This window comes from Pseudomonas sp. EA_65y_Pfl2_P78, assembly GCF_963970495.1.
GTDB lineage: Bacteria > Pseudomonadota > Gammaproteobacteria > Pseudomonadales > Pseudomonadaceae > Aquipseudomonas > Aquipseudomonas baetica_A.
In genome coordinates, this window is the sequence record NZ_CAXAON010000004.1 from 1 (window position 1) to 56,565 (window position 56,565).

At 59.3% G+C, this 56,565-nt stretch carries 54 protein-coding genes and 1 pseudogene (1 of these 55 only partly in view); 31 read left to right on the forward strand and 24 right to left on the reverse strand.

Annotated elements, in window-relative coordinates; all coding sequences use genetic code 11:
* The 3 genes from AACY02_RS05080 to AACY02_RS05090 form a co-directional block, all read right to left on the reverse strand.
* Positions 1-199, reverse strand: a 199-nt coding sequence (locus AACY02_RS05080; RefSeq protein ID WP_339431018.1) for a helix-turn-helix domain-containing protein, incomplete at its 3' end; no start/stop codon positions are given.
* Positions 200-335: 136 nt separating this feature from the next.
* On the reverse strand, positions 336-542 hold the full coding sequence (locus AACY02_RS05085) for a hypothetical protein (RefSeq protein ID WP_339431019.1): 207 nt from the start codon (positions 540-542) through the stop codon (positions 336-338).
* Positions 543-693: 151 nt separating this feature from the next.
* Positions 694-885 carry a YegP family protein gene (locus tag AACY02_RS05090; RefSeq protein ID WP_221729401.1) on the reverse strand — a complete coding sequence of 64 codons (192 nt, stop codon included), beginning with the start codon at positions 883-885 and terminating at the stop codon, positions 694-696.
* A gap of 341 nt (positions 886-1,226) precedes the next feature.
* On the opposite strand from AACY02_RS05090, the gene AACY02_RS05095 reads away from it, so the two are divergent.
* The 3 genes from AACY02_RS05095 (at position 1,227) to AACY02_RS05105 (ending at position 3,870) form a co-directional block, all read left to right on the forward strand.
* Positions 1,227-2,147: a LysR family transcriptional regulator gene (locus AACY02_RS05095; protein ID WP_339431020.1), complete on the forward strand. Its 921-nt coding sequence runs from the start codon at positions 1,227-1,229 to the stop codon at positions 2,145-2,147.
* 95 nt (positions 2,148-2,242) lie between these two features.
* On the forward strand, positions 2,243-3,451 hold the full coding sequence (locus AACY02_RS05100) for a low temperature requirement protein A (protein ID WP_339431021.1): 1,209 nt from the start codon (positions 2,243-2,245) through the stop codon (positions 3,449-3,451).
* Between the two features lie 53 nt (positions 3,452-3,504).
* Positions 3,505-3,870 (forward strand): 5-carboxymethyl-2-hydroxymuconate Delta-isomerase, encoded by a 366-nt coding sequence (locus tag AACY02_RS05105; protein WP_339431022.1) that lies wholly within the window; start codon positions 3,505-3,507, stop codon positions 3,868-3,870.
* Positions 3,871-3,873: 3 nt separating this feature from the next.
* Here the strand turns inward: AACY02_RS05105 and AACY02_RS05110 are convergent, their stop codons facing one another.
* Positions 3,874-4,809 carry a LysR family transcriptional regulator gene (locus AACY02_RS05110; protein WP_339431023.1) on the reverse strand — a complete coding sequence of 312 codons (936 nt, stop codon included), beginning with the start codon at positions 4,807-4,809 and terminating at the stop codon, positions 3,874-3,876.
* Positions 4,810-5,006: 197 nt separating this feature from the next.
* The gene (locus AACY02_RS05115; protein WP_339431266.1) at positions 5,007-6,191 is read right to left on the reverse strand and encodes a cyanate transporter; all 1,185 of its coding nucleotides are present in this window, start codon (positions 6,189-6,191) and stop codon (positions 5,007-5,009) included.
* Between the two features lie 343 nt (positions 6,192-6,534).
* Between AACY02_RS05115 and AACY02_RS05120 the strand changes: the two genes are divergently transcribed.
* The 4 genes from AACY02_RS05120 (at position 6,535) to AACY02_RS05135 (ending at position 10,809) form a co-directional block, all read left to right on the forward strand.
* Positions 6,535-8,184 carry a phosphoethanolamine transferase gene (locus AACY02_RS05120; protein WP_339431024.1) on the forward strand — a complete coding sequence of 550 codons (1,650 nt, stop codon included), beginning with the start codon at positions 6,535-6,537 and terminating at the stop codon, positions 8,182-8,184.
* Positions 8,185-8,347: 163 nt separating this feature from the next.
* On the forward strand, positions 8,348-9,481 hold the full coding sequence (gene rnd / locus AACY02_RS05125) for a ribonuclease D (RefSeq protein WP_221729391.1): 1,134 nt from the start codon (positions 8,348-8,350) through the stop codon (positions 9,479-9,481).
* Positions 9,478-9,771: a YcgL domain-containing protein gene (locus AACY02_RS05130; protein WP_339431025.1), complete on the forward strand. Its 294-nt coding sequence runs from the start codon at positions 9,478-9,480 to the stop codon at positions 9,769-9,771. The genes rnd and AACY02_RS05130 overlap by 4 nt, the downstream gene beginning before the upstream one ends.
* A 105-nt stretch (positions 9,772-9,876) precedes the next feature.
* Positions 9,877-10,809 carry a D-2-hydroxyacid dehydrogenase gene (locus tag AACY02_RS05135; protein ID WP_339431026.1) on the forward strand — a complete coding sequence of 311 codons (933 nt, stop codon included), beginning with the start codon at positions 9,877-9,879 and terminating at the stop codon, positions 10,807-10,809.
* Positions 10,810-10,933: 124 nt separating this feature from the next.
* On the opposite strand, the gene AACY02_RS05140 is transcribed toward AACY02_RS05135, so the two are convergent.
* Positions 10,934-11,527, reverse strand: a complete 594-nt coding sequence (locus AACY02_RS05140) for a nitroreductase family protein (RefSeq protein WP_339431027.1) — start codon at positions 11,525-11,527, stop codon at positions 10,934-10,936.
* Between the two features lie 163 nt (positions 11,528-11,690).
* Here AACY02_RS05140 and AACY02_RS05145 point away from each other — a divergent pair, with 163 nt between their 5' ends.
* Both AACY02_RS05145 and AACY02_RS05150 read left to right on the forward strand, forming a co-directional pair.
* Complete coding sequence (locus AACY02_RS05145) at positions 11,691-12,140, forward strand: YcgN family cysteine cluster protein (protein ID WP_339431028.1); 450 nt, start codon at positions 11,691-11,693, stop codon at positions 12,138-12,140.
* Positions 12,141-12,175: 35 nt separating this feature from the next.
* Positions 12,176-13,405, forward strand: a complete 1,230-nt coding sequence (locus tag AACY02_RS05150; protein ID WP_339431029.1) for a hypothetical protein — start codon at positions 12,176-12,178, stop codon at positions 13,403-13,405.
* 113 nt (positions 13,406-13,518) lie between these two features.
* Here the strand turns inward: AACY02_RS05150 and AACY02_RS05155 are convergent, their stop codons facing one another.
* From AACY02_RS05155 to AACY02_RS05170, 4 genes are all read right to left on the reverse strand, one after another.
* Positions 13,519-13,896, reverse strand: coding sequence for a YgaP family membrane protein (locus AACY02_RS05155; protein ID WP_339431030.1), 378 nt, complete (start codon positions 13,894-13,896; stop codon positions 13,519-13,521).
* A gap of 81 nt (positions 13,897-13,977) precedes the next feature.
* Complete coding sequence (locus tag AACY02_RS05160) at positions 13,978-14,448, reverse strand: RNA methyltransferase (RefSeq protein WP_339431031.1); 471 nt, start codon at positions 14,446-14,448, stop codon at positions 13,978-13,980.
* Positions 14,449-14,640: 192 nt separating this feature from the next.
* A complete protein-coding gene (locus AACY02_RS05165) occupies positions 14,641-15,012 on the reverse strand; it encodes a YajD family HNH nuclease (RefSeq protein WP_007911336.1) in 372 nt (123 codons plus the stop codon).
* A gap of 49 nt (positions 15,013-15,061) precedes the next feature.
* Positions 15,062-15,748, reverse strand: coding sequence for a spermidine synthase (locus AACY02_RS05170; protein ID WP_339431032.1), 687 nt, complete (start codon positions 15,746-15,748; stop codon positions 15,062-15,064).
* A 78-nt stretch (positions 15,749-15,826) separates the two neighbouring features.
* On the opposite strand from AACY02_RS05170, the gene AACY02_RS05175 reads away from it, so the two are divergent.
* Positions 15,827-16,111 carry a hypothetical protein gene (locus AACY02_RS05175; RefSeq protein ID WP_339431033.1) on the forward strand — a complete coding sequence of 95 codons (285 nt, stop codon included), beginning with the start codon at positions 15,827-15,829 and terminating at the stop codon, positions 16,109-16,111.
* Here AACY02_RS05175 and AACY02_RS05180 read toward each other — a convergent pair.
* Entirely contained in the window at positions 16,108-16,581 is a 474-nt protein-coding gene (locus AACY02_RS05180; RefSeq protein ID WP_339431034.1) for a cyclic nucleotide-binding domain-containing protein, read from the reverse strand. The two genes, AACY02_RS05175 and AACY02_RS05180, sit on opposite strands and share 4 nt — an antisense overlap.
* Positions 16,582-16,717: 136 nt before the next feature.
* Entirely contained in the window at positions 16,718-18,772 is a 2,055-nt protein-coding gene (locus AACY02_RS05185; RefSeq protein ID WP_339431035.1) for a S9 family peptidase, read from the reverse strand.
* A gap of 236 nt (positions 18,773-19,008) precedes the next feature.
* On the opposite strand from AACY02_RS05185, the gene AACY02_RS05190 reads away from it, so the two are divergent.
* The 3 genes from AACY02_RS05190 to AACY02_RS05200 are packed head-to-tail and all read left to right on the forward strand — an operon-like array spanning position 19,009 to position 20,862.
* Complete coding sequence (locus AACY02_RS05190; protein WP_339431036.1) at positions 19,009-19,515, forward strand: MFS transporter; 507 nt, start codon at positions 19,009-19,011, stop codon at positions 19,513-19,515.
* A 15-nt stretch (positions 19,516-19,530) separates the two neighbouring features.
* Positions 19,531-20,307: a class II glutamine amidotransferase gene (locus AACY02_RS05195; RefSeq protein WP_339431037.1), complete on the forward strand. Its 777-nt coding sequence runs from the start codon at positions 19,531-19,533 to the stop codon at positions 20,305-20,307.
* A 12-nt stretch (positions 20,308-20,319) separates the two neighbouring features.
* Entirely contained in the window at positions 20,320-20,862 is a 543-nt protein-coding gene (locus AACY02_RS05200) for a DUF2937 family protein (RefSeq protein ID WP_339431038.1), read from the forward strand.
* A gap of 41 nt (positions 20,863-20,903) precedes the next feature.
* Here AACY02_RS05200 and AACY02_RS05205 read toward each other — a convergent pair whose 3' ends face one another.
* Entirely contained in the window at positions 20,904-21,818 is a 915-nt protein-coding gene (locus tag AACY02_RS05205) for a LysR family transcriptional regulator (protein ID WP_339431039.1), read from the reverse strand.
* A gap of 159 nt (positions 21,819-21,977) precedes the next feature.
* Here AACY02_RS05205 and AACY02_RS05210 point away from each other — a divergent pair, with 159 nt between their 5' ends.
* The 5 genes from AACY02_RS05210 (at position 21,978) to AACY02_RS05230 (ending at position 26,388) form a co-directional block, all read left to right on the forward strand.
* A complete protein-coding gene (locus AACY02_RS05210; protein ID WP_339431040.1) occupies positions 21,978-23,276 on the forward strand; it encodes an MFS transporter in 1,299 nt (432 codons plus the stop codon).
* Positions 23,277-23,352: 76 nt separating this feature from the next.
* On the forward strand, positions 23,353-24,105 hold the full coding sequence (locus tag AACY02_RS05215) for a 5-oxoprolinase subunit PxpA (RefSeq protein WP_339431041.1): 753 nt from the start codon (positions 23,353-23,355) through the stop codon (positions 24,103-24,105).
* Positions 24,102-24,806: a 5-oxoprolinase subunit PxpB gene (pxpB, locus tag AACY02_RS05220; protein ID WP_339431042.1), complete on the forward strand. Its 705-nt coding sequence runs from the start codon at positions 24,102-24,104 to the stop codon at positions 24,804-24,806. The genes AACY02_RS05215 and pxpB overlap by 4 nt, the downstream gene beginning before the upstream one ends.
* Complete coding sequence (locus tag AACY02_RS05225; protein WP_339431043.1) at positions 24,803-25,720, forward strand: 5-oxoprolinase subunit C family protein; 918 nt, start codon at positions 24,803-24,805, stop codon at positions 25,718-25,720. The genes pxpB and AACY02_RS05225 overlap by 4 nt, the downstream gene beginning before the upstream one ends.
* 119 nt (positions 25,721-25,839) lie before the next feature.
* On the forward strand, positions 25,840-26,388 hold the full coding sequence (locus tag AACY02_RS05230; RefSeq protein WP_339431044.1) for a hypothetical protein: 549 nt from the start codon (positions 25,840-25,842) through the stop codon (positions 26,386-26,388).
* A gap of 69 nt (positions 26,389-26,457) precedes the next feature.
* Here AACY02_RS05230 and AACY02_RS05235 read toward each other — a convergent pair whose 3' ends face one another.
* The 3 genes from AACY02_RS05235 to AACY02_RS05245 form a co-directional block, all read right to left on the reverse strand.
* Positions 26,458-27,636, reverse strand: a complete 1,179-nt coding sequence (locus tag AACY02_RS05235; RefSeq protein ID WP_339431045.1) for a vWA domain-containing protein — start codon at positions 27,634-27,636, stop codon at positions 26,458-26,460.
* Between the two features lie 12 nt (positions 27,637-27,648).
* Complete coding sequence (locus tag AACY02_RS05240) at positions 27,649-28,494, reverse strand: AAA family ATPase (protein ID WP_007911294.1); 846 nt, start codon at positions 28,492-28,494, stop codon at positions 27,649-27,651.
* A gap of 223 nt (positions 28,495-28,717) precedes the next feature.
* Complete coding sequence (locus AACY02_RS05245; RefSeq protein WP_339431046.1) at positions 28,718-29,791, reverse strand: DUF748 domain-containing protein; 1,074 nt, start codon at positions 29,789-29,791, stop codon at positions 28,718-28,720.
* A gap of 128 nt (positions 29,792-29,919) precedes the next feature.
* Between AACY02_RS05245 and cysK the strand changes: the two genes are divergently transcribed.
* From cysK to AACY02_RS05265, 4 genes are all read left to right on the forward strand, one after another.
* Entirely contained in the window at positions 29,920-30,894 is a 975-nt protein-coding gene (gene cysK, locus AACY02_RS05250) for a cysteine synthase A (protein WP_339431047.1), read from the forward strand.
* A gap of 184 nt (positions 30,895-31,078) precedes the next feature.
* Positions 31,079-32,017, forward strand: a complete 939-nt coding sequence (locus AACY02_RS05255) for an aspartyl/asparaginyl beta-hydroxylase domain-containing protein (RefSeq protein WP_339431048.1) — start codon at positions 31,079-31,081, stop codon at positions 32,015-32,017.
* Positions 32,018-32,286: 269 nt separating this feature from the next.
* On the forward strand, positions 32,287-32,451 hold the full coding sequence (locus AACY02_RS05260) for a hypothetical protein (protein WP_339431049.1): 165 nt from the start codon (positions 32,287-32,289) through the stop codon (positions 32,449-32,451).
* A 93-nt stretch (positions 32,452-32,544) separates the two neighbouring features.
* Complete coding sequence (locus tag AACY02_RS05265; RefSeq protein ID WP_339431050.1) at positions 32,545-33,408, forward strand: DMT family transporter; 864 nt, start codon at positions 32,545-32,547, stop codon at positions 33,406-33,408.
* 58 nt (positions 33,409-33,466) lie between these two features.
* Here the strand turns inward: AACY02_RS05265 and AACY02_RS05270 are convergent, their stop codons facing one another.
* Complete coding sequence (locus AACY02_RS05270; protein WP_339431051.1) at positions 33,467-34,375, reverse strand: DMT family transporter; 909 nt, start codon at positions 34,373-34,375, stop codon at positions 33,467-33,469.
* A 227-nt stretch (positions 34,376-34,602) separates the two neighbouring features.
* Between AACY02_RS05270 and aceK the strand changes: the two genes are divergently transcribed.
* From aceK to AACY02_RS05295, 5 genes are all read left to right on the forward strand, one after another.
* Positions 34,603-36,324, forward strand: coding sequence for a bifunctional isocitrate dehydrogenase kinase/phosphatase (gene aceK / locus AACY02_RS05275; protein WP_339431267.1), 1,722 nt, complete (start codon positions 34,603-34,605; stop codon positions 36,322-36,324).
* A gap of 135 nt (positions 36,325-36,459) precedes the next feature.
* Entirely contained in the window at positions 36,460-40,371 is a 3,912-nt protein-coding gene (gene hrpA / locus AACY02_RS05280) for an ATP-dependent RNA helicase HrpA (protein WP_339431052.1), read from the forward strand.
* 328 nt (positions 40,372-40,699) lie between these two features.
* The gene (locus AACY02_RS05285; RefSeq protein ID WP_339431053.1) at positions 40,700-41,821 is read left to right on the forward strand and encodes a beta-ketoacyl-ACP synthase III; all 1,122 of its coding nucleotides are present in this window, start codon (positions 40,700-40,702) and stop codon (positions 41,819-41,821) included.
* 146 nt (positions 41,822-41,967) lie between these two features.
* The gene (locus AACY02_RS05290) at positions 41,968-42,579 is read left to right on the forward strand and encodes an RNA polymerase sigma factor (protein ID WP_339431054.1); all 612 of its coding nucleotides are present in this window, start codon (positions 41,968-41,970) and stop codon (positions 42,577-42,579) included.
* The gene (locus AACY02_RS05295; protein WP_339431055.1) at positions 42,573-42,809 is read left to right on the forward strand and encodes an anti-sigma factor family protein; all 237 of its coding nucleotides are present in this window, start codon (positions 42,573-42,575) and stop codon (positions 42,807-42,809) included. Before AACY02_RS05290 ends, AACY02_RS05295 begins: the two co-directional genes overlap by 7 nt.
* 132 nt (positions 42,810-42,941) lie before the next feature.
* Here the strand turns inward: AACY02_RS05295 and AACY02_RS05300 are convergent, their stop codons facing one another.
* Entirely contained in the window at positions 42,942-44,264 is a 1,323-nt protein-coding gene (locus AACY02_RS05300) for a putative porin (RefSeq protein ID WP_221729360.1), read from the reverse strand.
* 281 nt (positions 44,265-44,545) lie between these two features.
* Here AACY02_RS05300 and AACY02_RS05305 point away from each other — a divergent pair, with 281 nt between their 5' ends.
* A complete protein-coding gene (locus AACY02_RS05305) occupies positions 44,546-45,670 on the forward strand; it encodes a GNAT family N-acetyltransferase (RefSeq protein WP_339431056.1) in 1,125 nt (374 codons plus the stop codon).
* Between the two features lie 110 nt (positions 45,671-45,780).
* Here the strand turns inward: AACY02_RS05305 and AACY02_RS05310 are convergent.
* The 5 genes and pseudogenes from AACY02_RS05310 to AACY02_RS05330 all read right to left on the reverse strand — a co-directional run.
* Positions 45,781-46,161 (reverse strand): annotated as a pseudogene (locus AACY02_RS05310) (aquaporin); the annotation flags it as partial.
* Positions 46,162-46,187: 26 nt separating this feature from the next.
* A complete protein-coding gene (locus AACY02_RS05315; protein ID WP_339431057.1) occupies positions 46,188-48,020 on the reverse strand; it encodes an ABC transporter ATP-binding protein in 1,833 nt (610 codons plus the stop codon).
* 88 nt (positions 48,021-48,108) lie between these two features.
* Complete coding sequence (locus AACY02_RS05320) at positions 48,109-48,672, reverse strand: peptidylprolyl isomerase (RefSeq protein ID WP_339431058.1); 564 nt, start codon at positions 48,670-48,672, stop codon at positions 48,109-48,111.
* 3 nt (positions 48,673-48,675) lie between these two features.
* Positions 48,676-49,479 carry an alpha/beta fold hydrolase gene (locus tag AACY02_RS05325; RefSeq protein ID WP_339431059.1) on the reverse strand — a complete coding sequence of 268 codons (804 nt, stop codon included), beginning with the start codon at positions 49,477-49,479 and terminating at the stop codon, positions 48,676-48,678.
* A gap of 14 nt (positions 49,480-49,493) precedes the next feature.
* The gene (locus AACY02_RS05330; protein WP_339431060.1) at positions 49,494-50,417 is read right to left on the reverse strand and encodes a LysR family transcriptional regulator; all 924 of its coding nucleotides are present in this window, start codon (positions 50,415-50,417) and stop codon (positions 49,494-49,496) included.
* 49 nt (positions 50,418-50,466) lie between these two features.
* On the opposite strand from AACY02_RS05330, the gene AACY02_RS05335 reads away from it, so the two are divergent.
* Together AACY02_RS05335 and AACY02_RS05340 are read left to right on the forward strand one after the other, a co-directional pair.
* Positions 50,467-50,781, forward strand: coding sequence for a 3-phosphoglycerate kinase (locus tag AACY02_RS05335; protein ID WP_221729354.1), 315 nt, complete (start codon positions 50,467-50,469; stop codon positions 50,779-50,781).
* Positions 50,782-51,011: 230 nt separating this feature from the next.
* On the forward strand, positions 51,012-51,611 hold the full coding sequence (locus AACY02_RS05340; RefSeq protein WP_339431061.1) for an FMN-dependent NADH-azoreductase: 600 nt from the start codon (positions 51,012-51,014) through the stop codon (positions 51,609-51,611).
* Positions 51,612-51,848: 237 nt separating this feature from the next.
* On the opposite strand, the gene rne is transcribed toward AACY02_RS05340, so the two are convergent.
* Positions 51,849-55,079, reverse strand: coding sequence for a ribonuclease E (rne, locus tag AACY02_RS05345; RefSeq protein ID WP_339431062.1), 3,231 nt, complete (start codon positions 55,077-55,079; stop codon positions 51,849-51,851).
* Positions 55,080-55,778: 699 nt separating this feature from the next.
* On the opposite strand from rne, the gene rluC reads away from it, so the two are divergent.
* Positions 55,779-56,565, forward strand: partial view of a 23S rRNA pseudouridine(955/2504/2580) synthase RluC gene (rluC, locus tag AACY02_RS05350; protein ID WP_339431063.1) — the 5' portion only. The gene runs 173 nt beyond the window's last position; only the first 787 of its 960 coding nucleotides appear in the window; its start codon is at positions 55,779-55,781; its stop codon lies off the right edge, out of view.

The following is a 56,565-nucleotide window of genomic DNA, read 5'->3' on the forward strand; positions in this document are numbered from 1 at the left end:
GGGTACGGATGGAGGCGCCTTGGCTCCAATCTTGTCGACCATGCTTGCGTAACCAAACCAACACCGTCGACCGGCCCTGGATCCCGTAGCGCCGTTGAGCCTCTTTATAACTCAACTCGCCTTTTTCTACTTGGTCGACAACTGACAATTTAAAAGTCAGCGTGTAATCGCGCTGACTACGTTTTGCGCCCGTATCCATTGCACCCTCCTGATAAGAAGCCAGAAGGTGTAAACCTTATTCAGGACGAGACACCGAACATGGAAAGGCCTCACAGGATCAAACCTGTGGGGCCTTTTCATTTTTGCAGGAGCTACCGCTCCCCGCACTCAGCCACTCACGACAGCGAGTGCCCTAGCTCCTGTTTGATCAGCTCATAAACTTCCTTGTGCGTTGAGTTATGCAGCGTGTTGTCCTGGCATGCCGAAGCCAGGAAGGTTTTGACTTCTTCTTTGGCGTGCGGGTAGAGGCTGGCGACGTAGTCGGCCTCATGTTCTTGGGTGCAGTTGAAGTACTTGTCGTCTTTCGCTTTGTCTCTAGCCATTGTGCGGCTCCTTTTGGGTTCAAATGATGTGGAGAAACAGGGCCGGATGGCCCCATACGTCACTGAGCGTAGGGACGTAAAGACGGCCCGCCAGTCGTTCGAACAAAAAAGGAAAAGGTTGTAGGACGCAGTCGCTCATTCACTCTCGCGGTTAAATCTCCTTCACCGGCGTCTCCCCTGTTGCTCCTTTGATCAACTCGATTACATGCAAACAATCGGCCTTGTTCACATAAGACTCACCACTGGCGATGGTTTCGTGATTGCCTGCGCGCAGCCTCCAGCGCCATTGCCCTTTGCCGGTGCTCGGGGTGCCTTTGGATTGTCTGTAAATCTCGAAATACATTCAGTTCGCTCCATGCGATTTATTTGTGCGACAGCCTTTTTGACGCATGGTCGCAAGCCTAGCGCAGACGGGTTTTTTGGCTATCGGACATTTGTTTCCAATCGTTCGCGGATGTTTCTGAAGGGGGCATGTTTAGTACGTTGAGAATGGTCGCTTGGCGAAGAGCTGCAATGTGTATTTGAACGACGTTCCCGTCCACGACATACGGGACTGAACGGTGACGCACAGGTCATGGGCTGAGGGTGAAAACACAGAAGGTCCAGTGAGGTCGGCAAAGGTTGATGGACGCCGAGCCCCAGGCCTTTCTACACTGCCCGTATTCCGGGGAGCGGGGGCAGTGAATGAATCGCAATGAACTACGCAAGGCAGACATCAACCTGATGGTGGTCTTCGAAACCTTGATGCTCGAGCGCAACGTGACCCGTGCGGCGGAGAAGCTGTTTCTCGGTCAGCCGACCATCAGTTCGGCGCTCAACCGTTTGCGCACGATGCTCAACGATCCGTTGTTCATTCGTGTCGGGCACCGCATGGAGCCGACGGCCCGTGCTGAAGATATCTTTCGTCACCTCAAACCGGCGCTGGATTCGTTGTCAGTGGCATTGAGCCTGACCCGTGATTTCGATCCTGCGGTCAGTACCATGACGTTCCGCATCGGCCTGTCTGATGACGTCGAGTTCGGCCTGTTGCCGCCGGCGTTGCGTGCTTTGCGTCAGGAAGCACCGAACGTGGTGTTCGTGGTGCAACACGTCGACTATTGGCGAATCCCCGATCTGCTGGCCGCCGGCGATATCACGGTCGGTATCAGTCAGACCCGTGGCCTGCCGGCCAACGCCAAACGCAAACTGCTGCGGCACATTCAACCGAGCATCCTGCGTGCCGACGCCTGCGGTACGCCGCTGACCCTCGATGAATATTGCGCACGTCCCCACGTCCTGGTGTCCCACACCGCCAACGTCAGTGGTTTCGCCGACGAGTGGCTGGCAGAGCTTGGCCGTACCCGTCAGGTGGTGCTGTCGGTGCCGCAATACAGCGCGCTGCCGGCACTGTTGGCCGGCACGGACCTTATTGCCAGCCTGCCGGATTACGCCGCCGCCGCCATGGCCACCTCCGGGTTGCTGTTCAAGGAACCGTTCCCGTTCAAGACGCCGACACTCGACCTGTCGATGGTCTGGCTCAGCCACGTCGACAGCGACCCGGCAGAGCGCTGGTTGCGTTCGCGGCTCGAAGCCTTGATGAGCGAGCGCCCCCCGACACCGCTCTAAAACGCGCGACACGACCCTGACGGGCGTTGTTCAACTTGCCGGGAGGAAGTCTGCCTGCTTTGCTGTGACGTATGAATCCGGCGGAGAACTGTGCCATGAGCATCACCCGTACGTTGCTGCGTGGGCGCGGCAGTCTCGACAGTGGCAAGGTTGGCATGGTCGAGCTGTTTTTCGATCTGGTGTTCGTGTTCGCCGTAACCCAGTTGTCGCATTCCCTGCTCGCCCATTTGTCGATTCTCGGCGCGGTGCAGGTAGCGTTGTTGATGGTCGCGGTGTGGTGGGTGTGGATCTTCACGTCCTGGATCACCAATTGGCTCGACCCGGAAAAACTGCCGATCCGCCTCGGGTTGTTTGGCCTGATGATTGCCGGTTTGTTGCTCTCATCGGCCATTCCCAAGGCATTCACCGAACGCGGTTTGATGTTCGCCGCAGCGTTTGTGTTCATGCAGGTCGGGCGCACGCTGTTTGCCATTTGGGCGGTGCGCGGCGAATCGCTGAGCATGACCCGCAACTTTCAGCGCATCCTCGTCTGGCTGATGCTGTCCGGGGTTTTCTGGATGGCCGGGGCGTTTGTCGAGGCAGAGCAACGCCTGTGGTGCTGGTCGGCGGCTTTGTTGATCGAGCTGATTTCGCCGTCGCTATATTTCTGGGTGCCGGGCCTTGGGCGTTCGTCGCTGAGCGACTGGAACGTCGAAGGCAATCACATGGCCGAGCGCTGTGGCTTGTTTGTGATCATTGCCCTGGGTGAGTCGTTGCTGGTGACCGGTGCGACGTTTGCCGAATTACCGCTGAGTGCGGGCGGATTGCTCGCCTTTCTCGTCTCGGTGCTGGGCAGTATCGCCATGTGGTGGGTGTATTTCGACAGCGGCGCCGAACGCGCGCACCATCGCATCGCTCATTCCACTGATCCTGGGCGCCAGGCGCGGATCGCTTACACCTATCTGCATGTGCTGATCGTTGCCGGGGTGATCGTCAGTGCCGTGGCCGATGAGCTGGTGCTGGTGCACCCGGATCACGCCAGCGACGCCGGTATCCTCGCGATCATTGCCGGACCGTGGTTGTTTCTGCTCGGCAATGCGCTGTTCAAATGGGTCATGGCCGACCGGTTGCTGCCCCCTTTGTCGCATCTGGCCGGGCTGGTTCTGCTGATGCTGTCCTTCCCATTGGCGTTGAATCACTGGTTTTCAGCGTTGCAACTGGGCGCGCTGACCACGACGATCGTGATCGTGGTCGCTGCCTGGGAAACCTTGGCGCTACGTCAGACATCGTCACCCGTGGTGTCAGAAAAAGCCTCAAGGGAGTAGGGCGCAGCTGTGTTATATGTACGGCCTTTCTGCCGCCCGACTGGAGTACCCCGATGCCACACCTGCACATGGAATACACCGCCAACCTGCCGCAACTGAACGCTGACGTCGCTTTGATCCGGCTCAACAACACCTTGGTGGGTTCCGGTCAGTTCGCGGCGGAGTTCGATATCAAGAGCCGTGCGGTGAAAGTGGAAACCTTCAAGGTTGGCACCGCCATGGGCGAGCGTGCTTTCGTGCATGTGAAGCTGGCCCTGCTCAGCGGCCGTTCGCCGGAGATCAAGAAACAGCTTTCGCAAAGCCTGCTGACGGTGTTGCAAGAACTTTGCGAATGGCCTGCCGACATTGAGGTGCAGTTGTGCGTTGAACTGCTCGATATCGACCGTGATTCCTACAGTAAAACCGCTATTGGCATGTAAGCGTCAGGCCGCTTCCAGCTCACTGCACACCTGGATTATCTGCTCGCGGAGCCAGACGTTGGCGCTGTCCTGATCGACGTTCTGGCTCCACTGCATGTCGAGCGTGAACCCCGGCAAGCCGTTGGGCGCCTCGCAGTGGTTAAACACGGCTTCGTTGGTCAGTAAACGCTGAATACGCCGGGGCAGAGTGAGGATGAAGTCGGTGCCGGTGATCAATTTCAACGCAGCACTGTAGCTGTTCGAGCGCGCCACAATCTGGCGTTTCTGTGCCTGTCGCGCGAGCCAGCCGTCGACCATGTTGGTGGTGGAGGTCCAGGGTGTGGGGAACACATGCCGGCGTTCGGTGAAGGCCTGCAAGCTCAGGCGCGGTTCCAGTGGTGTGGCGCGCTTGTCGAAGACGCAGACCAAATCATCTTCCAGCAGCATCCGAGACTTCAGGTCAGCGTGGTTGCGGTGGAAGTTGGGGCCGAAGCTGATCACAAGATCGAGGCTGCCGTCGCGCAGCTCATCCGCTGGCACATCGGTTTCAAACTTGTGCATGTTGACCATCACCGGCAAATCATTGAAGTCGAAGCGTTTCAATAAACGCGGCAGGATCAGTTGTTCGAAGTATTCCGGGGCACAGATGTTGAAGGTGACCGCTTGCTGGGTTGGATCGAACACCGGGGCGCCGGCGTGGCACAGATTGATGCTCTCGAGAATCTTCTGTACATGGCCGTACATGGTGCAGGCCTTGTAGGTCGGACGCATGCCGGTGCGTGTGTTGATGAACAGTTCGTCTTCGAAACTGGTGCGCAGTTTTTTCAGGCAATAACTGACGGTGGACTGGCTGACAAACAGTGTTTCCGATACATCGGTGACGCTGTTCTGCTCATACACGGCGATAAACACCATGAGATCCTGCATGTCGAGCTTTCGAAGCAAGTTACTGTTCAGCATCCGTTCTATCTCGCTGTGCTCCTTGCGCTGAATCCGCGCAAACGTGTGCGAACGATCCTAGCGGAACGATGGTGCCAGGAGAAAGCCCTGTAGGATATTTCACGGACAGTTGTGGGACAGAAAGTTTTAGCAACACGACGTCGCCCGACAAAGCGCTAAAACATGGCCAGAAGCCTTCAGTTACTGCGGGTTTGCGGTCAGCGGACATGTCGTTGGTAATGCCGGGGATCGAAACGCAACACCATCAGCAGCATGACGACCATCATGGCCGTCAGCGTCCCCCAGGCCCATTCGAAGCTGCCCAGTTGATCGCGGACCATCCCGGCCAGTAATGGTGAGAGGCCGGCAATCAGATAACCAATGCCTTGCACGAAGGCGGTGAGGCCGCCGGCGCGCTTCGGGTTGTCGAGGTGGTCGAGGGCGACGATCAGGCTCATCGGAAACAACCCGCCGATGCCCAGGCCCAACAGGCACGGCCACAGCAGGCTGAGGTGTTGCGGGCTGAGGATCAGCCCGCAAAAGCCGGCGATGATCAGGCCGAGCAGTGCCATCAGTACCCCGCGCCGATCACGGCTGCGATTGGCGATAGCCGGGACTATGAGTCCGGAAATGACCTCCATGGCGGTCAGAAAACCTAACAACAGCCCTGCGTTTTGTTCGCTCCAGCCTTTTTCCACGTAGTACGGCGCCAGCCAAGCGAGCACACAGGTGTAGGACGCTGTTCCCAGACCGAAGAAGATTGCGAGTAACCAGGCGCGAGCATTGGAGAAAAACGCTTCTTTCCTCGCCGCCCCCGTCAGGGTGTTTGGCAGTGACCTGCGTTGCGACCACCAGAACACGAACGCCAGCAGCGCCAGCGCCGCCCAAATGGCCAAGCCCAGGCGCCAGCTACCGGTTTGTACCCTCACCAGTGGCGCGAATGAGGCCGCAATCGCCGCGCCGCCCATGATCGAGGTGACATACAAGCCCATGCACAGCGCCACGTTGTCGGCGAAGCGCGATTTGATCAGCGCCGGCATCAACGCCTGAATCAACGCGATGCCGATGCCCGCCAACATGGCGCTGACAATCAGTTCGCCAGCCGAGTCGATAAACAGCCGTGACAGCGTCGCCAGAGCAATGATCAGCAGCGACAACAGCACCGTACGCTGTTCACCCAGGCGCTGACTGATACCGATGCCGAAAAACATCGCCAAGCCCATGGCCGTCACCGGCAACATGGTCAGCAACGATGCAAGGCTGAAACTCAACGGGATGTCGCCGCGAATCGCCGAAAGCAGTGGCCCGACGGCTGCCATCGATGGTCGCAGATTGAGAGCGACCAGAATGATCGCGAGCATTAGCCCGACGGCGGGGCGGGAGGTGGTGCGGATGTGTTCCATCGTCAGGCCTTTGATATCAGGGCTGAGGATTAGGCGCGTGGCCACTCGGTGCGGGCAAACCAGAAAATCCGCTGCTGTATTTAAATATTCGATAACCGCGAATCCCCCTCCGTGGGCGCGGGCATGCTCGCTTGCACAGGGATGGGGGGCAGGCCAAAAACTGGAGCAAGCCTGAAGCACTCTCAAATATTTTTCGGATTTCGACTTATTACCAAGCCCTAACTAATCGTTGGCGACTTTTTCACGAAAAATTGATGGATGCCTGTCTACAGTTTTGCAGGCCTTGGTTAATGAATTTTTCACAACTAACCGGGGCTCTTCTTTTCAGGAATAACCCACCACTATGTTGAAGTTGAATTCCGTGCGCCCGGAGTGGGTGACGTTGATTGCCAGTGCCTTTCTGTTGATCGGTTTCAATTTTGTGCTCTGGCAGCACCTGGTCGAGATCACTGCCGCAGATGGCAACGGCGTTGCCATGCGCGTGGCTTTTGGCGTGATGATCCTTGCCGCGTTCAACATCGTGCTGACCTTTCTCGCCTTTCGTCCGCTGCTCAAGCCGATTCTGACACTGATGTTCTTGATCAGTGCCGGTGTGGCTTATTTCATGAGTCAGTATGGCGTCATGATTGATGCGGGTATGCTTCGTAACTTCGCCGAAACCAATGCCACGGAAGTTCGTGATCTGCTGTCGTTGAAGTTGTTTGCTTACTTGTTGTTTCTTGGTGTGTTGCCTTCCTGGTTGTTGTGGAAAGTGCCGGTCAACTATCGTCGCTGGCATCGCGAGTTGTTCAGCAAAGTTGTTGTCAGTTTCGTATCGGCTGCCGTGATCGGTGGGGTTGCACTGGCCAACTATCAGGGGTTGTCCTCGCTGTTTCGCAATCATCATGAATTGCACTTGATGCTGGTGCCGAGCAACTACATTGGCGCGACGGCCGGTTACCTGCGTGAACAGGTGGCGTCGGCGCATCAGCCGTTCGTCAAGATCGGCGAGGACGCCCAACGTAATCCGGACTTGAAAGTACAGCCACGCAAATCCCTGACCGTGCTGGTCGTGGGGGAAAGTGCCCGGGCGCAGAACTTCGGCATCCTGGGTTATAACCGTGACACCACGCCAAAACTGGACAAGGAAGCGGGGCTGATCGCGTTCACCGACGTACATTCCTGCGGCACTGAAACGGCGGTCTCGGTGCCGTGCATGTTTTCCAACATGGACCGCAAGGATTACGACGCCAGCAAGGCCAAGAACGAAGAGGGCCTGCTCGACGTGCTCAAGCGTGCCGGTATCGATGTGATCTGGCGCGATAACCAGTCTGGCTGCAAAGGCACTTGCGATCGGGTCACGCTGCAGGATGTCAGCAACCTCAAAGACCCGGCGCTGTGCGCCAACAGCGAATGCCGTGATGAAATCCTGCTGCAAGGTCTGCAAGGCTTTATCGACCATCTGGACAAGGACACTGTGCTTGTCTTGCACCAGATGGGCAGTCATGGCCCGGAATACTTCAAGCGCTATCCGAAGGAATACGAACACTTCACACCCGTCTGTGAAAGTAACGCGCTGAACAATTGCAGCCGAGAAAGTATCGTCAATGGTTACGACAACACGCTGGTTTACACCGACCATGTGTTGTCGAGCCTGATCGATGTACTGCGCGCCAATCAGGACAAGGTTGATACCGCCATGTTGTACCTGTCGGATCACGGCGAGTCATTGGGCGAATACAATTTGTTCCTGCACGGTACGCCTTACATGCTGGCGCCGGAGCAACAGAAACATGTGGCGATGCTGGCGTGGTTCTCTGACAGTTATCAGAAGGCTTATTCGGTCGATACTCACTGCCTGCAAATGAACCGAGACAAACCGTTGAGTCAGGACAACCTGTTTCACTCGATGCTCGGCTTGCTTGAAGTACGCAGCAAGGTTTATCAGCCGGGCCTGGACATGTTTGCCGGTTGCCGTGGCGCAGGGATTGATGGCGTGTTGGCCAAGGACTGAGCCGTTTCGGGCCCGTTGTCCTGATACGACGGGCCTGCCTGTTTGCCCTATCAGACTATTCTTGCTGTTTGGCAGGACATTTCGTTACAGCTCTTGTCCTTCGCAGGCGCGTAAATCGCCAGTGGCGATATATACTGCGCGCCATTCTTCAAGGGAGAGCCGTGTGGCCATCGATATTCACTGGATTCGCGACAACGAAAGCCTCGCGCAATTTTGCGCCGAGTGGCAGCAACTGCCTTTCGTGGCCCTCGACACCGAATTCATGCGGGTCGACACCTTCTACCCGATTGCCGGCCTGTTGCAGGTGGGTGACGGCAAGCGCGCCTACCTGATTGACCCGTTGACCATCAACGCCTGGCAACCGCTGGCCGCGTTACTGGAAAATCCGGCGGTACTCAAGGTTCTGCACGCGTGCAGCGAAGACCTCGAAGTCCTGTTGCGCCTGACCGGCAGCATGCCGGCGCCGCTGTTCGATACCCAACTGGCCGCGGCTTACTTGAACCTCGGTTTCTCGATGGGCTACTCGCGGCTCGTGCAGGCCGTGCTCGGCATCGAACTGCCCAAAGGCGAAACCCGCTCCGATTGGTTGCAGCGACCGTTGTCCGAGACACAAATCAGCTATGCCGCCGAAGATGCCGTGCATCTGGCGGAGGTATTCGTACAGCTGCGTCCGAAACTGTCTGACGACAAATTCAACTGGGTTCTGGAGGACGGCGCCGAGCTGGTTGCCAACCTGCGTCGGGAAACCGACCCATACGAGGTGTATCGCGAGGCCAAACTGGCGTGGAAACTGTCCCGCGCACAACTGGCCGTGCTGCGTGAACTGTGTGCCTGGCGCGAGCGCGAAGCCCGCGCCCGAGACCTGCCGCGCAACCGCGTTGTGCGTGAGCATTCGCTGTGGCCGCTGGCCCGTACGCAACCGGACTCTTTGAGTGCGCTGGGCAAGATCGAAGACATGCACCCGCGTACCGTGCGTCAGGACGGCGAATTTCTACTTGATCTGATCAAGCGCTCTGGCAGTGTGGGCCCCGATCAATGGCCGCCTGCGGTGCCGGAACCGTTGCCGATCGAAGCGGCTACGTTGATCAAGCAATTGCGCGCGCTCGGTCAGGCCGAAGCCGAACGGCTGAACATCGCGCCAGAACTGATGCTGCGCAAGAAAACCCTCGAAGCACTGCTCAAGAGCGGTTTCCCCGAGGGTCCTTACCAATTACCTGAGTCGCTGCGTGGCTGGCGCCGCGAACTCATGGGTCAGAAGCTGCTCGACAGCCTGGCCACCGCCGGAGAACAGCCTTGAAACGTATTTGTTCCATTTACCAAAGCTCCAAGCGCAGCGGCATGTACCTTTATGTGCTCAAAAGCGATGCACTTGAACAAGTGCCCGAAGCGCTGATGCTGGCCTTCGGCAAAGCCAGACATGCTTTCGATCTGGTGCTGTCGCCCGAGCGAAAACTGGCCAGTGAAGACATCGTTGTGGTCCTGGAAAACCTCGAAAAGCAGGGCTATCACCTGCAAATGCCGCCGGCTGAGGATGAGTACATCGAACATTTGCCTGAAGAGTTGCTGCGACGCAACGACCCGATCTGATTGGCGGGGCCCTGTTCTGGGCCTCTGGTAACCCTGGAACTGTTTTTACCGCGATGACCGCCCGAAATACGGCGGTTGTCTGCACGGTTTGCGAAAGGTTTGAAGATGCGCGTTCTGATTGCTGAACACGACCACGCGATATACGCCCGGCTGCTGCGTCAGGCAGCGCCGGAGCTCGAAGTACTGACCAGCGGCGACTCCGCTGAACTGGCTCGTCAGGCCACCGATTGTCCGGTTTGGCTGGGGCAGCCGGATCTGCTGGCGACCCTGTTGCGTCAGGGCCATCAACCCCAATGGCTGCAATCGACCTGGGCCGGTATCACGCCACTGCTGGCTGATGGCTTGCGCCGTGATTACCGCCTGACCCGCGCGGTGGGGATTTTTGGTCAGGTGATGGCCGAATACGTACTGACTTACATGCTCGGCCACGAACGCGAAGTGTTGGCACGTCTGGTCAGCCAGGTCGAGCGCAAGTGGGACAACCGCACGGGCCAGAGTCTGGTCGGACGCAAGGTGCTGATCGTCGGCACCGGCGACATCGGCCTGAGCGTGGCGCAGTTCCTGCGGCCGTTTGGCGTCGAGTTGTACGGTATCGCCAGCAGTGCACGGGAGCAGGCACCGTTTGTCGAAGTCGGCTCGATGGCCGATTTGCCACGTCTGGTGGGCGAAGTGGATTACGTGGTCAACCTGTTGCCCAACACCGAACACACCCACGATGTCTACGACGCGGCGCTGTTCAAGCAATTCAAATCGACCGGGTTGTTCATCAATGCCGGGCGCGGTGTCGCGGTGGTCGATGCGGATCTGGTGGAGGCCCTGAAGGAAGGGCATCTGGCGGGCGCGGTGATCGACGTCTGCCGGCAGGAGCCGTTGCCGCAACGTCATCCATTCTGGACGGCGTGGGGCTTGTTGCTGACCGGCCACAGCTCGGCGCCGACGTCACCTGCGTTGATGGTGCAGTTGTTTGTCGACAACCTGCGGGCGTATCAGGCCGGTGAGGCGTTGCGCGGGGAAGTGGATTTCAGCCGCGGTTATTGAGTTTTCCCGATCCAATAGTGGGAGCGGGCTTGCTCGCGAAAGCGGTGTGTCAGTCATCAGAAACGTTGACTGACACACCCTCTTCGTGAGCTGGCCTGCTCCCACTGTTTTTTTGTGGTGTGGCTTAGAGGGTGAAGTCGCCTTCAGCCGCCAGTTCGCTCAGCGGACGACGGGGGCTAGGCTCCTCGCGTGCTTGCAGGTAATCGGCCAGGGTCGCCTTGTCCCCCAGCTTGCCCACCGCCACGGCGGCGTGCAGTGCGTAACCTTCTGGAATGTTCAGCTCCTGGCGGGTCAGTTCCTGATCAAAACCGGCCATGCCATGGGTGTGCCAACCGCTGATGCTCGCTTGCAGCGCCAGATGGCCCCACGCCGAGCCCGTATCGAAGGTGCTCCACAGCGCAGGGGTTTCTTCAGTGGCGCCCGGTACGGCGAAGGTGGTTTTGGACATGACGATCACCAGCGCCGAGGCATGTTGCGCCCAACTGCGGTTGAATTCGTTGAGCAGGCCCAGATACCGCTCCCAGTTCGGCGTATCGCGACGCGCATAGAGAAAACGCCATGGCTGCGAGTTGTAGGCCGACGGCGCCCAGCGTGCGGCTTCGAAAAAGCTCAGCAGGGTTTCTTCCGGGATCGCTTCGCCGGTAAAGGCGCGGGGCGACCAGCGATCGGTGAATTGCGGGTGAATGGCGTAATCGGCAACGCGAGGGTTGGCACTCATCAAGAAATTCCTGGACACGTTTTTAAAAGAAGCGAGGCAAAACCCTACTGGGCGGCGCTTGGGCTGACAAGCGCGTTTTACCGACAGTCGCCAGCGCTTGGCCCGCAAGCCCGCTGGCACTAGACTGGCGGCCTTTTCACCACCTGATGTTGATGCTTGAGCCATGGCCGCCAAAGTCGAACCGTTCTGGAAACGCAAAACCCTCGATCAACTGGATCACGAGGAATGGGAATCGCTGTGCGACGGCTGTGGCCTGTGCTGCCTGCAAAAGCTTGAGGATGAGGAAGACAACAGCGTCTATTACACGCGCATCGCCTGCAAACTGCTGGATCTGAAAACCTGCCAGTGCAGCGATTATCCGAATCGCATCAAGTTTGTCCCGGACTGCATCCAGCTCACGCCGGGGCAGGCCGAAGCGTTCAAATGGTTGCCGCCGACCTGCGGTTATCGGCTGGTCAGCGAGGGCAAGGATCTGCCGTTATGGCATCACCTGGTGTGCGGTGATCGCGAGGCAGTGCACCACGAGCGGATTTCCCAATCCGGGCGCATGCTCGCCGAAGGCAGCGTGCCGGAAGACGACTGGGAAGATCACCTGATTTTCCGGGCCGGCTAAGCGCCCACGGATTCAAGTTTCAACAAGGAGTGTGTATGGCTGTGGGATTGCGGCGGGCGTTGATCGCCGGGCTGCTGGCGCTGAGTGCGCCGGTGTGGGCGGCGAAGAAAGTCGACCTGGATTATCACGTGCGCTTGTTGCCCAAAAGCGATCAGGCTGAAGTGCGTTTGACCCTGGCCAAGGGCGCCGTTGTGCGCAGCCTCGATTTTGACCTCGGCGATGGCAGCCATTACAGCGACTTCAAGGCCGATGGCCAATGGCAACTGACGCCGGGCAAGCAGGCGCGCGGTGTCTGGCGTCCGGCGAGCGAAAAGGCCAGCCTGACCTATCGCGTGCGCATCAGCCACGGTCACAGGAACGGCAGCTTCGACACGCGCATGACGTCAACGTGGGCATTGATGCGCGGTGACGATTTGGTGCCGACGGCCAAGCTGGATCAACAGGACGGCACCGAACTGGTTTCGCGCCTTCAATTTGAGTTGCCCGACGGCTGGAAAAGCATCGAAACCGCGTGGCCACGCATCGGCAAAAACAAATTCCGCATCGACAATCCCTCACGCTTGTTCGACCGCCCGACCGGTTGGATGCTGGCCGGCCACCTCGGCAGCCGTCGCACCCGGTTAGGTGAAACCGAAGTCACCGTGGCCTCGCCGCAAGGGCAGGGGATGCGCCGCATGGACGTGCTGACGTTGTTGACGTTTGTCTGGCCGCAGGTGCAGGCGCTGTATCCGCGTCATCCGGCCAAGCTGTTGATCGTCGGCGCCAGCGACCCGATGTGGCGCGGCAGCCTGGGCGCGCACGAGTCGATCTATCTCAACACGCGTTTGCCGTTGGTCAGCGAGAGTGGCAGCAGCGCGCTGGTGCGTGAGTTGGCTCAGGTGTTCGCTCGGATCAATGACGAGCAGCGCAGCGACTGGATCAGCGAAGGGTTTGCCGAGTTTTACGCGATCGAACTGGTGCGCCGTGCTGGCGGCATGAGCGATGAGCGCTATCAGAGTTTGCAGGCGAAATTGGCCAGGGATGGCGCAAAGGTCACGACGCTGCGCGGCGAACAGATCAGCCCGGCGCAGGTTTCAAGGGCAGTGGTGATGTTGCAGGAGCTCGATGGCGAGATTCGCTTGAAGACGCGCAACAAGCGTTCGCTGGATGAAGTGTTGCGGGGCGCGATGCATCTGGGGACGGTGAGTACCCAGGAGTTTGTGCAACTGGCCGAGCGTGTTCTGGGCGAGTCTTCCAAAGTTCTTGATACCGCGTTGCTTCAGTAATACCGCCTTCACGAGCAAGCCCGCTCGCACATTGGTTTTGTGTTCGACGCAGATCAAATGTGGGCGCGGGCTTGCTCGCGAGGAGGCCATCAGCCTCACAACAAATTAAGGATTCAAACCCCGGCTTTCGGCGATTTCACCGACTCATTGCCAGTCACCGTCGCCGTGCTGGTCGCGGCCTCGGCATTGGCCTTCAGCTTGCTCAATTCGTCCCCGGCACGCTCGATCCTGGCCCGCACGTTATTGATGTCCTGACGGCTTTTCTCGTACAGGCTTTTCACCGAACTGTGCCCGGTAATCCCCCGAGCCATGGCCACACCGCCGATCGCTACTTGAATCAAACCGAAAACGCCGCCACGGCGCAGGCCTTTGCCGACCATGATCACGCCGCCGGCCAGCGAGCCGATACGCTCCCAGCCTTCGACGTTCTGTTCGGAACGGCTCTGAAACGGGGTGGATTCGATACGTTCGACGCGTTTGAGCTCGGTCATGATCTTTCTCCAGGCATTGGGTAGTGGATAAACAAGCTGACTGCGCGGGCGGACAGCTTGTTCCATCGGATAGGCGACGTTTTAGCGGAATTTCGGCCCGGAGCGGGTGTTCAGGCCCTTGGCCATGCGGTCGTAGAGCACGACGTTGACCGTGGCAGCGAGGTTCATGCAACCGGTGGTCGGGATGTACACGACGTCTTCGCACCAGTCGCGGATCTCTTTATCCAGCGAGCCGTCTTCAGGGCCGAAGATGTAAAGCGCGCGATCCGGATGGGTGTATTCCGGCAGCGGGCGAGCGCCGTCGACCAGTTCCACGGCGACGGGCACGCAGTTGAGCGGCAGGATTTTTTTCAGATCATCGATGCCGATCAACGGGATGTCGTAGTGCACGCGTTTGGTGTCGGTGACGAAGTCGGCGGCGCGATCATAACGCTTGCCGGTGTAGAACACGGTCGACACGCCATAACAGCCCGCGGCGCGCATCACCGAACCGACGTTCTCCGGTGATTTGGGGTTGTACAAACCAATGCAGCTGTAACGTTTGTCTGCCACGAGCGGGGAGCCTTCGGGAAAAAGAGGGCGATTATACGGGGATTGGGTGGTTGTGGTCAGGTCATGGATTGGCGGTACCTGGGCGGGCGCCTTCGCGAGCAAACGCGCTCCCGCATTGGATCGACGTCGTACACAAAACCAATGTGGGAGCGGGCTTGCTCGCGAAGAGGCCCGTCAGGCCAATGAAGATCTTTAGTCTTCTTTTTTCATCAACCCGGCCAGGGCGGCAAACGGGTTATGCGTCGCTTTGGCAATCTTCGGCGTGCTCAGCGAGCCTTCGCTGAAATATTGCTGGTCGGTGTAACGCGAGTGTTCGTTGTCGTGGCAGTACAGGCACAGCAACTCCCAGTTCGAACCGTCCTGCGGGTTGTTGTCGTGGTTGTGGTCACGATGATGAACGGTCAGTTCGCTCAGACGCTTGCCGGAAAACTCACGGGTACAGCGACCGCAGACGTGCGGGTACATTTTCAGGGCCTTGTCGCGGTAGCCCATTTCCTTGTCGCGCTGGTTGTCGGCGAGGATGCGATCCAGCTTCGACGTGTTGGTTGGAGTGGACGAACTCATGGGTTCACCTTTGTAGAAAGACGGATGACGGTTATGTTCGTAGTTTAGCTCAGCCCTTGAGCTTCTCGGCAATCCAGATCGTATGGCGGGTGCCCTTGTTGCCGTGGGCGAAGACCTGCACTTCCTCAGCCTTGAAACCGGCCTTCTTCAATTTGTCGGAAAACTGCCGATCGGCGCTGGCCGACCACACCGCCAGCACGCCTTTGGTGCGCAGGGCCTTGGCGCACGCATTGAGCCCGGCGGCGGAGTACAGCCAACTGTTGGCCTTCTGCGTCAAGCCTTCGGGGCCGTTGTCGACGTCGAGCATGATCGCGTCGAAGCCATTGGGTTCGCTTTGCAACACCTTGGCGACATCGTCCTGACGGATCACTGTGCGCGGGTCGAGCAGGGGACGGCCGGATTTTTCACCGAGCGGCCCACGATTCCATTCGACCACGCCCGGTACCAGTTCAGCGACCATCACTTCAGCGCTCTTGCCCAAGTGCTTGAGCGCCGAGGCGAGGGTGAAACCCATGCCCAGCCCGCCGATCAGCACCCGCGAATCCGGTCGGCCGGCGACCTTGCAGCAAGGGATCTCGGCCAGCGCATCTTCTGAACCGTGCATGCGCGTGTTCATCAATTGCCCGCCATCGCCGCCCTGAATCTTGATGACGAAATCCTCGCCATATTCGAACAGGCACAGGGCACCGCCGTTTTCAGGGATCGGCGTGGTGTCGAGCAGAACGAAACGTTTCATGGAAATCTCTACAAGGGGGAAGGCAAGCAGGCCCGTTGGGAGTAGCCTGAGCGCAGACTAAGGCCAACGGAGCCCTTGATGAAGCGCACCATTCTAACGGTCATTGCCCTGGCCGCGCTCTCGATTAGTGCCGTGCAGGCGCAGCAGACCATTGCGGTCAGCCCAATGCCACAACCGGGTTCGCCCGGCACCGCAACGCCAACACCCTATCCGCAGATCACGCCGATCAACATCCCCAAGTCTGGCGCCGGCAGTGGCAGCCCGCCGTTGGTGCCGATCGAAATGCCAAGTCCGCCGAGCAAGGATCAAGCGGTGCCGGGCATTGAACCGACCGGCACCAAAGCCAAATCTCCCGGCGGTTAGACCTGTTGCGCCGCCAGTTGACCGTCGGCCATGCGCAGGCGTTTGGAGAGGGAGACAGCGAGGGCGCGGATGATCTTGGCGGCGATTTTCGGCGCATCGTTGAGCATTTTCTCCAGCGAGTCTTTGCCCAGGTTGAGCAACTGACAGTTGCTCGCCGCGATGCAGGTCGCCGAGCGCCGTTCGCCGTCGAGCACAGCCATTTCGCCGAATGCCCGGCCGCTGCGCAGGGTGGCCATGGTGATGGTCTGGCCGTCGGGGCCGGTTTTCTGCACGGCCACCTGGCCGGTGTGGAGGATGCACATGAAGCTGCCAGCATCGCCCTCGCGGAAGATGGCTTCGCCCTCGGCCACCGTGCTGATGCTGAAGTAGCCGGAGGCGGCGGCGAAGTCTGCCAGTTGCAACTGATCGAACAGACCGCAGTCCATCAGCCAGTCGCGGATTTCGTTGTTCAGTAAAGTCGGTTCTGACATGTCTTGGCGATCTTTTTGTTTTCACATGGGCTCGGCGTTACACGAACCCTGTGGGGGCGGGCCAGCCCCCACAGGGTTTTGTGTGTTATCGACAGCCGGGGTCTGTAGTTAAGACCCAAGTGACCGACGGAGTTCCTCAGGCCAGCCCCAAAACCTTGAAGACAAATGCATATTCGAGTGCTACGTCACGTAATCCCTGGTAACGCCCGCTCATGCCACCGTGCCCGGCGCCCAACTCTGTCTTTAGCAGCAGCGGGTTGTTGTCGGTTTTGGTCGCGCGCAGCTTCGCCACCCACTTGGCCGCTTCCCAGTACTGCACGCGGCTGTCGTTGTAGCCGGCGATCACCAGCGTCGCCGGGTAGTCCTGCGCGGCGACGTTTTCGTACGGTGCGTAAGCCTTGATGCGTTCATAGACGTCCGGCTCTTCGGGGTTGCCCCACTCGTCGTATTCGGTGACGGTCAGCGGCAGATCCGGGTCGAGCATGGTATTGAGCACGTCGACGAACGGTACCTCGGCAATTGCCACGCCGAACAGATCCGGACGCTGGTTGAGCACGGCGCCAATCAACAGGCCACCGGCGCTGCCACCGCTGATCGCCAGTTTTTGCGCCGTGGTGATGCCGTTGAGAATCAGGAACTCGGCGCAAGCAATGAAATCACTGAAAGTGTTGTGTTTGTGTGCTTGCTTGCCGGCGCGATACCAGGCTTCGCCCAGCTCACCGCCGCCGCGCACATGGGCGATGGCGAAGGCCATGCCGCGATCGAGCAGGCTCAGGCGTGCGTGGGAAAACCACGGGTCGAGGCTTGAACCGTATGCGCCGTAACCGTACAGGTACAGCGGCACCGGTTTGCCTACCATTTCGCGTTTCATCACCAGACTGATCGGCACTTGCGTACCGTCCGGCGCGTTCGCCCACAAACGCTGACTGACGTAGGCGTCGGCGTCGAAATGGCCGAGCACCGGGGTTTCTTTCAGCACGGTTTGCTCGCCGGTCGCGAGGATCAGTTGGCGCACTTGGGCCGGACGGTTCAACGCCTCGTAACGCAGGCGAATCCGGTCACTTTCAAACTCCAGGCTGTTTTGCACATAGAGGCTGTAGGCCGCGTCCGGCAATTGCACGCGATAAGGCGCCAGCCCCTGTGGGTGAACTTCGATGATCGGCAAGCCGCCTTCGCGCAGGCTCAGGGTCATGGCTTGGGTGTTGAGGCTCACGTCGTCGAGCATCACGCTGTCGCTGTGAGGGATCAGGTTCTGCCAGTCGGCCTCCGTTGGTGCGACGCCGGTGTCCGGCGCCTGATACAAGGCGTAGTTGATGCCGTCGCGGTTGGTGCGGATAAACCATGTCCACTCGCCATCGAGCAGGCCGTGATCGACATCGTATTCGTGATCCTCGACCCGTGGCGCCAGGCAAGTGAAGGGCAGATGCGGCTGATTGGCGTCCAGCGCCCAGACTTCGCTGGTGGTCTTGCTGCCCAGCGACAGCAGCAATTGCTGTTCGGAGCTGGAGCGATAGCAATGCAGGAAGAAACGTCCGTCTGCTTCGTTGAACACCTCTTCGGCAGCGGTGCCGTCGAGGCGGTAACGGAACAATTTGTGTGGGCGGTGAGTGTCGTCCAGCACGCCGAAGAACAAGGTCAGGCTGTCGTTGGCCCAGGTCATGCTGCCGTCGCAATCCTCGAAGGCCAGTTCGCTGACCTTGTCGTTGGCCAACTCCTTGACGAACAGCGTGTAAACCTCCTCGCCCGAGGCGTCGACGCTGTAGGCCAGACGCTGGTGATCGGGGCTGATGCTGAACGCGCCAAGCGAAAAGAACCCGCCATTGGCAAGCACGTTCGGGTCGAGCAGCAGTTGCTCGCGGCTTTCGTCGAGGGTCAGGCTGTCGTCGGCAGGACGCGGGCAGCGGTAGTGCCGGGCGTATTCGTCACCGGCGGTGGTGCGTGTGTAATACAGATACGGCCCCCATGGCGAGGGCAGGGACAGGTCGGTTTCGAGGATCCGGCCCTTGATCTCTTCGAACAGGGTTTCGCGCAGTGGCGCCTGATCGGCGGTTTGCGTCTCTTGCCAGGCGTTTTCGGCCTTGAGGTAGTCGAGCACCGCGTCGGTGTCGCGCTCCTGCAGCCAGGCATACGGGTCGGCGCCGGCGGCCTTGTGGGCAATCGGGGCACTGATGGCGTTGGCGGATTCGGGCATGAATGGCTCTCGGACAATGTACGGAATGAGGTTTTGCGCAGCGCATGAAGCCAATGCAGAACCTGTGGGAGCGGGCTTGCTCGCGAAGGCGTTCTGCCAGATCACACCTGTTTGACTGACCCGCCGCTTTCGCGAGCAAGCTCGCTCCCACAATGTTTGCGGCTGGCCGTCTGGCATTGGGACAAGCCTGAAGCGCGAAAAGTCGTTACTATAAGCGCCTCTTTGCCTGCCTTGCCATGGACACCATGACCGAGAACGACTATCTGATCGCCTGGGGCCTCTACGCCTTTGCCGCTGTAGGCTGCCTGTTGGTATGGATGCGCCTGACCCGCTGGATGTGGCGCTGGCTGCGCGAGCCGCTGCGTGTCTTGATGGCGGTGCTGTTGTTCAGTCCGACCATCATTGACCCGGTGAAGGAAAAGGTCGCTCCGGCCATTGCCATCACCACGCTGGATCTGGCATTCAAGGTCGGCAACAACGCCTGGCGGGCGATTTCCGACCTGTTCATGTACGGCATGATCGCCTTTGGCATTTACCTGGTTTTCGTGCTGATCCGCTTTCCGGTCGAGCGTGCTTCACGCGCTCGCCGCGAACAGGCTGAAGCCACCAAAGCCGCCAACGCTGCGGCCCGCGCGGATGACCGCGACGATGATCAACCGTTCGGCGGTGCCGGTGATGATCGCTACGGCCGTGCGCCAGTGCCGAGCAATCCGCAGCGCATGCGGGTCGAGCCGCGTCTGTAACCCGAGAGCCCGCACATGTGTGAATTACTGGGCATGAGTGCCAACGTGCCGACCGATATCGTGTTCAGCTTCACCGGGCTGATGCAGCGCGGCGGTCGCACGGGCCCGCACCGTGACGGTTGGGGCATCGCGTTCTATGAAGGCCGTGGCTTGCGTCTGTTCCAGGACCCGGCCGCCAGTTGCGAGTCGGAAGTGGCCAATCTGGTGCAGCGTTATCCGATCAAAAGCGAAGTGGTCATCGGCCATATTCGTCAGGCCAATGTCGGCAAGGTCTGCCTGTCCAATACCCATCCGTTCGTCCGTGAACTGTGGGGACGCAACTGGTGCTTTGCGCACAACGGTCAACTCGCCGATTTCACCCCGATCAACAGTTTCTACCGCCCGGTCGGCGATACCGACAGCGAAGCGGCATTCTGTGATTTGCTCAACCGCGTGCGTGCAGCGTTTCCGGAACCGGTCGATATAGAAGTGCTGTTGCCCGACCTGGTCGCCGCGTGCGCCGACTACCGCAGCAAAGGCGTGTTCAACTGCCTGCTCAGCGATGGTGACTGGCTGTTCTGCTATTGCTCGACCAAACTGGCACAGATCACCCGGCGCGCACCGTTCGGCCCGGCGCGATTGAAGGATGTCGATGTGATCGTCGATTTCCAGGCCGAAACCACGCCCAACGACGTGGTCACGGTGATTGCCACCGAGCCTTTGACCGAAAATGAAAACTGGACCCGCTACGAACCGGGCCAATGGAGCCTGTGGCGACGCGGCGAATGCGTAAGCCAGGGCACTACCGAATAAGGATTGCACCCCATGTTGCTCAGTTATCTACGGCTGGTGTTGTTTGCGGCGGGCCTGTTGATTGGTGTCCAGGTGCCTGGGTTCATCAACGATTACGCGAAACGGGTCGAGGCGCATCTGATCGAGGCGCAGACCGGCCTGCGCGGTTTCCAGGGCACGGCCCAGCAATTCTTCAAGGGCGACTTGCAGGCGCTGGTCGCTCATTACCGCGCCAGTGACGACCCGGTGTTTCGCAGCGATGCCGACAGCCTGAGCACGTTGCTCAATCGTCAACTGGCGCTGGATAAACAGTTCCAGGCGATGCAGGGGCCTTGGTACATCCGCTTCCTGCAAGTGGTGCTGGCTGCCGATCCGGATATTCGCAAGGAAACCTGGAACGGCTACAGCTATCAGATTCTGCTGACCCCGCAAGCGATGATCTGGGGCATGAGCGGGGCGTTGCTGTTGTCGTTCGGCATTGAATGCCTGTTCCGTCTGATCGACTGGGTGGTGCTCGGTGGCAAGCGCCTGCGCCAGAGCCGGCCTATCGAAGACCGCGATGTGCGCGGGTTGTAAGGGTTCAGTCGCTGTGGCGAGGGGATCAATCCCCTCGCTGCTCAGTCAGTCAATGTGATGTAGCGCTCGCCCATCTCGCGCGCATACCCTGCCAGCACCTGCTGACACAACGACACAATCTCCTCGACCCAATCCACGCCCGCCCGCCACGACACCACCACCTGCAAGTTCGATGGCCGTTGGTCGATGGCGAGCAAGGTCAATTCCCCCCGCATCAATTCTTCGGCCACCAACACCGGCGGCAGCGCGCCAATGCCGAATCCATCGCGCAACAAACGCGTGATCGCCGACACCGAATTCACACAGTTCAAGCGTGGCGTCAGCACGCCGTTGGCCTGCATCAACGCCAGAACGTCCTGATGTGGCCGGGAGTTTTTCGAGTAGGTGATGATCCGTTCCTGGGCCAGATCCGCAAGGCTTGAGAAGTCGCGGTTGTAGATCGAATGGCTCGCCACGATCCAGCCCAGCGGATGGCTGGCCAGCTCCAGACTGCGCACGCTTTCATGACGCACCAGGTCGGTTTGCAGGATCAGATCGAGAAAGCCTTTTTGCAGCTGATCGCAGAGGTTGAGCGACGTATCGGCCACCAGCTCGATTTCCACCCGTGGATACAGGTCGGTCATGTGCGCCACCAGGGGGCTGAGCCAAGTGTGGATGACCGTGTCCATCACGCCAATGCGCACCCGGCCGACCTGGCTCGAACGGGTTTCGATCGATTGCTTGAGCGCGCTCATGGTGTCGAGCATCTGCTCGGCATATTCGAGCACTTTCAGGCCTTCGGGCGTCAGGCTGACCCTGCGTGAATCGCGCAGAAACAGCTTCGCCCCCAACTCGTTTTCAAGCACCGCAATGCGGCTGGAAATCGACGCCTGAGTGGTGAAAAGCTTGTCGGCGGTCAGGCGAAAACTCTTCAGTCGGGCGACCCAGACAAAGGTCTCGAGAAACTTCAGATTCATGGGCAAGGCTCGGGTGACAAATTTTTCTTATGCCTAAGGCGGGTTTTTATTCGTTGGACGCAGCAGGGCCATGGGACGAAAAATCGGCGCATCCGGTTCCCACGATAGGCGTCGTCGGGGCTTCGAACAAGACCAATAAAAAACCTGCGGAGATTGGCCATGAGTGCTCCCGATACCCTTCCCGACACACTCGATACACCCACGGCAACGGCGCGTCCGGGCCCGTTCGACTGGTATCGCAACATCAACAAACAGGAGCGTCGCACGTTCTGGAGCTGCAAGATCGGCTACGGTCTGGACGGCATGGACACGCAGATGCTCAGCTTTGTCGTGCCGACGCTGATTGCGATGTGGGGCATCACCACCGGCGAAGCCGGGCTGATTCACACCAGCACGCTGATCGCCTCGGCCATCGGCGGTTGGGTCGCCGGGATTCTTTCCGACCGCATCGGGCGCGTGCGCACGTTGCAACTGACGGTGCTGTGGTTCGCCTTCTTTACCTTCCTCTGCGGCTTCGCTCAGAACTACGAGCAATTGCTCATTGCCCGCACCCTGATGGGTTTTGGATTCGGTGGCGAGTGGACCGCCGGTGCCGTGTTGATCGGCGAGGTGATCCGCGCCAAGGATCGCGGCAAAGCAGTGGGCATGGTGCAATCCGGTTGGGCATTGGGGTGGGGGCTGACGGCGATTCTGTATGCGCTGCTGTTTTCGATACTGCCACCGGAAGACGCCTGGCGGGCGCTGTTCATCCTCGGCATCGTCCCGGCGATTTTTGTGATCTTCGTTCGGCGCTTGGTCAAGGATCCGGAGATTTATCGCCAGGCCAAGGCTGCACAAACCCCGGAAAACCCGGCGAAGTTCTACGAGATTTTCGCGCCAGGCATGCTGTTCACCACGATTCGCGCCTCACTGCTGACCACCGGTGCGCTGGGTGGGTACTACGCGATCACGTCCTGGTTGCCGACCTTTCTCAAGAATGAACGCGGTTTGAGCGTGCTCGGCACCGGTGGTTATCTGGCGATGGTGATCGTCGGCTCGTATGTCGGTTACGTGATCAGCGCCTATCTGACCGACCTGTTGGGCCGTAAAAAGAACTTCGTTCTGTTCGCCGTCGGCTCTTTCACCATCGTTCTGCTCTATACGCAGATGCCGGTGAGCAATGGTGTGATGCTGTGGCTGGGCTTCCCGCTGGGCTTCTTTGCCTCGGGGATTTTCAGCGGCATGGGCGCGTTTCTCACTGAGCTGTTTCCAACGCGGATTCGCGGTTCCGGCCAGGGCTTTTGCTACAACATCGGCCGGGCGCTGGCGGCGTTGTTTCCATTGCTGATCGGTCTGCTCAGCCAGAAAGTGCCATTGAGCATGGGCATCGGTGCCTTCGCTGCAGTGTCCTACGGCGTGGTGATTCTTGCTGCATTGAGCTTGCCGGAGACTCGCGGCAAGCAACTCGATGCGCAGTAACTGATAACCTGCGGGGACAGCCCAATCGGCAAATGTCCTACGGATAAAAAGACAAGAAGCTACAGGAGTGTTCACCGTGAGCCGCCTGCTATTGAATTGCGACATTGGCGAGAGTTTCGGCAACTGGACCATGGGTCTGGACGCCGAGGTCATGCCCTTCATCGACTGCGCCAACGTGGCCTGCGGCTTTCATGCCGGCGACCCGAGCATCATGCGCAAAACCGTTAGCCTGGCGCTGAGCCACGGCGTGCAGGTCGGTGCGCACCCGGCCTATCAGGATCTGGTCGGGTTCGGCCGGCGCTCCATGGTGTATTCCGTTCAGGAACTGCAAGACATCCTGCATTACCAGATCGGCGCCCTCGACGGCATTTGCAAGGCGCAGGGCGGTCGGGTCAGTTACGTCAAACCGCACGGCGCGATGTACAACGACATGATGGCCAACCCGGCACAGTTGCGCGCAGTGATTCAGGCGGTTGCCGCTTACGACCCGACGTTGCCATTGATGTTGATGGCCTCCCGTGACAACTCGGCAGCGCAGCAGCTCGGGGACGAATACGGCGTGACCCTGTGGTTCGAAGCCTTCGCCGACCGCGCCTACGACAGCGCCGGCAAACTGGTCTCGCGGCAATTGCCGGGTGCGGTGCATCACGCTGCGCACACAATCATTGAACAAGCCCTGACCATTGCCAGCGGGGGCCCCCTCACTGCGAGCGACGGTAGCGCGTTGTACCTGCACGCCAACACCCTGTGTGTGCATGGCGATAACGCCAGCTCGGTGGCTGCCGTGCAACGCATCCGCGAGGCCTTGAACCAGCAGAGCGCGTCATGAACCCAAGGATTGAAGTCGTGGCGCTGGATTGTCTGATGCTGCGTCTGTTCGATGACATCGCCGAGGCCAACATGCCGTGGATGCTCGCCGCCAGTGAGCGCTTGCGTGCGGGCTTCGGCCCGCAACTGATCGATCTGGTGCCGTCCTACACCACACTGATGGTGCATTACGATCTGTTGGCCCTGAGTCCTAATCAGGCTCGGGCATTGATTGCCGAGGCGTTGATCGACCTCTCGCCGAATGTGCGAACCGACGGCCAGAGCCATGTGCTGCCGGTCTGGTACGACTTGAGCGTCGGGCCGGAACTGAGCTTGCTCGCTGAGCGAAGCGGGCTGGCGGTGGAGGAGGTGATCCGTCGTCACAGTGCCCGGGAATACCAGGTGTTCGCCCTTGGGTTTGCACCGGGGTTTGCCTTCATGGGCCTGGTCGAAGACATTCTGGCCGCACCACGCCTGAACACCCCGCGCAAGAAAGTCGCCGCCGGCAGCGTCGGCATCGCCGAGCGCCAGACGGCCGCGTATCCGGTGGTGTCCCCCGGCGGCTGGAACCTGATCGGCCGCACCCCGGCGACACTGTTCGACCGTCATCGCGACGGGTACAGCCTGATGCAGCCCGGTGACACCGTGCGTTTCGAAGCGGTGAGCCGTGCCGAGTTCATCCGTCTGGGTGGTGATGACACCCCGCAGGAGGCACTGGCATGAGCCGACTGACGATTGAAGCCAGTACGCCGTTATGTCTGTTGCAGGACGCTGGGCGTTTTGGTGTGCGACATCTGGGCGTCACTCAGGGCGGCGCGACGGACTGGCGCTCGATGAACTGGGCCAATTGGCTGCTGGGCAATGATCTGGACATGCCGGTGATCGAAATTACCCTCGGCGGATTTACCGTGCAGGCAGCAGAAGATTGCCTGCTGGCGCTGGCGGGGGCTGATCTGGGCGCGAACATCGATGGCCAGTCGTTGGCGCCGTGGCGCAGTTTCAAATTGCACAAAGGACAGACGTTGCAGTTCACCCGGCCGCTGCTCGGGGCTCGGGCTTATCTGGCGGCCCCCGGTGGATTTGATGCGCCCAGGGTTCTTGGCAGCCATTGCACGGTTGTGCGCGAGGGACTTGGCGGTCTTGATGGCATGGGCCTGCCGTTGGCCAAAGGGGCGACGCTGAGCTATCAGGGGCAAACCTTTCTGGTTCGGGAGGTGCCACTGGAGCATCGACCGGATCTGCGGCTGAATGCGCCGCTTGATCTGGTGCTGGGTGCGCAGATCGGTCAATTCAGCGGGCAGAGTCTGTTTGATGTGTTCAACAGTGACTGGACACTGGACAGTCGCGCCGATCGCATGGGCATTCGTTTGCTGGGCACGGCGTTGCAGTATCAGGGCTTGCCGATGATTTCCGAGGGCATTCCTCTTGGCGCGGTGCAGGTGCCGCCCGACGGGCAGCCCATCGTGTTGCTCAATGATCGACAGACCATCGGTGGCTATCCCCGGTTGGGAGCGTTGACGCCCTTGGCGTTGGCGAGCCTGGCGCAGTGTCTGCCGGGGGCGAAGGTGAGATTGCGGCCTGTGATGCAAGAAAATGGCTGGAAAAAACACATCGACTATCTGAAGTCCTACTTGTGAAATTGGCTGTTTCAGACTGAGTTGCGAGATGCTTCCTTTCTTTCTAAGTACATTGCCCTACAGCACTTCCCTGGAGCGTGTGGAACTATTTAGCCTTATCTCAAACAAGGAAGTTACAGATGCGTTATATGAAAGTCGTTGCTCAAGAGGGGGCCGAAGGTGGCGTCAGTGTCGGAAGCCGTATTGTCGGTTTTTATGATCGCGCCGAAGTTGACGCTGTTTATGAGGTGAAGATAAATCGCTTTGGCAATGTGCAGAGGCTCAGTGCTGACAGCATCCATTGCGAAGAACTGGTGGGTCGAATCGAACGATTCATGTCGAGTGCCAGCCTCGATATAAAGCGTATGTTTGACTGGAACCATCGCGGCGATCAGAACGGCAAATCCATGGAGCTTGTTGCCGAGGGGCACGTCACGGACGGTATCGCAACAAAGGTGAAGTTCCGCTTTTTGACAGAAGACGGTCAAGTCAACAACGAAGTGTTCCTCAGTCCGCAAACCGATGCCACGAGGGCGAGGAGTGCAGAGCTGGAAATTCGCGGGACCGAAGCCATTACGCCGGGCAAAAAAAGGCGCAGCAAGAAAAAACCGGGTGCTGTACTCCCAGAGGTACAAGACACTCGATTTATGAACAGGCTATGCAAAGCCTATATCGCGTTGAACTGGTAAAGAGTCTTCGCCAAATGCCCTGAAAGGCGACAGTGTTGAGGCTGTTGCCTTTCAGGGCATCGAGTATTTTTACTTGGACAGAAACCGCATGCCTTCTTCCAGGCCGCGCAACGTCAGCGGATACATCTGATCTTCGATCAAGTCGCGCACTATGTTGGTCGACGAGGTATAGCCCCACGTATCTTTCGGGTACGGGTTGATCCAGATGAGTTTCTTGTACTTCTCCATGAAGCGCTGCATCCACAGATAACCCGGCTCTTCGTTCCAGTGCTCGACGCTACCGCCGGCCTGGGTGATTTCATAAGGCGCCATGGCCGCGTCGCCGATGAAGATCACTTTGTAGTCGGCGCCGTACTTGTGCAGCAGGTCCTGAGTGGCGAAACGCTCGGACGTGCGGCGCATGTTGTTTTTCCACACCGATTCATAAATGAAGTTGTGGAAATAGAAGTACTCAAGATGTTTGAACTCGGTCTTGCAGGCCGAGAACAGCTCCTCGCAGGTTTTCACATGGGCATCCATCGAGCCGCCGATGTCGAACAGCAGCAACAGTTTCACGGTGTTGCGCCGTTCCGGGCGCATCTGGATGTTCAGCAGTCCGGCGTCCTTGGCGGTGTGATCGATGGTGCCGTCGATGTCCAGCTCTTCCGCCGCACCCTGACGGGCGAATTTACGCAGGCGGCGCAGGGCGACCTTGATGTTGCGCGTGCCCAGCTCCACGGAATCGTCGAGGTTCTTGTACTCGCGCTGATCCCAGACCTTTACCGCTTTGCCCTGGCGTTTGCCGGCATCGCCAACGCGAATGCCTTCCGGGTTGAAGCCGCCAGAGCCAAACGGGCTGGTGCCGCCGGTGCCGATCCATTTGTTACCGCCGGCATGGCGCTCCTTCTGTTCTTCCAGGCGCTTTTTGAACTCTTCGATCAGCTTGTCCAGGCCGCCAAGTGACTGAATCTGCGCGCGCTCTTCGTCGCTCAGCGAACGTTCGAACTCCTTGCGCAGCCAATCTTCGGGAATCAGCGCCTGCAAGTGATCGTCGAGTTTTTCCAGGCCATTGAAGTAGGCGCCGAACGCACGGTCGAACTTGTCGAAATGCCGTTCGTCCTTCACCAGAATCGCCCGGGACAAGTAATAGAACTCGTCCATGTCGGCGAAGGTCACGCGCTGTTTCAGCGCGTTGATCAGATCGAGCAGTTCGCGCACCGATACCGGCACTTTGGCTGCACGCATTTCATTGAACAGGTTGAGCAGCATGGCATCAGCCTCTTAGCGGGTGCCGCGACGGCTCATGAACGCCAGACGCTCAAGCAATTGCACGTCCTGTTCGTTCTTCACCAACGCACCGGCCAGCGGCGGAATCGCTTTGGTCGGATCGCGTTCGCGCAGTACCGCTTCACCGATGTTGTCGGCCATCAACAACTTCAGCCAGTCGACCAGTTCCGAGGTCGACGGCTTCTTCTTCAGGCCCGGAACCTTGCGCACGTCGAAGAACACGTCCAGCGCTTCGCTGACCAGATCCTTCTTGATGTCCGGATAATGCACGTCGACGATTTTCTGCAGGGTGGTGCGGTCGGGGAAGGCGATGTAGTGGAAGAAGCAGCGGCGCAGGAAGGCGTCCGGCAGTTCTTTCTCGTTGTTGGAGGTAATGATGATGATCGGGCGTTTTTTGGCCTTGATGGTTTCGTCGATCTCGTAAACGTAGAACTCCATCTTGTCGAGTTCTTGCAGCAAGTCGTTGGGGAACTCGATGTCGGCCTTGTCGATTTCGTCGATCAACAGAATGACCCGCTCTTCGGACTCGAATGCCTCCCAGAGTTTGCCTTTCTTCAGGTAGTTGCGAACATCGTGGACTTTTTCGTTGCCCAGTTGCGAGTCGCGCAGACGGCTGACCGCGTCGTACTCGTAGAGGCCCTGATGGGCCTTGGTGGTGGACTTGATGTGCCAGGTGATCAACTTGGCGCCGAACGACTCGGCCAGTTGCTCGGCGAGCATGGTCTTGCCGGTGCCCGGTTCACCCTTGACCAGCAGCGGCCGCTCCAGGGTGATGGCGGCGTTGACCGCCAGCTTCAGGTCATCGGTGGCGACGTAGGCCTGGGTGCCTTCGAACTTCATCTGCTAATCCTCGAACGGTAACGCCGACCTGAACGGGCAGGGCGGGGGCGAAATAATCGGATGCCCGACTATAACGCGCCCCCCGGTCGACTGTGAACGCAGACGGGTTATTCAGTCTCTGAATGGAGCGTCACATGCTGACTGGGTTTTGGTCTCGGGCCAGACAAACACCCCTGTGGCGAGGGGATTCGTCCCCGATGGCTGCGAAGCTGCCCCAAACACACTAACCCGCATCCGGCTTGGGTCGCTCATACCGCGCGTTGAACGCCTGGATGAATCCATTGCGTAAAATCTGCAAGAACGCTTCGAACGCGTTGATATCTTGCTGATGGACGTTACCGCTGAGTTCGACTTTGGTGGCGAACTGATTCTTGCCCTGGTTTTTAAGCACGGTTTCAGTGCCGCCGACCAGTGCCTCCCAGACCGAACGAAAGATACTTTTGTTCTTGTTTTCCACGTCCTGCTGCCAGTTGAACACTTCGACATCGCGCAGCAGCGGCTTGATGTAACCGGTAAGTTTGGCGTTTTCGGCTTTGGCCTCAATCACCACATCACCATGGCCGGCGTTGAAGTCGAACTTGCCATAGGCCGAGGCAAAGTCGTTCATGCGCTTGAGTTCGATATCACGGGCGCGCAGGCGGAACTCAAAGTCTTCGAAGTTGCTCAGTGGATCGAAGGTCGCGGTGGTTTCCAGAGGCGCGTGGCCTAACAACAGCGCTTTGCCCTCGAAGCGTGCGTTGCGTTTACCTGCGGTGTCGACCACGTTTGTCAGGTTGTAGAGGCTGGCATCGACATTTGTCGCATTCATGTTCACCGGTGGTTTGGAATTGAAGTTGCGGAAATTGATCCGCCCGTCGCTGATCCGCACTTCGTTAAGCGTAATCGGCAGGAGTTTGCCCAGTTGCTCACGCCAGTCGGTGCCTTTACCGGTCTGGGAGTCCTGTTTATTGCCTCCATCGACGAAGTTCACTTCGGGTTTGATGAATTGCACCTCGGCCACCACGGCATGGTCGTACCACAGCGAGTGCCAACTCACGGAAAGATCGATCAGCGGTGCATTGACTAACGGGACTGGCACCTTGCCGTCGACCTTGACGATCTTCAGGCCGTTGATTTTGTAAGCGCCACGCCACAGTGCCAGATCCACATCGGTGATCTGGCCGCGATAGTCGCCCATGTCCGCCAGTTTGCCGTTCAGGTAGTCACGCACCAGGTAGGGCAGGGCGATGTGCAGTGCGATCAGCAGCACGACAATCGTGGCGAGAGTCCATAACGGCCAGCTATAACGACGCTTCATGGCGACATTTCCTAAACGATATAAAGCGATGGACTGTCATGCGCCGCAGACGTTCGACCCGACTGGACTGTGATGGGTAACAGGCATACCTTTGAGCGCTGAATTCAATGCTGCATAAGGACCCAGCCATGAGCCGTATTTACGCTGACAACGCCCATTCCATCGGCAACACGCCGCTGGTGCAGATCAATCGCATTGCGCCGCGTGGGGTGACCATCCTGGCCAAGATCGAGGGGCGCAACCCCGGTTATTCGGTCAAGTGCCGGATCGGTGCCAACATGATCTGGGACGCCGAAAGCAGCGGCAAACTCAAGCCGGGCATGACCGTCGTCGAGCCGACTTCGGGTAATACGGGCATTGGCCTGGCCTTCGTGGCGGCCGCTCGTGGTTACAAATTGATGCTGACCATGCCGGCATCGATGAGCATTGAGCGTCGCAAAGTCCTCAAGGCCCTTGGCGCCGAACTGGTGTTGACCGAGCCCGCCAAGGGCATGAAAGGCGCCATTGAAAAAGCGGCAGAAATTGTTGCCAGTGATTGCGGCAAATACTTCATGCCGGCGCAGTTCGATAACCCGGCCAACCCGGCTATCCACGAAAAAACCACGGGGCCGGAAATCTGGAATGACACCGACGGTGCGGTCGATGTGCTGGTGGCCGGGGTCGGTACCGGCGGAACCATCACCGGTGTTTCGCGGTATATCAAGAATACCCAACGCAAACCGATTCTATCGGTGGCCGTGGAGCCTATGGCATCGCCGGTGATCACCCAGGCGCTGGCCGGCGAAGAGATCAAGCCGAGCCCGCACAAGATTCAGGGTATCGGTGCCGGGTTCGTGCCGAAAAACCTCGATTTGACGATGGTTGACCGGGTCGAGCAAGTCACCGACGAAGCGTCGAAAGCCATGGCGCTGCGTCTGATGCAGGAAGAAGGCATCCTGTGCGGCATTTCCTGCGGTGCGGCGATGGCCGTGGCCGTGCGATTGGCCGAGACCCCCGAGATGCAGGGCAAGACCATCGTGGTGATTTTGCCGGACTCGGGTGAGCGTTATCTGTCGAGCATGCTGTTCAGTGATCTGTTCACTGAGCAGGAGAACCAGCAGTAAGCGGATTGATTCAGATCAGCCAGGATTCAGGGGCGTTATGTTATTGAAGGCTTTGTTGCGCAAGGCTTGACACTGAATCTTGGGTTGGATGGGTTTTTCCCTTGGCCAGTAGTGTTTATCATGGCCGGCTGCCATGCCGGGTACGTGGCATGGCGTAGCGTTGTCTTTTTCCTGGGAGTTGTTGATGACCTTTTCGTTTACCGCCAAGGCTTTGGTGTTGCTGCTGTTTGTGGGCAGTACGCTCTATGTGCATTTGCGCGGCAAGGCGCGTTTGCCGGTACTGCGTCAGTTCGTCAACCACTCGGCGCTGTTCGCCCCGTATAACGCCCTGATGTACCTGTTCTCCGGCGTGCCGTCCAAGCCCTATCTGGATCGCAGCAAATTCCCGGAACTGGATGTGCTGCGCGATAACTGGGAAACCATCCGCGACGAGGCCATGCACCTGTTTGACGAGGGCTACATTCGCGCTGCCGAGAAGAACAACGACGCCGGTTTTGGCTCGTTCTTCAAGAAGGGCTGGAAGCGTTTCTACCTCAAGTGGTACGACAAACCGCTGCCATCTGCCGAAACCCTGTGCCCGAAAACCGTGGCGCTGGTCAGTGCCATCCCCAACGTCAAAGGCGCCATGTTTGCGCTGCTGCCGGGCGGCAGCCATTTGAACCCGCACCGCGACCCGTTTGCCGGTTCGCTGCGTTATCACCTCGGCTTGTCGACACCGAACTCCGACGATTGCCGGATCTTTGTCGACGGTCAGGTCTATGCATGGCGTGACGGTGAAGACGTGATGTTCGACGAGACCTACGTGCACTGGGTCAAGAACGAAACCGACAAGACCCGCGTGATCCTGTTCTGCGACATCGAGCGACCGTTGAGCAATCGCCTGATGACCCGCATCAACCGCTTTATCAGTGGGTGGCTGGGCCGTGCGACTGCGCCGCAGAACCTCGACGACGAACGCGTTGGCGGCATCAACCAGGCTTACGCCTGGAGCAAGAACTTCAGCGACAGGTTCAGCGGTGTGGTCAAGCAGTGGAAGCGCCGCAATCCGAAAGCCTACCGCGTGATGCGCCCGATCCTGGCGGTGGTGGTGTTGACGTTACTCGGGTATTGGCTGTTTGGTTGAGGCCGAACCCGAAACGAAGAACCGCTCCTTGTGAGCGGTTTTTTTTATCTCGGAATACAGGCAAACAGGACAGTCGGCAAGGAGGCTTGGTTCGTCTTCGATACTCGTCGATATGGCTTGCGAGCCATGTCTGGCCGAAGCAATGCCCTTGAATCTGTCGCTACCGACACGCAGCCAAAATCATTGCAATCCATGTCCCGCGCTGGTTATAGTCGGCCATCGTGAGCCCAACGACTCACCCAGCCACCCTCAAACAAAGATCTGCCCAAATGCCTGCATCCCTCATCAACGCGGTAGTCGATTCAGCGCTCAACGCTGGCGTCGTGCCGTGCGGGAATCAGCAGACCAAGCAGATCAGTCATTACCCTCCACCTGTCAGTAGCACGCCGGTGTGCGCAGTCGTAGCACCGCCGGGCGTTGGCGTTTCGGGCTGATCAGCATTCTCTGCTGCCCCCTGCGCCCGCCAGAAAACTACTGAATTTCAGCCTCGGCTGAGTTGGCTATTTGCCTGACTACAGGTGGTATTCATGTTTGTCCTGTCGAAAAAAACCGCGCTTGCGGCGATGTCCACGAGCCTGTTCGTGCTGCTGTGGAGCAGCGGCGCGATCTTCTCCAAATGGGGCCTGGCCCACGCTTCACCGTTTGCGTTCCTGCTGATTCGCTTTGCCATTGCTTTGGGCGGGTTGGTGCTGCTGATTCCGTTGCTCAAGCTGAAACGGCCCAAGGGCGGCAAGCCGATGCTGTTTGCGATTGCCACAGGCGTGGTGTTGCTGGGGGCTTATCAGATCTTCTATCTGCTGGCCTTGAACACCAAAGTAACCCCGGGCGTGATGGCAACCATCATGGGCGTGCAGCCGATTCTCACCGTTGTCTTGATGGAGCGGCAGCGCTCGGCAAGCCGGATGTTCGGTCTGGCGCTGGGGTTGGCCGGTCTGATCATGGTGGTTTATCAGGGGATGGGTTTGGCCGGGATGTCCTGGGCGGGAATGCTGTTTGGCCTGCTGGCGCTGGCGAGCATGACCCTGGGTTCGATCATGCAGAAACGCATCACCGACAACCCCCTGGGCACATTGCCGGTGCAGTACCTGGCCGGGCTGTTGTTGTGTGGGGTTTTCGTGCCGTTCCAGCCGTTTCATTTTGAACACAGCGCAGGTTTTATCGTGCCGGTGTTGTGGATGGGCCTGGTGGTGTCGGTGCTGGCGACACTGTTGCTGTATCGCCTGATCGCCCGGGGCAATCTGGTGAATGTCACCAGTTTGTTCTACCTGGTACCGGCAGTGACGGCGGTGATGGATTATTTGATCTTCGGCAATCGCCTGGCCGCGCTGAGTGTGCTGGGGATGCTGTTGATCATCGTTGGCCTGGCGTTTGTGTTCCGTAAAACCGCATAAAACCTTGCGTAAAAAAAGGCCCGGGAGATGATGCCCGGGCCTTTTTGCATCTGCTGAATTACTGCGCGGCGGCTCGGGCAGATTTGACCACCGCCGGCTTTAGCACCAACCACAACGCCAGTGCAATCAACACCCCGCCATAGATGTGCGCCATCGACAGCGGCTCATCGAGAAACAACGCGCCCCACAACACGCCGAACGGCGGGATCATGAAGGTCACGGTCATCGACTTGACCGGGCCGATGGAACTCAGCAGACGGAAGTAAATGATGTAGGCAAATGCGGTGCAGCCCAGGCCCAGGCCCAGCAGCGACAGCCACACGCTCCAGCCGCCCCAATTTGCCGGTGGTGCGGTGATCACGCTGTAGCCGAACAGTGGCAGCAGGAACAGCGTCGCGCCGAGCATGCTGCCCAGGGCCGAGAGGCGACTGTCCAGTCCACCTGCCTGATCCAGCCAGCGTCGCGCGAGAAATCCTGCAAAACCGTAACACGTGGTCGCGAGCAGGCAGGCAATGGCGCCCATCAGCAATTGCAGGTCAAACGCCACGGGGCCGGCACGGGTCAGCACGCCGACGCCGAACAGTCCGAGGAATACCCCGCCAAGTTTGGCCACGGTGAGTTTTTCACTGAAGAACAGTCCGCCGATCAGCACGCCCATCAAGGGGGTGGTGGCGTTGAAAATCGCTGAATAGCCGGCCGGCAATACTTGGGCCGCGACCGAATACAGGGTGGCCGGGATGCCCGAGTTGATCACGCCCAGCAGCATCACGGTTTTCAGTTTGCCTTTGAAATCCCAGCGCACGCGCATCAACCCCAGGATCACCACCAGACCGACAGCGGCAATCGATACCCGCAAAAACCCGGTCGGCACCGTACCGACCACTGGCGCGATGATGCGCATGAACAGGAAGCTCGCGCCCCATATAGCAGCGAGCGACAGCATGCGGAAAATATCGACGGGGCTCACGGTGACACTCCTTCCTTTATCGGGACGAGAGTGTTGCCGAGCGCCCTGACGATGGCAACCGCTATTGGGGCATTTAACTTTGGTCCGACCGGTTCAATGTTGACGCCGGCAACGAATAATTCCTGTCATGTGCAACCACGACGCGGTTTTGGCACAAATTGCACTTCACCTGCGGCCGGTTCCGTGGCTAAGCTCAGGCATTCCGAATGCACGCAGAGGTCTCATCTATGCCGCAGCAATGGCCAGCCCCCGACATCGCCCGCATGATCCTCGATGGCTTTGACGATTACCGCGAGCATTTCCGTCGGATCACTGACGGCGCCCGGGAGCGCTTCGAGCAGGCGCGCTGGCAGGAGATCCAGACGGCCTCGGCGGCGCGGATCAACCTCTACGAAGACAAGGTCGGCGAAACCATCGCCCGGCTGCGTGAACATTTCGACGACGAAGCACTGATGGACGTCAATGGCTGGCCACTGGTGAAAAGCGCCTACATCCGCGTCATCGATTTGCGCTTCGACGATGAGCTGTCCGAGACCTGGTACAACTCGATTTTCTGCGGGCTGTTCAGCCATGACCTGATCAGCGACGGCTGCATGTTCATCCACACCACCCGGCCGAGCCTGCGCCGAGCACGCGCCGCGCAAACCCGCACCTACAAGCCGCAAGGTCAGTTGTCCGGGATGCTGGCGAGTATCTTTGCCGACTACCGTTTCGGTGAGGATTACGCCGATTTGCCCGGTGACCTGCACCGCCTCGAAGCGCAATTGCGCGAGAACCTGCCGGACTGGGTCTGCAAGGATCCGGAACTGAGCGTCGAACTGTTTTCTTCGGTTCTGTACCGCAACAAGGGCGCGTATCTGGTCGGGCGCATCTACACCCGCGACGAGCAATGGCCGCTGGTGATTCCGCTGCTGCACCGCGAAGGGCGTGGGGTTCAGATCGATGCGCTGATCACCGATGAAGCCGATGTGTCGATCATCTTCTCCTTCACCCGCTCGTATTTCATGGTCGACGTACCGGTGCCGGCGGAGTTCATCGGCTTTCTGCGGCGCATTTTGCCGGGCAAGCACATCGCCGAGTTGTACACCTCGATCGGTTTCTACAAGCACGGCAAGTCCGAGTTCTATCGCGCGCTGATCAATCACCTGGCCAGCACCGACGATCAGTTCATCATGGCCCCGGGTGTGCGCGGCATGGTGATGAGCGTCTTCACGCTGCCGGGTTTCAACACCGTGTTCAAAATCATCAAGGACCGTTTCTCACCGTCGAAAAACGTCGACCGCGCCACGGTCATCGAGAAATACCGCTTGGTGAAAAGTGTCGACCGGGTTGGGCGCATGGCCGATACCCAGGAGTTTGCCGATTTTCGTTTTCCGCTGAGCAAGTTCGACCCCGCGTGCCTTGAAGAATTGCTGGAAGTGGCGCCGTCCACGGTGTCGGTGGAAGGCGATAGCGTGCTGATCCGCCACTGCTGGACTGAACGGCGCATGACCCCGCTCAACCTGTACCTGGAGAACGCCAACGAAGCGCAGGTGCGTGAGGCACTGGAGGATTACGGCTTGGCGATCAAGCAATTGGCGGCGGCGAATATCTTTCCCGGCGACATGCTGCTCAAGAACTTCGGCGTCACCCGTCACGGGCGGGTGGTGTTCTATGACTACGACGAAATCTGCTTCCTGACCGAAGCCAACTTCCGCCACATCCCGACCCCGCGCACGCCAGAGGATGAAATGGCTTCAGAGCCGTGGTACTCGATCGGGCCGCTGGATGTGTTTCCCGAAGAGTTTCCGCCGTTCCTGTTCGCCGATGCCGGTCAACGCAAATTGTTTGATCAGTTGCATGGCGAGCTGTACAACGCCGATTACTGGAAGAGCCTGCAGGAGGCGATTCGGGCAGGGAAGGTCATCGACGTCTTCCCGTACCGGCGCAAGGGCCTGGATAACGAATAACAGCAGCGACGAGCGGCAAGTGACAAGCTTCAGGCCAGCAGTTGATTCAACTTGCGGCGTGTAGCTTGCCGCTTGTAGCTGCTTTTCTGCGACAATCGCCACCCTGCGCCACTAGACGACTGAATTGCGTACCCGATGACCGAAGAATCGCCCTCCATCGACAAACTGCTGAAAAACCTCGACTACGCCATGCTCGCCGACCGCCACCGGCTGCGGCGGCAGTTGCTTGAGCTGCGCAAAAAGCCAGACGAGGCCAAGCTGGCCCAGTGGGTGGCGCGCATGCAGGCGTCCTGTGATCAAGTGCTGGCGCGCAAGGCCAGCCTGCCGGTGATTCGTTACGACGACAGCCTGCCGATTGCGGCCAAGCGTGACGAGATCAAAAAGGCGCTGGAAAAGCATCAGGTGCTGATCATCGCGGGCGAAACCGGCTCGGGCAAAACCACGCAGTTGCCAAAAATCTGTCTGGAAATCGGTCGCGGCCAACACGGTTTGATCGGCCACACCCAGCCACGGCGGATCGCTGCCCGCAGTGTTGCCAGTCGCGTCGCAGAAGAACTCGCGACGCCGCTCGGGTCGCTGGTGGGCTACCAGGTACGCTTCGAAGATCAGAGCGATTCCAACACCCTGATCAAACTGATGACCGACGGCATCCTGCTGGCGGAAACCCAGAACGACCGCTATCTGGAACGCTACGACACGATCATTGTCGACGAAGCTCACGAACGCAGCCTCAACATCGACTTCCTGCTCGGTTATCTGAAAACCCTGCTGCCGCGCCGTCCCGACCTGAAGGTCATCATCACCTCGGCCACCATCGATCTGGAGCGTTTCTCCAAGCATTTCGATGACGCACCAATTGTCGAGGTCTCCGGCCGCACCTTCCCGGTGGACACCTGGTATCGCCCATTGACCCTGGAGCAGGACGAGGAGGGCAACCGCGTTGAGGACGACCTGACCGTCGATCAGGCAATCCTCGCCACCCTCGACGAAATTGCCGCCTACGAGCGCAGCGAACGTCGCAGCCCAGGCGATGTGCTGGTGTTCCTGCCCGGTGAGCGCGAAATTCGCGATGCCGCCGACATGCTGCGCAAGGCCCAACTCAAACACACCGAGATTCTGCCGCTGTACGCGCGCCTGTCGCCGGCCGAGCAGCAGCGGATTTTCCAGTCGCACCCCGGCCGTCGCGTCGTGCTGGCGACCAACGTCGCCGAAACCTCGCTGACCGTGCCGGGCATCCGCTACGTGATCGACAGCGGCACTGCGCGCATCAGCCGCTACAGCTACCGCGCCAAGGTTCAGCGTTTGCCGATCGAAGCGATTTCCCAGGCCAGCGCCAACCAGCGTAAGGGCCGCTGCGGCCGGGTCGAGCCGGGCATTTGCATACGTTTGTACAGCGAAGAAGATTTCCTCGGTCGCCCGGAATTCACTGACCCGGAGATTCTGCGCACCAACCTCGCGGCGGTGATCTTGCAGATGCTGCATCTGCGCCTCGGCGAAATCACTGCGTTCCCGTTCATCGAGCCGCCGGACGGCAAGGCGATCAGCGACGGTTTCAACCTGCTGCAAGAACTCTCGGCGGTGGATCGCAACAGTCAGTTGACCCCGCTCGGCCGTCAGTTGGCGCGCCTGCCAGTCGACCCGCGCATGGGCCGCATGCTGCTTGAAGCGGCGAAACTGGGCAGCTTGCAGGAAGTGCTGATCGTCGCCAGTGCCATGTCGATTCAGGACCCGCGCGAGCGTCCGCCGGAGCGCCAGCAAGCGGCGGATCAGGCTCACGCGCAATGGAAGGATGTCGATTCCGACTTCGCCGGCCTGGTCAATCTGTGGCGTGGTTTTGAAGAACAGCGCCAGGCGCTGACCGCCAGCCCGTTGCGCAATTGGTGCCGCAAGAACTTCCTCAACTATTTACGTCTGCGCGAGTGGCGTGATTCCCATCGCCAGTTGAGCCTGATCTGCCGCGACATGCAGTTGAGCCTCAATAAAGAACCAGCCGATTACCCGAAACTGCACAAAGCGGTGCTCGTCGGTTTGCTCAGCCAGATCGGCCAGAAAACCGAGGACGGCGATTACCTCGGCGCCCGTCAGCGACGTTTCTGGATTCACCCGTCGTCGGGCATCGGCAAGAAGCGTCCGCAATGGCTGATGACCGCCGAACTGGTAGAGACCACCAAGCTCTATGCGCGCATGGTCGCCAAGATCGACGCCGACTGGATCGAGCCGCTGGCCGGGCATCTGATCAAGAAAAATCACTTCGAACCGCACTGGGAGAAGAAGCGCGGCCAGGTCGTGGCCTTCGAGCAGATCACCCTGTTCGGGCTGATTGTGGTCGGGCGCCGACCGGTTCATTACGGCCCGGTTGACCCCGTGGTTTCGCGTGAGCTGTTTATCCGCGAAGGTCTGGTGCGGGGCGAGATTCAGTCCAGAGCCAAGTGCCTGAGCGCCAACAAACAACTGCTCGAACAGCTCGATGAACTGGAAGCCAAGGCCCGTCGCCGCGACATTCTGGCCGACGAAGAAACCCTGTACGCCTTCTACGATGCGCGGCTGCCGGCGGAGATTCACCAGAGCGCGACGTTCGACAGTTGGTACCGGATCAACAGCCAGAAAGACCCGCAACTGCTGATCATGCGCGAAGAAGACGTGCTGGCCCGCGAGGCCAGTGAAGTCACCGCGCTGCATTACCCCGACACCTTGCACATCGGTGATCTGGAACTGACGCTCAGTTATCACTTCGAACCCAATCACCCCCGTGACGGCGTGACCCTGCGGGTGCCGGCGCCGTTGCTGCCGATGCTGCCGCCGGAGCGTCTGGAATGGCTGGTGCCGGGGCTGATCGAGGCCAAGTGCATCGCTCTGGTGCGCAATCTGCCCAAAGCGTTGCGCAAGAACTTCGTGCCGGTGCCGGACTTCATCAAGGCTGCGCTGCAACGCATGACCTTCGCCGAGGGCTCGCTGCCCCAGGCGTTGGGGCGCGAGTTGTTGCGCATGACTGGTGCGCGGGTCAGCGATGAGGCGTGGGCGGAAGCGGCGCAGCAGGTCGAAGGGCATCTGCGCATGAACCTGGAAATCGTCGACGGCCAAGGCAAATTCCTTGGCGAAGGACGGGATCTGGCCGAACTGACTGCGCGTTTCGCCGAAGCCAGTCAGGCCGCACTGGCCGTGCCGCAGAGTGCCAAGAGTCAGCAGCCGGTGGAGGCGAAAGTCTTCGCGCCGGTGGCAGCAAAAACTCAGCAGAAAATTGCCGGGCTGTCGATGACGGTCTACCCGGCGCTGGTGGAAGAGGGCGGCACGGTCAAGGAAGGGCGGTTCTCGACCCCGGCCGAAGCCGAGTTCCAGCATCGTCGTGCGTTGCAGCGCTTGCTCATGCAGCAACTGGCCGAACCGGCCAAATTCCTGCGCGGAAAATTGCCGGGGCAGACCGAACTGGGCTTGCTCTACCGTGAACTGGGCCGGGTCGATGCGCTGGTCGAAGACATTCTGCTGGCCAGTCTCGACAGTTGCATTCTCGACGGCGAAGACCCGTTGCCGCGTGACGGTGCAGGGTTGGCGGCGCTGGCCGAACGCAAGCGTGGCAGTTGGACCGAACACGCCGAGCGCGTGGCGCGGCTGACGCTGGAGATTCTGAAGATCTGGCATGGCCTGCAAAAGCGCTTCAAGGGCAAGATCGATCTGGCCCAAGCCGTGGCGTTGAATGACATCAAGCAACAGATCAGTCATCTGGTTTACCCGGGGTTCGTGCGGGAAACGCCGATGCAATGGCTCAAGGAGCTGCCGCGTTATCTGAAAGCGGTCGAGCAGCGTTTTGAAAAACTGGGCGCGCAACTGCAGAAGGATCGGGTCTGGAGCGGTGATCTGGCCGGTTTGTGGGCCCAATACCAGGCCCGCGCCGCCAAGCATGCCCAGGAAGGCAAACGCGATCCACAGCTTGAGTTGTATCGCTGGTGGCTGGAGGAATATCGGGTTTCGCTGTTCGCCCAGCAGTTGGGAACGAAAGTGCCGATTTCCGATAAGCGCCTGAATAAACAATGGACCCAGGTCGAACCCTAGATCTATCGACGTGCACAATCCCCCTGTGGGAGCGGGCTTGCTCGTGAAGGCGTAGTGTCAGATAACTGATTCGGTGACTGACACACCGCCTTCGCGAGCAAGCCCCCCGCCTTGGGATTTGCGTTGTGCTTGAGAAAGGGGCCAAAACCTTGGGTTTATGGCAAACTTCGCGACCATAAATGCCTGTTTCGCGACCCAGAGCCTTCGGCGTGGTCACGCAACGGAATAAAACGATGCCAGGTTTGCGTCCCCCGGATGGGAATAGACCCTTTGTGTGTTGGTACGACGGTTCCAGCACTTTCTGCCTGAACAGATTAGAGAAACGACCATGCATAATGTCGTCATCAGCGGCACCGGCCTGTACACCCCGGCCAACAGCATCTCCAACGAAGAGCTGGTGCAGTCTTTCAATACCTACGTTGCGCAATTCAACGCGGACAACGCAGACGCCATCGCCAGCGGCGACATCCAGGCCCTGACGGAATCCAGCGCCGCCTTCATCGAAAAAGCCTCGGGCATCAAGAGCCGCTTTGTCATGGACAAAGAAGGCATTCTCGATCCGCAGCGCATGGTCCCGCGTCTGCCGGAGCGTTCCAACGAGGAATGGTCGGTACTTTGCCAAATGGCCATCGGTGCTGCCGAACAAGCCTTGCAACGCGCCGGCAAAACCGCCGCTGACATCGACGGCGTGATCGTCGCCTGCTCCAACTTGCAGCGTGCTTACCCGGCCATCGCCATCGAAGTCCAGGAAGCCCTGGGCATTCAGGGGTTCGGTTTCGACATGAACGTGGCCTGTTCCTCGGCCACCTTCGGCATTCAGGCAGCCGCCAACAGCGTGCAACTGGGCCAGGCCCGGGCGATCCTGATGGTCAACCCGGAAGTCTGCACCGGTCACCTGAACTTCCGTGACCGCGACAGCCACTTCATCTTCGGCGACGCCGCCACGGCCGTGATCATCGAGTGCGCCGATCTGGCTACGTCCAAATACCAGTTCGACGTGGTCAGCACCAAACTGCTGACCAAGTTCTCCAACAACATCCGCAACAACTTCGGCTTTCTCAACCGCGCAGCGCAAGAGGGCGTCGGTACTCGCGACAAGCTGTTCGTGCAGGAAGGCCGCAAGGTGTTCAAGGATGTTTGCCCGATGGTGGCTGAACTGGTCGGTACGCATCTGGAAGAGAACAAGCTCAATGTCGGCGATGTGAAGCGTTTCTGGCTGCATCAGGCCAATCTCAGCATGAACCATCTGATCGTGCGCAAACTGCTGGGCCGCGACGCCACCGAAGAGGAAGCCCCGGTGATCCTCGACACTTACGCCAACACCAGCTCTGCCGGTTCCGTGATTGCTTTCCACAAGTATCAGGATGATCTGGCTGCCGGTTCGCTGGCGGTATTGAGTTCGTTCGGTGCGGGTTACTCGATCGGTAGCGTGATTCTGCGCAAGCGTTGAAAGTGGTTTAATTTCCGCTTAATCACGCTGACCTTTCCTACATCCGAATCGGTTGAAACGCTGTAGTTTTCGGAAATGGCGGCAGGAGACGCTTCAGGCGAATCCTGCCGCTATCATTTTCGAAGTCGGAACAAGGGGATTGATGGATGGCGGTTGACGACACCCAACTGCTCGCGCGTTTGCTGGCAGGCGAGCAACAGGCTTTCAAGGAACTGGTCACGACTTATCAAAGCGCCATGCGCGCCGTCGCTTATGCGATTGTCGGCCAGCGTCACGTCGAAGAAGTGGTGCAAGATGCATGGCTGTCGGTAGTGCGCCATATCGGCAGTTTCGAAGGCCGCTCCAGTCTCAAGACCTGGTTGCTGACCATCACCGCCAACTCGGCCAAGAGTCGCTACAAGCACAATCGCCGCGAAGTGTTGATGGATGATCTGCCGTCACCCCACGGCACCATTGATGATGACCGCTTTTCCCCCGGCGATGGCCACTGGCTGATCGCACCGTTCGCCTGGCACCAGGACACGCCTGAAGCGCTGCTCACCGAAAGCGAGTTGCGTGAGTGCCTCGAACACACACTGCTCAACCTGTCGGAACTGCAAAGCAGCGTTTTGTTGTTGCGCGAACGCCAAGGCCTTGAGCTCGAAGAGATCTGTAATCTTCTGGAGATATCGCTCTCCAATGTCCGTGTGCTGCTGCATCGTGCGCGGCTGAAAGTCTTCGCGACAGTGGAGCATTTTGAGGAGACCGGGGAATGCTGACCTGTAAGGAACAAGTGGCGCGCTCCAGCGATTATCTCGATGGCCAGCTGAGCTTTCGCGAAAAACTAATGGTGCGTCATCACCTGATGTTCTGCCCCAATTGCCGGCGCTTTATACGCCAGATGCGATTGATGCAGGCGACGCTGAAGGCGATGCCGGAGAAACCTGAAGAGGGGGTGGATGCGTTGGCCGAGCGGTTGGCGGCGCGGCTTCGGGAAGACAGCCCCTAGGGGGAGAAGCAGACTGACGCGCCTGCGGCACACGGATGATGGGGATCGCCGTAGCCGCGCCAGACTGTTGAAGCATCTCAAGCGCTGCACCCGGATGAGAAGCGCATCGCCTGAGATCTGTTGCTCTGTTGCTTAGAACTTCGCTTCTGCGTCCAGTTGCAGAATGTTGGTGTCGGCGTCGCGCTGAGTGCGGCTGGAGTAGTCAGCCTTGGTCAGGAAGTACGTGGCGCCGAGGGCGAAATTCTTGTCGATGTCGTAGCCGACTTTGAACTTGTGCCCACGCGAACCGGTGGTGCCGTTGGCGAAGTCGGAATCGGTAAAGGCGCCGACCACAGCATTGCGCTGCACGTCACGATAGTTGTAGTCGAGGTTCAGACCGAAGACTTTCGACTTGGCGCCGAGCAACCAGGCGGTGTCCTGATCGGTCACGGCATCGTTGTTCTTCACATACTGACCGTAGAACGACAGCGGCATTGGCAGACCGCCGATGTCGATCTGGCTGAAACCCTCGTACAGACGGAATTCGTTGTTGGCCGAGTTGCCATTGACGGCCAGTGCGCACGGTGTGGAAGAGCCCGTGCAACGGCTGTCCTGATCGTTCTGGTAGGCGTAGACGCTGCCGCCAACGGTCAGTTTCAGGTTGTCGGTGATGGCGATGCGGCTACCCAACTGGCCGGAGGTCAGGCGCAGGTCGTGACGGAATTGCACGCCTTCGCCGTCGACGTTGTCCTTGAGGTTGTAGTTGCCCAGGCTGCCGAACAGTTCGGCACTGCTGCCCAGTGGGTACTTGTAAGTGACGGCCAGACCTTCCGGGTTGATGTCGCCGTCCCAGATCACGTCGCCCATGCTCACCCACGGTTGCAGCATCTTGCCGCCGATCACATGCAGGTTCTTGATCGCATCAGGGTGGTAGTCGATGTAGCCCAGGTCCAGCCAGATCTGCTTCTTGTCGAAGTAGTTGTCCTGGTCCTGGTTGGTCGAACGAGCATCGTCGCCGCCGCCGGTGGCGATACGGATGCCGGTGTCCACTTGCGGGTTGATCTCGGTGTAGGCACCCAGACGTGCACGGATGCGCTGACGATCCTTTTCGCGGCCGCCGTTGTTGGCTTCGCCGTCGATCTTGACGGTCTCCTGGCGGATGCGCACGTCACCCTTGAACTGGGTCTTGGCAGCCCAGGCCAGTTTCTGGTCGAAGACGCTTTGTTCGTTGGTCTTCTTCGCGACAGCCGCGACTTGTTCATTGGTCTCTTGCTGCGCCTGCTGGGCGATTTGCTGAGCCTTCTGATCCTTGGCCAGTTCAGTTTGCAGTTCTACATACTGCGCCTGGGAAATCGAACCGTTAGCCTTGAGCATGTCGAGCAGTTTGGCGTCGACTGCAGCACTGGCCGGAACGCTCATGGCCAGTAACAGGCCACCGCACAGGGCCGCCGCAGTTTTCGTGGAAGCAAGACGCATAGCAATCTCCGAAGATGAGTGGGATGGCTGAACCATCCTGGGCACAACCGACGGTTGAAGGTCGGAAAACAGTGTCCGGGTAGAACCCGGCGCTCTAAAAACAGGCGCCAGTATCGCGATGGTTTATGACAGGGCAGTGGCACGGTGATGGCAGGTTGATGACGGTACGCGTTGGCCGTGAACCATTGATCTAGAGCGCTGTCGCCCGATGACGGGTGTGCAATGCGGCGCAATCGGCGATACTCGCCGAGCGCTGAAACCCCGAAGTGGAGAGCTCTTTGATGCCGTTGCACTGCCTGCAGAACCTGTCAGAAATCGCCCCGGCCACTTGGGATGAATTGGTGCCGGACAATCAGCCGTTTCTGCGTCATGCTTTTCTCAGTGCGCTGGAGGACAGCGGCAGCGTCGGCCCTCACACCGGTTGGCAGCCGGAGCATTTACTGCACATCGAAGATGGTCGGCTGATCGCCGCCTTGCCGGGTTACCGCAAGTGGCACTCCTACGGCGAGTATGTGTTCGACCATGGCTGGGCAGATGCCTGCGCCCGAGCCGGAATCGATTACTACCCCAAACTGTTGACGGCTGTGCCGTTCAGTCCAGTCAGCGGCCCTCGGTTGCTGGCGTCCAAGTTCGAAGACGGTTTTGAGCTGCTCAAGAGCCTGCCGGGTTATCTGGAAATCGAAGGGCTGTCCGGCGCGCACATCAATTTCACCGATCCGTTCACCGACGCCGCCATGGCCGAGCAGCCGGGCTGGTTGCAGCGCATCGGCTGTCAGTATCACTGGCACAATCGAGGCTATCGCGACTTTCAGGATTTTCTCGACGTGCTCAGTTCGCGCAAGCGCAAACAGATGCGCAAGGAGCGCGAGCAGGTGGCGGGGCAGGGCTTCGAATTTGAATGGCTACAAGGGCGAGAGCTAAACGAATCGCAGTGGGATTTCGTCTACGCCTGCTATGCCAATACCTACGCCGTGCGTCGGCAGACACCGTATCTGACGCGAGAGTTTTTCAGTTTGCTGGCCGCGCGCATGCCCGAATCGATCCGCGTGGTGCTGGCCAGGCAGGGCTCACGGCCGGTGGCCATGGCCTTCAGTCTGGTTGGCGGTGACAGTTTTTACGGGCGCTATTGGGGATGCCTTGCCGAATTTGATCGGCTGCACTTTGAAACCTGTTTTTATCAGGGCATGGACTACGCGATTGCCCAGGGCTATCAGCGTTTCGATGCCGGTGCTCAGGGCGAGCACAAACTGATTCGTGGCTTCGAACCGGTGATCACTCACTCGTGGCATTACCTGCGGCATCCGGGTCTGAAAGCGGCGGTAAAAGACTTCCTGCAGCAGGAACGCGCCGGTGTCCTGGCCTACGCCGAAGAAGCGAGAGCAGCCTTGCCCTACCGCCAAACCTAAATCTCCAATGTGGGGCTTGCTCGCGAAGGCGGTGTGTCAGTACAGCAAATATTGCCTGACACCACGCCTTCGCGAGCAAGCCCGCTCCCACATTTGGTTTTGTGTTGGACTCAGGTTTTTTCGTTACCCAACCAGAGATAAATCACTTCACCGGCCACCGCACCCGACAGCGGCGCCACCCAGAACATCCACAACTGCGCGATGGCCCAGCCGCCGACCATCAGCGCCGGCCCGGTACTGCGCGCCGGGTTCACCGAGGTATTGGTCACCGGAATCGAGATCAGGTGGATCAACGTCAGCGCCAGACCTATGGCAATCGGTGCGAGGCCCGGCGGTGCACGTTTATCGGTGGCGCCCAGAATGATGATCACAAACATCGCAGTCATCACCCGTTCGGTGACAAACCCGGCCGCCATCGAATACTGACCGGGCGAATGCTCGCCGTAACCGTTGGAGGCGAGGCCGGCGGCAATGTCGAAACCCTCACTCCCACATTGCAATTGTATTGACCCAATGATCAATCGATCCCGACAAATCCGCCGGTCTGGTGCGCCCATAACCGCGAATACAGTCCGCCATGGGCCAGCAGTTCGGCGTGGGTGCCGCTCTCGGCGATCTTGCCGTTTTCCAGCACCACCAGGCGATCCATGCGCGCGATAGTCGAGAGGCGGTGAGCAATGGCGATCACTGTTTTGCCCTGCATCAGGGTTTCCAGGCTTTCCTGAATCGCCGCTTCGACTTCCGAGTCCAGGGCCGAGGTTGCTTCGTCCATGATCAGAATCGGCGCGTCCTTGAGCAGCACGCGGGCAATCGCGATGCGCTGACGTTGACCGCCCGACAGCTTCACCCCGCGCTCGCCGACATGCGCGTCGAAGCCGGTGCGGCCTTCAGCGTCCGACAGCAACGGAATGAACTCATCGGCACGGGCCTTGTGCGCGGCATCCCAAAGCTGTGCGTCAGTCGCGTCAGGCTTGCCATACAGCAAGTTGTCGCGGATTGAACGGTGCAGCAGCGACGTGTCTTGAGTGATCATACCGATCCGCTCACGCAGGCTTTCCTGGCTGACGTCGGCGATGTTCTGGTCGTCGATCAGGATGCGCCCGCCCTCGACGTCATAGAGGCGCAGCAGCAGGTTGACCAAGGTTGATTTACCGGCGCCGGACGGCCCGATCAGACCGATTTTTTCACCCGGTTTGATGGTCAGGTTGAGGTCGCCGATGATGCCTTTCTTCTTGCCGTAGTGAAAATCGACGTGCTCGAAACACACCTCGCCATTGGCCACGGCCAGCGGTTTGGCGTGTTCGTGATCGGTGACGCTGACCGGCTGCGAGATGGTCCGCAGACCGTCCTGGACCATGCCGATGTTTTCGAAGATGCCCGTGACCACCCACATGATCCAGCCGGACATGTTGACGATGCGGATCACCAGACCGGTGGCCAGGGCAATCGCGCCGACGGTGATCAGCGATTGCGTCCACAGCCACAGGGCCAGCGCGGTTGTGCCGACGATCAGCAAGCCGTTCATGGCGGTGATCGCCACGTCCATGCTGGTGACCACGCGGCCGGCCATTTGCGCTTTGACGGTTTGTTCTTCGATCGCTTCCCTGGCGTAGTGCTGTTCGAAATGAGTGTGAGCGAACAGCTTGAGCGTGGCGATATTGGTGTAGCCGTCGACGATTCGGCCCATCAGTTTCGAACGTGCGTCGGAGGCTTCCACCGAGCGGTCCTTGACCCGCGGCACGAAGTAACAGAGTGCGCCGATGTAGGCGACGATCCACGTCAGCAACGGGACCATCAGACGCCAGTCGGCTTCGGCGAACAGCACCAGCGCGCTGATCGCGTAGATCACCACATGCCACAGTGCATCCACCGCCTGCACTGCTGAATCACGCAGCGAGTTGCCGGTCTGCATGATGCGCTGGGCAATGCGCCCGGCGAAGTCGTTCTGGAAGAAGTTCAGGCTCTGCTTGAGCACGTAGCTGTGGTTCTGCCAGCGGATCATGCTGGTCATGCCGGGGCTTAACGTCTGGTGCACCAGCAGGTCGTGCAGGCCGAAGAAAATCGGTCTGAGCACAAGCGCAACCACCACCATCCACGTCAGTTCGAGGGCGTGATCGCTGAAGAAATTCGGATTTGGCGTACCTTGGGCCAGGTCGATGATGCGACTCAGGTAACTGAACAGCGCCACTTCGATCAGCGCGGCGAACAGGCCGACCACCAGCAGGGCGGCGAAACTCGGCCAGACCTGCTTCAGGTAATAGGTATAGAAGGGGAGCACACGGTCCGGTGGAGAGGCCGTCGGGGCGTCGCGGAATATGTCGATCAGTTGTTCAAAACGGCGATAGAGCATCAGATAACCGCCCGGAGTACGGGCTCTCCTTTTATCAGTGTGAGCGGCGCGGGATCAGGCCGTCGCCGCTCGATATGCCCTGCTGTACTCAGTCGAGGCGTTTGGCCGACTTGATAATCACAGGGTCGACAGGCACGTTCTGCATGCCGCTTTTGGTGGTGGTTTGCGAGTTGACGATGATGTCGACGACGTCCATGCCCTTGACCACTTTGGCAAACACCGCATAACCGGCGTCACGGCCTGGATCGAGGAAAGCGTTGTCAGCGACGTTGATAAAGAACTGGCTGGTGGCCGAGTTCGGATTGGAAGTACGGGCCATCGACAAGGTGCCGCGAACGTTATGCAGGCCATTGCTGGCTTCGTTCTTGATCGGTTCCTTGGTGTCCTTTTGTTGCATCTGCTGGGTGAAACCACCGCCCTGAGCCATGAAACCCGGGATCACACGGTGGAAAATCGTGTTGTTGTAGAAGCCACTGTCGACGTACGCCAGAAAGTTCTTGGTACTGATCGGCGCTTTGACCGGGTCCAGTTCGATTTCGATCTGGCCATTGGTGGTGTCCAGCAGCACGTGCGGCGCTTTGGCCGGGGTAGCAGCCATCAGGTTGGCAGCAAACAGCACGGTGCCGGCGACGAGGGCGAGTTTTTTCAGCATGGGTCAGTGATCCTGAGATTGAGTATCGGCTGCGGCGAGAAACGCCAGCAGCGTTTGATTGAAGCGTTCGGGCTGATCGAGCGGGGTGGCATGGCGTGAATCAGCGATCACCACCAGCCGCGCATCGGGCAGCAGTTTTACATAGGTTTCTTTAAGTGCCACAGGTGTGTAATCACGGTCGGCACTGACGATGAGCGTTGGACAGGTCACCCGGGAAAGTCGTTCCTGAACCCCCCAGCCAACAATTGCATCGAAGCTGGCGAGATAAGCACGTTTGTCGTTTTTTGCCCAGCGTTGCGCCATTTTCTGCCGCAGATTCGCCTGTTCGGGTTTTGGGAACAGTTTGCTGCCCAGCGCCTTGCCGATGGTCGCCAGGCTCAGCACGCGCATCAGGCTCCAGCGTTTGAACCATTGCCAATAGTCGTCGAGGCTGCGCAGTTTGACTTCAGGGGCGCTGTTGACGATGGTCAGGCTCTTGAGCATCTGCGGCTGATCAACACCCAACTGGAAGCCGATCATGCCGCCCATCGACAGACCGACGTAGTGCACCGGACCAAGGTTCAAATACTCGATCAGCGCCACCATATCGGCGCTGAACCCCGCGATGCTGTAGCGCTCGCGGGGTTTGTCCGAGCGCCCGTGGCCACGGATATCCGGGACGATCACCCGGTAGTGCGCGGCCAGCGCAGGGATCTGCATTTCCCAATCCAGCGTGCTCGAGCCGAGCCCGTGAACCAGCAGCAACGGCGTGCCGTGGCCATATTCCTCGTAGTGCAGGTTGCAACCTTCGTGCGCAAAATAGGCCATCGCTGGACTCCGTGTCAGACTTGCTCAGGGGCGGCGAACGGTGCGTCCAGCGGCAAGGTGTCGAAGGTGCGCAACAGTTCGATGAGGATTTGTGTCGCCGGGCCCAGCGGTTTGTCCTTGTTCGAATACAGATAGAAACTCGGGTTGCGGCTGCCGCCCTGATCCAACGGTAGCAGCTTGAGCGATCCCTCTTTCAGTTCCCGTTCGATCATGTGTCGCGGTAACCAGGCAAAGCCCAGGCCGCTGCTGACGAATGTCGCGGCCGTGGCGAGACTGCCGACGGTCCAGCGCTGTTCGGCGCCGAGCCAGCCGACATCCCGTGGCTGTTGACGACCGGAGTCGCGGATGACCACTTGCATCTGGGTTTCCAGATCCTGGAAGCTCAGTTCACGATTGAGCCGATGCAGGCTGTGGTCTGGGTGAGCAACCGCAACAAACTCCACGTCGCTCAGCTCCGCGCCCAGGTAACCGGGAATGCTCAGGCCGGTGATGGCCAGATCGGCCACGCCTTCGAGCAGCACCTCCTCGACACCCGACAACACTTCCTCACGCAGACGCACGCGACAGCCACGGCTCTGTGGCATGAACGCAGTCAACGCACGCACGATACGTGCGCTTGGATAAGCCGCATCGACCACCAGCCGCACTTCCGCTTCCCAGCCTTGCTCCATGTGATGGGCGAGATCTTCCAGTTGACTGGCCTGTTTGACCAGTTGCCGCGAGCGGCGTAGCAACACGCCGCCGGCTTCGGTCAGTACCGCTTTACGACCGTCGATCCGCAGCAACGGCACACCGAGCTGATCCTGCATACGGGCAACGGTGTAACTCACCGACGACTGCGAACGGTGCAGAACCTCGGCGGCCTGGGCGAATCCGCCGTGGTCGACTACGGCCTGCAATGTTCGCCATTGATCCAGGGTCACGCGGGGCGCTTTCATCAATAGCTCCTCTTGTCCTAAGCTGACGGTCCCCATTGGAGACTGTCGAATGAAAAAATTCTGTTGTGTGGTGCTGGCACTGCTGCCGTTGACAGCCTTTGCGTATCCGATCGATGTGCAGAAAAATCTCAATGGCATGAAGATCGACTACCAGAGTTTCGCCACGGATAACGACATTGGCTCCATCCAGGTGGCCAACTACGGCGACGTCGACGCGAGCTGCAAAGTGGTGTTCCGCAACGGTCCCGAGGCGCCACGGACACGTAACATCGAAGTCGTGGCCGGCAAACATAAAAACGCCACGGCCAAGTTCACCCGCACCATTATCAAACTGCGCATCGATCTGACCTGTACCCCGAAATAACAGCAAATCTCCCTTGTGGAAGCGGGCTTGCTCGCGAAGGCGGTAGATCAGTCATCCATGCTCGTGCTGACACATCGCCTTCGCCAGCAAGCTCACTCTCAAAGGGTTGAGTTGCATCTAAACTAAATTTTCGATGCTTTGCAGCAATTATTTGCGCTTTTTCATCGATTCAGCTCTGTTTAACCTTCACTCCATCGACCTACAACATTCTCGGATGGAGGCTACACAACATGTCCCGCGTTCTGATCATCGAAAGCAGCGCCCGCCAGCAAGACTCGGTGTCCCGTCAGTTGACCCAGACCTTCATCAATCAGTGGAAAACCGCGCACCCCGACGATCAGATCACTGTGCGTGATCTCGCCGTGAACCCGGTGCCGCACCTGGACATCAACCTGTTGGGTGGCTGGATGAAGCCTGCCGATCAGCGCAGCGACAGCGAACAGTCTTCTCTGGATCGCTCCAACGAATTGACCGATGAACTGCTGGCTGCCGACGTGCTGGTCATGGCCGCGCCGATGTACAACTTTGCGATCCCGAGCACCCTCAAGGCCTGGCTTGACCATGTGCTGCGTGCCGGCGTCACCTTCAAGTACACCGACACCGGTCCGCAAGGCCTGCTGAGCGGCAAGCGTGCCTACGTGCTGACCGCTCGCGGCGGAATTTACGCCGGCGGCCCGGCGGATCATCAAGAACCTTACCTGCGTCAGGTGATGGGTTTTATCGGTATCCACGACGTGACCTTCATTCATGCCGAAGGCATGAACCTGGGTGGCGACTTTCAGGAGAAGGGCTTGAACCAGGCCAACGCCAAACTGGCTTCCGTCGCTTGATAGGTTAATCGCCAGATAATCACTGGATGTTCTAGTGCTCTGGCGCAACCCCTTCAAGGTTTTACGCGCATCGAACCTCCCTTTGCACTTATTGCTCCTGAGTGCTGTAGCCCGATTGAACGCTTTAGCGAGATCGGGCTTTTTTTTGTTCTTCACGCAATCCCGGTACGGTAATCGGTGAGCATAAAAAAAGCCCCGCCTGAATATTCAGGCGGGGCTTTTTATTGGCTTTTGGAATCAGACGAGGGGTTTAGGCTCGTGTTCTTTTTCCTGGGCCTCTTCGTGATGCTCGGCCGCGTCCTGAACGGAGCGAGGCGCTTCAGCAATGGCTGCTTCAACGACGACTTCTTCAGCAGCCGGGGCAGGAGCTGCCTCGACCACTTCAGCCGCAGGAGCAGCTGCGGCAGCCAGTTCAGCTTCCTTCTGCAGACGTTCTTCTTCGCGCTTGCGACGACGCACTTCGCGTGGATCGTTTGGAGCGCGGCCGTTTGGCGTCAGCGCGCTGACTACAGGCGCTTCAACCGCTGGGGCTTGGGCAACCACTGGCGCTTCGACGACCGGCGCTGGAGCAGGTTCGGCAGCGGCAACCACTGGCTCGGACACCGTGGCTTGTGGCACTTCAGCTTCAGCAGCAGGCGCTGGCGCTTCGGCTACGGTTGGCTCTGCAACCCAGTTGAATGCAGTTTGCTCTTCGCGAACTTCACGCACGCTTTCGGTCACGTTTTCAGCGACGGTTTCGACAACCGGCTCTGCAACGACAACGGGCTCTTGGGCTACGAAAGCAGGTTCGGCAGCGATTTCAATCTGAGGCTGGGCTTCAACCTGGGCTTGAATTTCGCGAACCGGTGCCACTTCGACTTCCGGAGCCGCCGTCACTTCCACTGGAGTGGTTGCTTCAACCACCGGTGCTTCAACTGGAGCAGTTTCCAGTGTAGCGGCAGTGGCGCGTTCGGCTTGCTCGTTGGCTTGCGCTTCAGCCGGAGCGCTGATGACGCTGCTGGCGACGGCGGTGGTAACAGCCAGGCCAGCGGCCAGATCGGCAGCGCTTGGTGCTTCAGCGTTTTCGCCGGACTCGGATTCTTCCGATCCTTCGATCACGTTGCCGTTGGCATCACGCTGACGCTCGCGACGGTTGCTGCGACGACGCTGGCCGCGGGAGCGACGACGTGGACGATCGCCTTCGGCGTTCTCCGAACCATCTTCCGGCAGTTGCTCTTCATTGGTGATCACTTCGTCTTCAACGACGGCAGCAGCGGCCTGCTCTGCACGCGGTTGACGCTCTTCACGCGGCGGGCGCGGTGCGCGCTCTTCGCGAGGCTGGCGGGCCGGACGCTCTTCTGCATTAACGGCGGCAGCGGCGGCTGCTGGAGCGGCATCCAGTGGCTCGCGCAGTTCGCGTACACGTTCTTCACGCTCGCCACGAGGCTTGCGGTCTTCACGCGGCGCACGTGGGGCGCGTTCTTCACGAGGTGCGCGAGGTGCGCGTTCTTCGCGGGCGGCTGGCGCTTCAGTGCGAGCTTCGCGAGGTGCACGTTCTTCGCGGGTCTCACGTGGCTGGCGCTCTTCACGCGGCTCGCGAGGGGCGCGTTCTTCACGCGGTGCACGTTCTTCGCGCGGCTTGCGCTCTTCATCGCGACGACCATTACGGTTGCGGCTCTGCTGGCGACCGTTGCGACGTTCTTCGTTGCGGGCTGGACGCTCGGTAGCTGGTTTTTCAACGACCACCGGCGCGGCGGGCTCTTCTTTGGTCGCGAACAGGCTGACCAGCGACTTCACCAGACCTTTGAACAGGCTTGGCTCTGGCGCGGCCACTGGAGCTGGTGCTGGTGCAGCAGGTGCGGCCACTTCGGTCGGAACCGGAGCGTTGGCGCGGGCTGGTGCGGTCTTGACCGCGGCTTCCTGGCGAACCAAGGTGCGGGTTGCGGCGGCTGGCTGGACTTCTTCGACGTCGGCAGCGGCAGCGGCGATTTCGTAGCTGGACTGGTTGGTCGCGGCTTCCGGGCTGTCATCACGCAAACGCTGAACTTCGAAGTGCGGCGTTTCGAGGTGGTCGTTTGGCAGGATGACGATACGGGCACGAGTGCGCAGTTCGATCTTGGTGATCGAGTTGCGTTTTTCGTTGAGCAGGAACGCAGCCACCGGGATCGGCACCTGGGCGCGAACTTCGGCAGTGCGGTCTTTCAGGGCTTCTTCTTCGATCAGGCGCAGGATCGCCAGCGACAGCGATTCAACGTCACGGATGATGCCGGTGCCGTTGCAACGCGGGCAGACGATGCCGCTGCTTTCGCCCAAGGATGGGCGCAGGCGCTGACGGGACATTTCCAGCAGGCCGAAGCGCGAGATACGGCCGATCTGCACGCGAGCGCGGTCGGCTTCCAGGCATTCGCGGACTTTCTCTTCCACGGCGCGCTGGTTCTTGGCGGGGGTCATGTCGATGAAGTCGATGACGATCAGGCCGCCGATGTCGCGCAGGCGCAACTGACGGGCGATTTCTTCAGCCGCTTCAAGGTTGGTCTGCAGAGCGGTTTCTTCGATGTCGCTGCCTTTGGTGGCGCGCGCCGAGTTGATGTCGATGGACACCAGCGCTTCGGTCGGATCGATAACGATGGAACCGCCGGAAGGCAGTTCGACGACGCGCTGGAAGGCGGTCTCGATCTGGCTTTCGATCTGGAAACGGTTGAACAGCGGAACGCTGTCTTCGTACAGCTTGATCTTGCTGGCGTACTGCGGCATTACCTGGCGGATGAAAGTCAGGGCTTCGTCCTGGGCTTCAACGCTGTCGATCAGCACTTCGCCGATGTCCTGGCGCAGGTAATCGCGGATCGCGCGGATGATCACGTTGCTTTCCTGGTAAATCAGGAATGGCGCGGAGCGATCCAGCGAGGCTTCTTTGATGGCGGTCCACAGTTGCAGCAGGTAGTCGAGGTCCCACTGCATTTCTTCGCTGCTGCGGCCAAGGCCTGCAGTGCGCACGATCAGACCCATGTCGGCCGGGGCAACCAGGCCGTTCAGTGCTTCACGCAGTTCGTTGCGCTCTTCGCCTTCGATGCGACGGGAGATACCGCCGGCACGCGGGTTGTTCGGCATCAGCACCAGGTAACGACCGGCCAGGCTGATGAAGGTGGTCAGGGCTGCGCCCTTGTTGCCACGTTCTTCTTTTTCAACCTGAACGATGACTTCCTGGCCTTCGCTCAGGACGTCCTTGATGTTGACGCGGCCTTCGGGGGCTTTCTTGAAGTATTCGCGGGAGATTTCTTTGAGGGGCAGGAAGCCGTGGCGCTCGGAGCCAAAATCGACAAAGGCAGCCTCAAGGCTTGGTTCGATGCGAGTGATGCGGCCTTTATAGATGTTGGCCTTCTTCTGCTCGCGTGCACCGGATTCGATGTCCAGGTCGTAGAGGCGTTGGCCATCTACCAGTGCAACACGCAACTCTTCGGGTTGAGTTGCGTTAATCAGCATTCTTTTCATGTAGTACCGTCGGTTTCCGGGCTGCCGGAAACGGCGTTCGGCACACACGACTTCTCACGGTCGGTGTCAGGTGCGTCGGGAGTGGTTGGCCATTCCCGTGTCCAGCGATGTGCGACCAATTGGGCCGATACCGCGACGTACGCGTCCTGCTTGCTGTGGCTACTTAAGCACTCAGTCAGGAGGAGGAATCAACCAGTGGCTGTGGACGAGATGAAGCGTCTTGATAAAGCCTATTGCTACACAGTCCAGCGGTTGTGCATCTCCACCCTACACGTATCCCTGATAATTCGGGTGCTGCCGCGCGCAGAATCCGCAGCGGGTTGGCATTTACCGTGAACTCCGAAAGGGGAGGTCACGCATCATGGCTAATTTAGGCGATGTTTCCGAAGCGTTCGCTCGGGGTCATTCGCAGCTGACTGCACTTTGTGAACTGGCCGTGAATATCTGCCTGCCAGACGAGTAAAAACTCTGCTCGGCGGTGTAATTCAGGCCTCATGTCACCTGCGCTTGTTACAACTGCAAACTCCACCGTTACGTAGCGAAAGCCCCGTAGGACGGCCTCGCGTCCTGGTGAATTGCGTTGGTCAGGGCCGGTTTTTGACCGTGGTTCCGCTGCCCAGGCCGCTTTTGGCGGCGTTCGCGACTATAGCAGCAATGATTAAGTGCTTCAATTCCATAAAAATTGTTATCATCCGCGGCATGACAACTACTGCCCCTTCGACTCCAGGCGTTCAATTGCTTGAAGTCTCGCCGGAGTATGCCGGCCAACGAATCGACAACTTTCTCCTCGCCCGGCTCAAAGGCGTGCCCAAGACCTTGATTTACCGCATTTTGCGTAAAGGCGAAGTGCGCGTGAACAAGGGACGGATCAAGCCTGAATACAAACTGCAGGCCGGCGATATCGTGCGCGTGCCGCCGGTTCGCGTGCCGGAGCGTGATGAACCGGTGCCTTTGGCCCAGGGACTGTTGCAGCGTCTGGAAGCATCGATCGTCTACGAAGACAAGGCGCTGATCGTGATCAACAAGCCCGCCGGCATTGCGGTTCATGGTGGCAGCGGTCTGAATTTCGGCGTGATCGAAGCCTTTCGTCAGTTGCGTCCCGATACAAAGGAGCTGGAACTGGTCCATCGTCTCGATCGTGACACTTCCGGCTTGCTGATGATTGCCAAGAAACGCAGCATGCTGCGTCACTTGCACGAAAAATTGCGTGGCGATGGTGTCGACAAGCGCTACATGGCGCTGGTTCGTGGTAATTGGGCGACCTCGATCAAGCAGGTCAGTGCGCCATTGCTCAAGAGCAACCTGCGTTCCGGTGAGCGCATGGTTGAAGTCAACGACGAGGGCAAAGAAGCCCTGACTGTGTTCAAGGTGCTGCGCCGCTTCGGCGATTTCGCCACCATGGTCGAGGCCAAGCCTGTTACTGGTCGTACCCACCAGATTCGCGTCCACACCCTGCACGCCGGGCATTGCATTGCTGGCGACAGCA

Bases quoted from the DNA above. Each gene is read 5' to 3' on its own strand.
- AACY02_RS05085 (WP_339431019.1), bottom strand. From the start codon at position 542: ATGGCTAGAGACAAAGCGAAAGACGACAAGTACTTCAACTGCACCCAA.
- AACY02_RS05090 (WP_221729401.1), bottom strand. From the start codon at position 885: ATGTATTTCGAGATTTACAGACAATCCAAAGGCACCCCGAGCACCGGC.
- AACY02_RS05095 (WP_339431020.1), top strand. From the start codon at position 1,227: ATGAATCGCAATGAACTACGCAAGGCAGACATCAACCTGATGGTGGTC.
- AACY02_RS05100 (WP_339431021.1), top strand. From the start codon at position 2,243: ATGAGCATCACCCGTACGTTGCTGCGTGGGCGCGGCAGTCTCGACAGT.
- AACY02_RS05105 (WP_339431022.1), top strand. From the start codon at position 3,505: ATGCCACACCTGCACATGGAATACACCGCCAACCTGCCGCAACTGAAC.
- AACY02_RS05110 (WP_339431023.1), bottom strand. From the start codon at position 4,809: ATGCTGAACAGTAACTTGCTTCGAAAGCTCGACATGCAGGATCTCATG.
- AACY02_RS05115 (WP_339431266.1), bottom strand. From the start codon at position 6,191: ATGGAACACATCCGCACCACCTCCCGCCCCGCCGTCGGGCTAATGCTC.
- AACY02_RS05120 (WP_339431024.1), top strand. From the start codon at position 6,535: ATGTTGAAGTTGAATTCCGTGCGCCCGGAGTGGGTGACGTTGATTGCC.
- AACY02_RS05135 (WP_339431026.1), top strand. From the start codon at position 9,877: ATGCGCGTTCTGATTGCTGAACACGACCACGCGATATACGCCCGGCTG.
- AACY02_RS05140 (WP_339431027.1), bottom strand. From the start codon at position 11,527: ATGAGTGCCAACCCTCGCGTTGCCGATTACGCCATTCACCCGCAATTC.
- AACY02_RS05145 (WP_339431028.1), top strand. From the start codon at position 11,691: ATGGCCGCCAAAGTCGAACCGTTCTGGAAACGCAAAACCCTCGATCAA.
- AACY02_RS05150 (WP_339431029.1), top strand. From the start codon at position 12,176: ATGGCTGTGGGATTGCGGCGGGCGTTGATCGCCGGGCTGCTGGCGCTG.
- AACY02_RS05155 (WP_339431030.1), bottom strand. From the start codon at position 13,896: ATGACCGAGCTCAAACGCGTCGAACGTATCGAATCCACCCCGTTTCAG.
- AACY02_RS05165 (WP_007911336.1), bottom strand. From the start codon at position 15,012: ATGAGTTCGTCCACTCCAACCAACACGTCGAAGCTGGATCGCATCCTC.
- AACY02_RS05170 (WP_339431032.1), bottom strand. From the start codon at position 15,748: ATGAAACGTTTCGTTCTGCTCGACACCACGCCGATCCCTGAAAACGGC.
- AACY02_RS05175 (WP_339431033.1), top strand. From the start codon at position 15,827: ATGAAGCGCACCATTCTAACGGTCATTGCCCTGGCCGCGCTCTCGATT.
- AACY02_RS05180 (WP_339431034.1), bottom strand. From the start codon at position 16,581: ATGTCAGAACCGACTTTACTGAACAACGAAATCCGCGACTGGCTGATG.
- AACY02_RS05185 (WP_339431035.1), bottom strand. From the start codon at position 18,772: ATGCCCGAATCCGCCAACGCCATCAGTGCCCCGATTGCCCACAAGGCC.
- AACY02_RS05190 (WP_339431036.1), top strand. From the start codon at position 19,009: ATGGACACCATGACCGAGAACGACTATCTGATCGCCTGGGGCCTCTAC.
- AACY02_RS05195 (WP_339431037.1), top strand. From the start codon at position 19,531: ATGTGTGAATTACTGGGCATGAGTGCCAACGTGCCGACCGATATCGTG.
- AACY02_RS05200 (WP_339431038.1), top strand. From the start codon at position 20,320: ATGTTGCTCAGTTATCTACGGCTGGTGTTGTTTGCGGCGGGCCTGTTG.
- AACY02_RS05205 (WP_339431039.1), bottom strand. From the start codon at position 21,818: ATGAATCTGAAGTTTCTCGAGACCTTTGTCTGGGTCGCCCGACTGAAG.
- AACY02_RS05210 (WP_339431040.1), top strand. From the start codon at position 21,978: ATGAGTGCTCCCGATACCCTTCCCGACACACTCGATACACCCACGGCA.
- pxpB (WP_339431042.1), top strand. From the start codon at position 24,102: ATGAACCCAAGGATTGAAGTCGTGGCGCTGGATTGTCTGATGCTGCGT.
- AACY02_RS05225 (WP_339431043.1), top strand. From the start codon at position 24,803: ATGAGCCGACTGACGATTGAAGCCAGTACGCCGTTATGTCTGTTGCAG.
- AACY02_RS05230 (WP_339431044.1), top strand. From the start codon at position 25,840: ATGCGTTATATGAAAGTCGTTGCTCAAGAGGGGGCCGAAGGTGGCGTC.
- AACY02_RS05235 (WP_339431045.1), bottom strand. From the start codon at position 27,636: ATGCTGCTCAACCTGTTCAATGAAATGCGTGCAGCCAAAGTGCCGGTA.
- AACY02_RS05240 (WP_007911294.1), bottom strand. From the start codon at position 28,494: ATGAAGTTCGAAGGCACCCAGGCCTACGTCGCCACCGATGACCTGAAG.
- AACY02_RS05245 (WP_339431046.1), bottom strand. From the start codon at position 29,791: ATGAAGCGTCGTTATAGCTGGCCGTTATGGACTCTCGCCACGATTGTC.
- cysK (WP_339431047.1), top strand. From the start codon at position 29,920: ATGAGCCGTATTTACGCTGACAACGCCCATTCCATCGGCAACACGCCG.
- AACY02_RS05255 (WP_339431048.1), top strand. From the start codon at position 31,079: ATGACCTTTTCGTTTACCGCCAAGGCTTTGGTGTTGCTGCTGTTTGTG.
- AACY02_RS05260 (WP_339431049.1), top strand. From the start codon at position 32,287: ATGCCTGCATCCCTCATCAACGCGGTAGTCGATTCAGCGCTCAACGCT.
- AACY02_RS05265 (WP_339431050.1), top strand. From the start codon at position 32,545: ATGTTTGTCCTGTCGAAAAAAACCGCGCTTGCGGCGATGTCCACGAGC.
- aceK (WP_339431267.1), top strand. From the start codon at position 34,603: ATGCCGCAGCAATGGCCAGCCCCCGACATCGCCCGCATGATCCTCGAT.
- hrpA (WP_339431052.1), top strand. From the start codon at position 36,460: ATGACCGAAGAATCGCCCTCCATCGACAAACTGCTGAAAAACCTCGAC.
- AACY02_RS05285 (WP_339431053.1), top strand. From the start codon at position 40,700: ATGCATAATGTCGTCATCAGCGGCACCGGCCTGTACACCCCGGCCAAC.
- AACY02_RS05290 (WP_339431054.1), top strand. From the start codon at position 41,968: ATGGCGGTTGACGACACCCAACTGCTCGCGCGTTTGCTGGCAGGCGAG.
- AACY02_RS05295 (WP_339431055.1), top strand. From the start codon at position 42,573: ATGCTGACCTGTAAGGAACAAGTGGCGCGCTCCAGCGATTATCTCGAT.
- AACY02_RS05300 (WP_221729360.1), bottom strand. From the start codon at position 44,264: ATGCGTCTTGCTTCCACGAAAACTGCGGCGGCCCTGTGCGGTGGCCTG.
- AACY02_RS05305 (WP_339431056.1), top strand. From the start codon at position 44,546: ATGCCGTTGCACTGCCTGCAGAACCTGTCAGAAATCGCCCCGGCCACT.
- AACY02_RS05315 (WP_339431057.1), bottom strand. From the start codon at position 48,020: ATGCTCTATCGCCGTTTTGAACAACTGATCGACATATTCCGCGACGCC.
- AACY02_RS05320 (WP_339431058.1), bottom strand. From the start codon at position 48,672: ATGCTGAAAAAACTCGCCCTCGTCGCCGGCACCGTGCTGTTTGCTGCC.
- AACY02_RS05325 (WP_339431059.1), bottom strand. From the start codon at position 49,479: ATGGCCTATTTTGCGCACGAAGGTTGCAACCTGCACTACGAGGAATAT.
- AACY02_RS05330 (WP_339431060.1), bottom strand. From the start codon at position 50,417: ATGAAAGCGCCCCGCGTGACCCTGGATCAATGGCGAACATTGCAGGCC.
- AACY02_RS05335 (WP_221729354.1), top strand. From the start codon at position 50,467: ATGAAAAAATTCTGTTGTGTGGTGCTGGCACTGCTGCCGTTGACAGCC.
- AACY02_RS05340 (WP_339431061.1), top strand. From the start codon at position 51,012: ATGTCCCGCGTTCTGATCATCGAAAGCAGCGCCCGCCAGCAAGACTCG.
- rne (WP_339431062.1), bottom strand. From the start codon at position 55,079: ATGAAAAGAATGCTGATTAACGCAACTCAACCCGAAGAGTTGCGTGTT.